Origin of the sequence: Paenibacillus sp. 32352, assembly GCF_002042965.1 — a bacterium.
Taxonomy (GTDB): domain Bacteria; phylum Bacillota; class Bacilli; order Paenibacillales; family NBRC-103111; genus Paenibacillus_S; species Paenibacillus_S vulneris.
Genome location: NZ_MZNT01000013.1, coordinates 57,672 through 115,342, shown reverse-complemented (window position 1 = coordinate 115,342; position 57,671 = coordinate 57,672). Strand labels below are relative to the sequence as shown.

Annotated in this window: 51 protein-coding genes and 1 pseudogene (2 of these 52 cut by a window edge); 36 read left to right on the top strand and 16 right to left on the bottom strand. The window is 51.4% G+C overall.

Features of this window, described 5'->3' with window-relative positions; translation table 11 throughout:
• The 8 genes from B1728_RS26685 to B1728_RS26650 all read left to right on the top strand — a co-directional run.
• Window positions 1-1,007, top strand: partial view of a discoidin domain-containing protein gene (locus B1728_RS26685; protein ID WP_079913468.1) — the 3' end only. The gene continues 2,776 nt to the left of window position 1, outside the view; only the last 1,007 of its 3,783 coding nucleotides appear in the window; its start codon lies off the left edge, out of view; the stop codon is at window positions 1,005-1,007.
• A 326-nt stretch (window positions 1,008-1,333) separates the two neighbouring features.
• Window positions 1,334-3,055, top strand: coding sequence for an ABC transporter substrate-binding protein (locus B1728_RS26680; RefSeq protein ID WP_079913467.1), 1,722 nt, complete (start codon window positions 1,334-1,336; stop codon window positions 3,053-3,055).
• 65 nt (window positions 3,056-3,120) lie between these two features.
• Complete coding sequence (locus tag B1728_RS26675; RefSeq protein ID WP_079913466.1) at window positions 3,121-4,077, top strand: ABC transporter permease; 957 nt, start codon at window positions 3,121-3,123, stop codon at window positions 4,075-4,077.
• A 13-nt stretch (window positions 4,078-4,090) separates the two neighbouring features.
• Entirely contained in the window at window positions 4,091-5,026 is a 936-nt protein-coding gene (gene opp4C, locus B1728_RS26670; RefSeq protein WP_079913465.1) for an oligopeptide ABC transporter permease, read from the top strand.
• A 10-nt stretch (window positions 5,027-5,036) separates the two neighbouring features.
• A complete protein-coding gene (locus B1728_RS26665) occupies window positions 5,037-6,044 on the top strand; it encodes an ABC transporter ATP-binding protein (protein WP_079913464.1) in 1,008 nt (335 codons plus the stop codon).
• Entirely contained in the window at window positions 6,019-6,987 is a 969-nt protein-coding gene (locus B1728_RS26660) for an ABC transporter ATP-binding protein (protein WP_079913463.1), read from the top strand. The genes B1728_RS26665 and B1728_RS26660 overlap by 26 nt, the downstream gene beginning before the upstream one ends.
• A 23-nt stretch (window positions 6,988-7,010) precedes the next feature.
• Entirely contained in the window at window positions 7,011-7,547 is a 537-nt protein-coding gene (locus B1728_RS26655; protein WP_079913462.1) for a hypothetical protein, read from the top strand.
• Between the two features lie 97 nt (window positions 7,548-7,644).
• Window positions 7,645-8,199, top strand: coding sequence for an OsmC family protein (locus tag B1728_RS26650; RefSeq protein WP_079913461.1), 555 nt, complete (start codon window positions 7,645-7,647; stop codon window positions 8,197-8,199).
• 113 nt (window positions 8,200-8,312) lie between these two features.
• On the opposite strand, the gene B1728_RS26645 is transcribed toward B1728_RS26650, so the two are convergent.
• A complete protein-coding gene (locus tag B1728_RS26645) occupies window positions 8,313-8,750 on the bottom strand; it encodes a MarR family winged helix-turn-helix transcriptional regulator (RefSeq protein ID WP_225948575.1) in 438 nt (145 codons plus the stop codon).
• 298 nt (window positions 8,751-9,048) lie between these two features.
• Here B1728_RS26645 and B1728_RS26640 point away from each other — a divergent pair, with 298 nt between their 5' ends.
• The 7 genes from B1728_RS26640 to B1728_RS26610 all read left to right on the top strand — a co-directional run bounded on the left by B1728_RS26640 (window position 9,049) and on the right by B1728_RS26610 (window position 21,331).
• Window positions 9,049-11,379 carry a helix-turn-helix domain-containing protein gene (locus tag B1728_RS26640; RefSeq protein WP_079913460.1) on the top strand — a complete coding sequence of 777 codons (2,331 nt, stop codon included), beginning with the start codon at window positions 9,049-9,051 and terminating at the stop codon, window positions 11,377-11,379.
• Window positions 11,380-11,670: 291 nt separating this feature from the next.
• Entirely contained in the window at window positions 11,671-13,608 is a 1,938-nt protein-coding gene (locus B1728_RS26635; protein ID WP_079913459.1) for a chondroitinase-B domain-containing protein, read from the top strand.
• A gap of 462 nt (window positions 13,609-14,070) precedes the next feature.
• Window positions 14,071-15,720, top strand: coding sequence for an extracellular solute-binding protein (locus B1728_RS26630; RefSeq protein ID WP_079913458.1), 1,650 nt, complete (start codon window positions 14,071-14,073; stop codon window positions 15,718-15,720).
• A 78-nt stretch (window positions 15,721-15,798) separates the two neighbouring features.
• A complete protein-coding gene (locus B1728_RS26625) occupies window positions 15,799-16,761 on the top strand; it encodes an ABC transporter permease (RefSeq protein WP_079913575.1) in 963 nt (320 codons plus the stop codon).
• A 15-nt stretch (window positions 16,762-16,776) separates the two neighbouring features.
• A complete protein-coding gene (locus tag B1728_RS26620) occupies window positions 16,777-17,658 on the top strand; it encodes a carbohydrate ABC transporter permease (RefSeq protein ID WP_079913457.1) in 882 nt (293 codons plus the stop codon).
• 129 nt (window positions 17,659-17,787) lie between these two features.
• Complete coding sequence (locus tag B1728_RS26615) at window positions 17,788-19,083, top strand: ABC transporter substrate-binding protein (RefSeq protein ID WP_079913456.1); 1,296 nt, start codon at window positions 17,788-17,790, stop codon at window positions 19,081-19,083.
• 16 nt (window positions 19,084-19,099) lie between these two features.
• Window positions 19,100-21,331 carry a glycosyl hydrolase family 95 catalytic domain-containing protein gene (locus B1728_RS26610; RefSeq protein WP_179136220.1) on the top strand — a complete coding sequence of 744 codons (2,232 nt, stop codon included), beginning with the start codon at window positions 19,100-19,102 and terminating at the stop codon, window positions 21,329-21,331.
• Between the two features lie 498 nt (window positions 21,332-21,829).
• Here the strand turns inward: B1728_RS26610 and B1728_RS26600 are convergent, their stop codons facing one another.
• Window positions 21,830-22,165 (bottom strand): DUF3221 domain-containing protein, encoded by a 336-nt coding sequence (locus B1728_RS26600; RefSeq protein ID WP_079913454.1) that lies wholly within the window; start codon window positions 22,163-22,165, stop codon window positions 21,830-21,832.
• A gap of 1,092 nt (window positions 22,166-23,257) precedes the next feature.
• Between B1728_RS26600 and helD the strand changes: the two genes are divergently transcribed.
• On the top strand, window positions 23,258-25,612 hold the full coding sequence (gene helD, locus B1728_RS26590) for an RNA polymerase recycling motor HelD (RefSeq protein WP_079913573.1): 2,355 nt from the start codon (window positions 23,258-23,260) through the stop codon (window positions 25,610-25,612).
• 132 nt (window positions 25,613-25,744) lie between these two features.
• Here the strand turns inward: helD and B1728_RS26585 are convergent, their stop codons facing one another.
• Together B1728_RS26585 and B1728_RS26580 are read right to left on the bottom strand one after the other, a co-directional pair.
• Window positions 25,745-26,689 carry a DUF4871 domain-containing protein gene (locus B1728_RS26585; RefSeq protein ID WP_079913452.1) on the bottom strand — a complete coding sequence of 315 codons (945 nt, stop codon included), beginning with the start codon at window positions 26,687-26,689 and terminating at the stop codon, window positions 25,745-25,747.
• A 3-nt stretch (window positions 26,690-26,692) separates the two neighbouring features.
• Window positions 26,693-27,247, bottom strand: a complete 555-nt coding sequence (locus tag B1728_RS26580) for an RNA polymerase sigma factor (protein WP_256865524.1) — start codon at window positions 27,245-27,247, stop codon at window positions 26,693-26,695.
• A 327-nt stretch (window positions 27,248-27,574) separates the two neighbouring features.
• On the opposite strand from B1728_RS26580, the gene B1728_RS26575 reads away from it, so the two are divergent.
• From B1728_RS26575 to B1728_RS26565, 3 genes are all read left to right on the top strand, one after another.
• The gene (locus B1728_RS26575) at window positions 27,575-28,489 is read left to right on the top strand and encodes a helix-turn-helix domain-containing protein (RefSeq protein ID WP_306293554.1); all 915 of its coding nucleotides are present in this window, start codon (window positions 27,575-27,577) and stop codon (window positions 28,487-28,489) included.
• Between the two features lie 21 nt (window positions 28,490-28,510).
• A complete protein-coding gene (locus B1728_RS26570; RefSeq protein WP_079913450.1) occupies window positions 28,511-30,475 on the top strand; it encodes a methyl-accepting chemotaxis protein in 1,965 nt (654 codons plus the stop codon).
• 130 nt (window positions 30,476-30,605) lie between these two features.
• Window positions 30,606-31,922, top strand: coding sequence for a deoxyguanosinetriphosphate triphosphohydrolase family protein (locus B1728_RS26565; RefSeq protein ID WP_079913449.1), 1,317 nt, complete (start codon window positions 30,606-30,608; stop codon window positions 31,920-31,922).
• Between the two features lie 392 nt (window positions 31,923-32,314).
• Here the strand turns inward: B1728_RS26565 and B1728_RS26560 are convergent, their stop codons facing one another.
• Window positions 32,315-33,379 carry an acyltransferase family protein gene (locus B1728_RS26560; RefSeq protein ID WP_179136219.1) on the bottom strand — a complete coding sequence of 355 codons (1,065 nt, stop codon included), beginning with the start codon at window positions 33,377-33,379 and terminating at the stop codon, window positions 32,315-32,317.
• Window positions 33,380-33,567: 188 nt separating this feature from the next.
• On the opposite strand from B1728_RS26560, the gene B1728_RS26555 reads away from it, so the two are divergent.
• Window positions 33,568-33,900, top strand: a complete 333-nt coding sequence (locus B1728_RS26555) for a hypothetical protein (RefSeq protein ID WP_079913447.1) — start codon at window positions 33,568-33,570, stop codon at window positions 33,898-33,900.
• An 83-nt stretch (window positions 33,901-33,983) separates the two neighbouring features.
• On the opposite strand, the gene B1728_RS26550 is transcribed toward B1728_RS26555, so the two are convergent.
• From B1728_RS26550 to B1728_RS26540, 3 genes are all read right to left on the bottom strand, one after another.
• Window positions 33,984-34,415 (bottom strand): hypothetical protein, encoded by a 432-nt coding sequence (locus tag B1728_RS26550; protein WP_079913446.1) that lies wholly within the window; start codon window positions 34,413-34,415, stop codon window positions 33,984-33,986.
• Between the two features lie 203 nt (window positions 34,416-34,618).
• Window positions 34,619-36,340 carry a proline--tRNA ligase gene (locus B1728_RS26545; protein WP_079913445.1) on the bottom strand — a complete coding sequence of 574 codons (1,722 nt, stop codon included), beginning with the start codon at window positions 36,338-36,340 and terminating at the stop codon, window positions 34,619-34,621.
• Window positions 36,341-36,742: 402 nt separating this feature from the next.
• Complete coding sequence (locus B1728_RS26540) at window positions 36,743-38,146, bottom strand: hypothetical protein (RefSeq protein WP_079913444.1); 1,404 nt, start codon at window positions 38,144-38,146, stop codon at window positions 36,743-36,745.
• 229 nt (window positions 38,147-38,375) lie between these two features.
• Between B1728_RS26540 and B1728_RS26535 the strand changes: the two genes are divergently transcribed.
• Entirely contained in the window at window positions 38,376-39,065 is a 690-nt protein-coding gene (locus B1728_RS26535) for a TetR/AcrR family transcriptional regulator (protein ID WP_179136218.1), read from the top strand.
• Window positions 39,062-39,718, top strand: a complete 657-nt coding sequence (locus B1728_RS26530) for an MBL fold metallo-hydrolase (RefSeq protein WP_079913442.1) — start codon at window positions 39,062-39,064, stop codon at window positions 39,716-39,718. The genes B1728_RS26535 and B1728_RS26530 overlap by 4 nt, the downstream gene beginning before the upstream one ends.
• 287 nt (window positions 39,719-40,005) lie before the next feature.
• On the opposite strand, the gene B1728_RS26525 is transcribed toward B1728_RS26530, so the two are convergent.
• Entirely contained in the window at window positions 40,006-40,806 is an 801-nt protein-coding gene (locus B1728_RS26525) for a Cof-type HAD-IIB family hydrolase (protein ID WP_079913441.1), read from the bottom strand.
• Window positions 40,807-40,974: 168 nt separating this feature from the next.
• Here B1728_RS26525 and B1728_RS26520 point away from each other — a divergent pair, with 168 nt between their 5' ends.
• Window positions 40,975-41,715 (top strand): SDR family NAD(P)-dependent oxidoreductase, encoded by a 741-nt coding sequence (locus B1728_RS26520; RefSeq protein WP_179136217.1) that lies wholly within the window; start codon window positions 40,975-40,977, stop codon window positions 41,713-41,715.
• Between the two features lie 130 nt (window positions 41,716-41,845).
• Complete coding sequence (gene thyA, locus B1728_RS26515) at window positions 41,846-42,640, top strand: thymidylate synthase (protein ID WP_079913439.1); 795 nt, start codon at window positions 41,846-41,848, stop codon at window positions 42,638-42,640.
• A 282-nt stretch (window positions 42,641-42,922) separates the two neighbouring features.
• On the opposite strand, the gene B1728_RS26510 is transcribed toward thyA, so the two are convergent.
• Window positions 42,923-43,825 (bottom strand): helix-turn-helix domain-containing protein, encoded by a 903-nt coding sequence (locus tag B1728_RS26510; RefSeq protein ID WP_079913438.1) that lies wholly within the window; start codon window positions 43,823-43,825, stop codon window positions 42,923-42,925.
• A 680-nt stretch (window positions 43,826-44,505) separates the two neighbouring features.
• Between B1728_RS26510 and B1728_RS26500 the strand changes: the two genes are divergently transcribed.
• The 4 genes from B1728_RS26500 (at window position 44,506) to B1728_RS26485 (ending at window position 47,518) form a co-directional block, all read left to right on the top strand.
• On the top strand, window positions 44,506-45,021 hold the full coding sequence (locus B1728_RS26500) for a dihydrofolate reductase (RefSeq protein WP_079913436.1): 516 nt from the start codon (window positions 44,506-44,508) through the stop codon (window positions 45,019-45,021).
• Window positions 45,022-45,050: 29 nt separating this feature from the next.
• Window positions 45,051-45,401 (top strand): hypothetical protein, encoded by a 351-nt coding sequence (locus B1728_RS26495; protein WP_225948590.1) that lies wholly within the window; start codon window positions 45,051-45,053, stop codon window positions 45,399-45,401.
• Window positions 45,402-45,686: 285 nt separating this feature from the next.
• Window positions 45,687-46,838 carry an LCP family protein gene (locus B1728_RS26490; RefSeq protein WP_179136216.1) on the top strand — a complete coding sequence of 384 codons (1,152 nt, stop codon included), beginning with the start codon at window positions 45,687-45,689 and terminating at the stop codon, window positions 46,836-46,838.
• 14 nt (window positions 46,839-46,852) lie between these two features.
• Entirely contained in the window at window positions 46,853-47,518 is a 666-nt protein-coding gene (locus tag B1728_RS26485; protein ID WP_079913434.1) for a hypothetical protein, read from the top strand.
• A gap of 279 nt (window positions 47,519-47,797) precedes the next feature.
• Here the strand turns inward: B1728_RS26485 and B1728_RS26480 are convergent, their stop codons facing one another.
• Window positions 47,798-49,027, bottom strand: coding sequence for a glycosyltransferase family 2 protein (locus B1728_RS26480; RefSeq protein WP_079913433.1), 1,230 nt, complete (start codon window positions 49,025-49,027; stop codon window positions 47,798-47,800).
• 130 nt (window positions 49,028-49,157) lie between these two features.
• On the opposite strand from B1728_RS26480, the gene yyaC reads away from it, so the two are divergent.
• Both yyaC and B1728_RS26470 read left to right on the top strand, forming a co-directional pair.
• On the top strand, window positions 49,158-49,724 hold the full coding sequence (gene yyaC, locus B1728_RS26475) for a spore protease YyaC (protein ID WP_079913432.1): 567 nt from the start codon (window positions 49,158-49,160) through the stop codon (window positions 49,722-49,724).
• Complete coding sequence (locus B1728_RS26470) at window positions 49,721-51,532, top strand: ABC transporter ATP-binding protein (protein WP_079913431.1); 1,812 nt, start codon at window positions 49,721-49,723, stop codon at window positions 51,530-51,532. Before yyaC ends, B1728_RS26470 begins: the two co-directional genes overlap by 4 nt.
• A gap of 43 nt (window positions 51,533-51,575) precedes the next feature.
• Here the strand turns inward: B1728_RS26470 and sugE are convergent, their stop codons facing one another.
• Together sugE and B1728_RS26460 are read right to left on the bottom strand one after the other, a co-directional pair.
• Window positions 51,576-51,890, bottom strand: coding sequence for a quaternary ammonium compound efflux SMR transporter SugE (sugE, locus tag B1728_RS26465; protein WP_079913430.1), 315 nt, complete (start codon window positions 51,888-51,890; stop codon window positions 51,576-51,578).
• Between the two features lie 15 nt (window positions 51,891-51,905).
• Complete coding sequence (locus tag B1728_RS26460; protein WP_079913429.1) at window positions 51,906-52,496, bottom strand: TetR/AcrR family transcriptional regulator; 591 nt, start codon at window positions 52,494-52,496, stop codon at window positions 51,906-51,908.
• Between the two features lie 236 nt (window positions 52,497-52,732).
• On the opposite strand from B1728_RS26460, the gene B1728_RS26455 reads away from it, so the two are divergent.
• Complete coding sequence (locus B1728_RS26455; RefSeq protein ID WP_079913428.1) at window positions 52,733-53,020, top strand: hypothetical protein; 288 nt, start codon at window positions 52,733-52,735, stop codon at window positions 53,018-53,020.
• 113 nt (window positions 53,021-53,133) lie between these two features.
• Here B1728_RS26455 and B1728_RS26450 read toward each other — a convergent pair whose 3' ends face one another.
• Window positions 53,134-53,898, bottom strand: coding sequence for a sulfite exporter TauE/SafE family protein (locus B1728_RS26450; protein WP_079913427.1), 765 nt, complete (start codon window positions 53,896-53,898; stop codon window positions 53,134-53,136).
• Between the two features lie 268 nt (window positions 53,899-54,166).
• Between B1728_RS26450 and B1728_RS26445 the strand changes: the two genes are divergently transcribed.
• Entirely contained in the window at window positions 54,167-54,553 is a 387-nt protein-coding gene (locus tag B1728_RS26445; RefSeq protein ID WP_079913426.1) for a VOC family protein, read from the top strand.
• Window positions 54,554-54,634: 81 nt separating this feature from the next.
• Complete coding sequence (locus B1728_RS26440; RefSeq protein WP_079913425.1) at window positions 54,635-55,297, top strand: NAD(P)H-binding protein; 663 nt, start codon at window positions 54,635-54,637, stop codon at window positions 55,295-55,297.
• Between the two features lie 22 nt (window positions 55,298-55,319).
• Here the strand turns inward: B1728_RS26440 and B1728_RS26435 are convergent, their stop codons facing one another.
• A complete protein-coding gene (locus tag B1728_RS26435) occupies window positions 55,320-55,634 on the bottom strand; it encodes a dehydrogenase (protein ID WP_079913570.1) in 315 nt (104 codons plus the stop codon).
• A 107-nt stretch (window positions 55,635-55,741) separates the two neighbouring features.
• Window positions 55,742-56,230, bottom strand: coding sequence for a cupredoxin domain-containing protein (locus tag B1728_RS26430; protein ID WP_079913569.1), 489 nt, complete (start codon window positions 56,228-56,230; stop codon window positions 55,742-55,744).
• Between the two features lie 208 nt (window positions 56,231-56,438).
• Between B1728_RS26430 and uptA the strand changes: the two are divergent.
• The 3 genes and pseudogenes from uptA to B1728_RS26420 form a co-directional block, all read left to right on the top strand.
• A pseudogene (gene uptA / locus B1728_RS36990) lies at window positions 56,439-57,035 on the top strand (undecaprenyl phosphate transporter UptA); the annotation flags it as partial.
• On the top strand, window positions 57,012-57,533 hold the full coding sequence (locus B1728_RS36985; protein ID WP_256865527.1) for a nuclease-related domain-containing protein: 522 nt from the start codon (window positions 57,012-57,014) through the stop codon (window positions 57,531-57,533). The pseudogene uptA and the gene B1728_RS36985, both read left to right, overlap by 24 nt.
• Window positions 57,534-57,632: 99 nt before the next feature.
• Window positions 57,633-57,671: the 5' end (the start) of a thioredoxin family protein gene (locus tag B1728_RS26420; RefSeq protein ID WP_079913423.1), read on the top strand. 528 nt of this gene lie beyond the right edge of the window; 39 of the gene's 567 nt are visible here — the first part of the coding sequence; the start codon lies at window positions 57,633-57,635; the stop codon falls past the right edge of the window.

Below are 57,671 nucleotides of genomic sequence, written 5' to 3'. Positions count from 1 at the left end.
TCATGCATACGAAGGCCGATATCGCGGTCGCTGCTGACGGCAAATCGGCGATTTTGACTCAGAACGGCAAGCGTCTCGGTGTGACGATGAGCTTCTCCGGCCAGGCTCCGGCAGGGGCCGTATTCAAGGTGATGGACGCCAAGCCGCTGCCGGTGTCGCCGAACCCGTCCGGTCAAGATGCCAATACCGGCATCCGCAAGCTGGCGTTGGAGCTGACTGGCGTGCAGGATCTCAATATGGCGATCCATCTGACTCCACTGGCTGTCGGAGATAACGTGCCAGGGGTAGCGTCTTATGTTCCGCTTGCGAGCTGGAGCATTGCGGACGGAGAGATTCAACCGCTTCCGCAGCTATCGCAAATAACGTTGAACGGACAGCCTTTGTCAGGCTTCAGTAAAACGAATTACCATTATGCGGTCAACGTTCCGTTCGGGTCACAGAGCTATCCGGCAGTGAACGCAACGCCTGCCAAGCCCGGCGACCAAGTGACAGTCGCGCAAAATGTATACTCGCCGAACCCGGTTGTCATCACGGTGACGGATGCTGTATATACGGACCGCTCGCAGCAATACGTGGTCCAGTTCAATGCGCAGTCCGTTCCAACCAAGCCTGCTGGCTATACGCAGCTGGCCGTTCAGGGAGTAACGGCCAGCTCAGCGCAGGAAGGCAATGGCGAAGACAGAGCTATTGACGGTGATTTGAATACGCGCTGGTCCGCCGAGAACACCCAGTGGATTCAGCTTGATCTTGGAGGAGTGAAGCCGATTAACGGCTTGGGCATCGCCTTCTACAATGGTGCGACGCGATATTTTAAACTGGATATTTCCGTATCGCAGGACGGTCAGACCTGGGAGAAGGTCCAGAACGCGGTCAGCAGCGGCCTTTCCTCGAATATGGAGTATTTCGGCTTCGCCCCGAAGCAGGCACGATATGTTCGCGTGACTGGTTACGGCAACTCGGTTAACGCGTGGAACAGCTATAGCGAGATGGCGGTCTTTTCCGGTTAAGCCTAGAAAAAAGGTTGACAGATACAAGAGACGGTGATAGCATATAAATCACATAAGAATACTTTGATATCTACCGTACGAACGGAGACTAACGAATGGCTGTTAGTCTCCTTTTTGTTTTGACGGGCAGGTAAGAAAGGTACATATATAGGAGCAGGGGAAGGGGAATCTACCGTAACCAACGGAGATCAACGGATAGGGAGCTGTTGGTCTATTAGGCATATGCAGAGACAAACAGGGAAAACTTCTATCGTTATTCCTACTATTCAGGTATGTATAATTGATTAATTCATTGCTTCCAGGACAAGAGAATAGGGGGAACAGAGATGAAAGGCAAATGGATGAAAGCAAGTGTTTCCGTACTGGCCTTGGCTTTGCTGCTGACGGCATGCGGCGGGAATCGTTCCGCTACGGGCCCGGACCCGGCGGATAAGGCGGAAAATAAGAGTGAGGCTGGTCTAAGCAGCGTCAAGGACGGGCTGATCAAAGCATCGGAACTATCCAAAAATCCCGACGCCGCTAAAAAACGAACCACCACCTTCATTTCCGGAACACAAACGCCGGAAGGGGTGTTTAACCCTTATTTTTACCAGAACGGCTGGGATGGCAACGTCACGGGCGTCTTGTTCGCCTCGCTGATTACGAAGGACGAAACCGGCAAACCGATTCCGGAGCTGGCGGAGAAATGGGACACAAGCACGGACCAGCTGACTTACACCTTCCACTTGCGGCCTAATCTGAAGTTCAGCGACGGCACGCCGTTAACGGCGGAGGATGTAGCCTTCACATTAACGCTGCTGCACGATCCCGCTTATGACGGAAGAGTCGATATTTCGCAGGCGTACATTAAAGGCGGAGCGGCCTACAAGGAGAAAAAGGCGGATACCGTAGAAGGGATTAAGGTGATCGATCCGCTGACCATTCAATTTACGACGGAGAAGGTGACGACTCTGGCGCTGCCGCTGCTGGGCGGCGAGGTGCTGTCCAAGGCTTATTATGGCAAGGAGTACAAGCAAGGTAATCTGGATTACATCAAGACGCTTCACGACAAGCCGCTTGGTGCCGGCCCTTACCAATTCGATAAATTTATCAAAGGCCAGGAAGTCCGGTTTACAGCGAATCCTAACTACTACGCGGGGAAGCCTGCCGTGGAGAACTTTATTTTCAAAATTACGAACAACGATACAAACCTTCAATATATTAAGGTGGGCGAGACGGATTACGACCGCTTTACGGCGAACCGCGATAATTTCGATCAGCTGAAGGCGCTCGGCTTCGTCAATATCAATACGTTCACGGCGACCTCCTACGTCTATTTGGATTTTAACAGCGGAGGCAAATTCCTTAAGGATAAACGGGTAAGGCAGGCGCTCTATTACGGGCTAGACCGGCAAAAGTTCACTGATATTTTGTACCAAGGATTCGGCGAAGTCGCCAACGTACCCGTATCTCCTGCGTCATGGGCTTACACGAAGGAGGTAACGCCCTACCCGTTCGATCCGCAAAAAGCGAAGCAGCTTCTCGATGAAGCAGGCTGGAAGGTCGGCGCTGACGGCATTCGTGAGAAGGATGGGCAGAAGCTGAAGCTGCAATATTTGGGACGCAAAGGGTACAACATCGACGATGTGCTGATACCGCTTGCCAAAGAAAACTTCAAGGATATCGGAATTGCGGTAGAGGCTGAAATTCTCGATTTCAATGCGCTGCTGGCTAAACGGAAAAAAGGCGATTTTGACATTGCTTCCTTTACTTCCACCAATTTCTCGGATCCTTACGACGGTGTGAAGAGCTTCCATAGCAAATACAATGTCAGCGGCTATTCCAATCCGAAGATTGATCAGCTGATAGACCAAGGGACCGAAACGCTGGATACGAATAAACGGATTCCGATCTATCACGATCTGTATAAGCAATTGAAGGAAGATCCGCCGGTGCTGCTGCTGTCTTATTTGAAAATCTTATCGGCACACAATGCCCGTATTCAAGGGATCAATCCCGATCCGGTGTCCATTCTGAACCGTTCCATTCCCAAGTTAAAGATCGAATAACGCCGTGCACGGACCCGGGCTAAAAGCCATAACCGGCCCGGCCGGTAAGGAGGCAACAGGCTGTCATGCGTCCCTATATGGTCAAAAGAGTGCTGCAGCTGATTCCAACGCTGATTGGCGCATCTCTCATTATTTTCTTCATTTTCGCGCTTGCTCCCGGAGATTATGTCGACTCCGATATCATGCTTACACCGGAGCGGGCGGCAGAGCTTAAGGCGTTATACGGCCTCGATAAGCCGTTGTGGGAGCGATATTTCATCTGGTTGGGCAATGCGCTAAAAGGGGATTTCGGTTATTCGCTGCAGTATCAGCAGCCCGTGGCGGCGGTATTGAAGGAATATGTCTTCAATTCGTTCCTGATCGCCGGAGTGTCCCTGGTCTTCACCTGGATCATTGCCGTATTCATCGGGGTATTCTCCGCCACACGGCAGTACTCCTGGTACGACTCGCTGATTACACTGGCTGTATTCGGGGCGATGTCGTTTCCGTCCTTTTTTATCGGCTTGCTCCTGATCAAATGGTTCGCCGTAGATCTCGGATGGCTGCCTATCGGAGGCCTGCTGGATACGGGCAGCCAAACGACCGGTTATGCGCGAATGTGGGAAATGCTGCGGCACATGATTCTTCCGACGACAGTACTGACCATGCTTAGCGTAGGGTCGCTGACCCGCCATTTTCGCGCCAACATGATCGACGTCATCAAGCAGGACTTCATCCGAACCGCAAGGGCCAAAGGCTTGAAGGAACGAACCGTCATTTACAAGCATGCCCTGCGCAATGCCCTTCTGCCGGCTATTACGCTGCTCGGGCTCGAGCTTCCCGGATTGTTCTCGGGAGCGATAATCACCGAACGGATATTCACATGGCCGGGGGTAGGCTACATTCACATGGAGGCGATCTCGAATCGCGATTATACGGTTTTGATGGGCTTTACGATGTTTTTGGCGGTGCTCACGGTCATTGGCAATCTGCTGGCGGATTGGATGTATGCCGTGGCCGATCCGCGCATCCGTTTAAAGTGAAGGAGGTGAGCGTATGGCTGCGGAATCGTCAGAGGCGCTCCATGCCCGCTTGAAGGTCAGCCCCCAAGGAAAAGCGGCTCCTTCTTCATCCTTATGGCGCACGTCTTATCGGAGGCTTATACGAAACAAGCTGGCGGTATCCGGTTTATTGTTTTTGCTCGTCATGTTTCTGTTCTGCTTCGTAGGCCCGTTGTTCTCAGAGCCCACGACAGGGAAGGTGAACGTAGCGCTAATCAACAAGCCGCCGTCGGTCTCTCATTGGTTAGGCACCGACAATCTGGGCAGGGACGTGCTCTCCCGCCTGATGCAGGCCGGAAGAATTTCGCTTATTGTCGGGCTCGTCTCCATGGTGCTGTCGGTTACTATCGGCTCCCTCCTGGGTGCCTTGGCCGGGTTCTACCGCGGGGTTGTGGATCATCTTGTGATGCGGACGGCGGATATTTTGCTGGCGGTGCCGGAAATTCCGATTCTCATAATCATCGGGGCGATTTTATCCGATCTGAAGGTGCCTTCGGAATATCGCATTTATTTGGTCATGCTGATGATCAGCTTCATGGCTTGGCCATCCCTGGCGAGGCTTGTGCGAAGCCAGATTTTATCGTTTCGAGAGCGGCCCTATATGCTGGCGGCTGAATCGTTGGGGCTGAGTGACAAGCGAAAAATCGTTCATTTAATCCTCAATGCGATACCGATCATCATTGTGGTTGCGACGCTGAGCGTGGCCCGCGCGATCTTAAGCGAGACCGTACTCAGCTACTTGGGCTTAGGCGTTGTGCCGCCGACACCTTCCTGGGGCAATATGATGGCTGCAGCGAATTCGCTGATTGATTTTCAGACGAGACCGTGGCTGTGGATTCCTCCCGGCTCGGCGATATTTTTGACGGTCATTGCGATTAATTTGCTGGGCGACGGCCTGCGCGACGCGCTGGACCCCAGAACGAAAAGGTAGGTGAAGCGGCTTGACCCGGAGGACTCTGGCACAATTTCAAGATCTGCATACGTATTTCTACACCGAGGAAGGCGTCGTCCAATCGGTCAATGGTGTGAGCTTCCGCATACATGAGGGAGAAACGGTGGCGCTGGTAGGAGAATCCGGCTGCGGCAAAAGCGTCACGGCGCTATCGATGATGGGATTGATCGAGGAGCCGCCGGGCCGCATTATGGGCGGCCGCATCCTGTTCGAAGATCAGGATTTGCTAAAGGCCGGGAGGAAAGACATCCATCGGCTGCGGGGCAAGGATCTGGCCATGATTTTTCAGGAGCCGATGTCTTCCCTGAATCCGGTGCTGACCATCGGAGAGCAGCTGATGGAGCCTTTGATCCGGCATCTGAACGTAAGCAAAAAGATAGCCCGCATCCGCGCGGTAGAGCTGATCGAACGGGTCGGCATTCCGCGGGCAAGGGAGATTGCGGACGCCTATCCTCATGAGCTGAGCGGCGGGATGCTGCAGCGGGTCATGATTGCAATGGCGCTCTGCTGCAATCCGAAGCTGCTTATCGCCGATGAGCCGACGACGGCGCTGGACGTGACGATCCAAGCGCAGATACTCGATCTGCTGCGGGAGATCAAGCAGGAGCAGGGCATGTCGATCCTGCTCATCACCCATGATCTCGGCGTTGTGGCCGAGATGGCCGATTATGTCGTCGTGATGTACTGCGGCAAGGTCATCGAGCAGGCTCCGGTCCGCGACTTATTCGAGCGGCCGAAGCATCCTTATACGCAAGGGCTGCTGAAGTCCAGACCGGTCATCGGGCAGCGGCAGGAACGGTTATACTCTATTCCCGGCCAAGTGCCGAGACCTGTCGGCTTAGGCGATGCCTGCTATTTCAGCGACAGATGCGAGCACTGCATGGACCAGTGCCGCACGAAGCAGCCGCCTCTGCGCGAGGCGGGGGACGGCCATCCGGTCGCATGCTGGCTGTACGAGGAGGCGAGAGCGCATGTCCCAGCCGTTAGTTCAGGTTAACGGGTTAAAGACGTATTTTCCGATCCGGAAAGGCTTCTTTGGCGGCAAAACCGGCGATGTTAGAGCCGTGGACGGCATCGACCTGACGATACGGCGCGGGGAAACCTTCGGGCTGGTAGGAGAGTCAGGCAGCGGCAAAAGCACGATAGGCAGGACGCTCCTGCGGCTGTCAGACAAAACGGATGGAGAGGTACGGTTCGACGGCATTGATCTGTTCGCGCTCTCACCCGCCGAGCTGCGCAGTATCCGTCCGCGGATGCAGATGGTCTTTCAGGACCCCTACGGGTCGCTCCATCCCCGTATTCGTATCGGTGACGCCATTGGGGAGGCGCTCCTGGATCACGGAATCGCAGCAACGAAGGCGGAGGCGCGGGAGAGGGTGCAGGAGGTGCTGTCGCTCTGCGGCTTGGCGCCTTATCATATCGACCGTTATCCGCATGAATTCTCCGGCGGACAGCGTCAGCGGATCGGGATCGCCAGAGCGATGATCCTGAATCCGGAGTTTATCGTAGCGGATGAGCCGGTCTCGGCTCTGGATGTTTCCATCCAGGCGCAGATCATTAACCTGCTGCATGACCTGCAGCAGAGCAGGCAGCTGACGTACTTGTTCATCTCGCACGATCTGAGTGTGGTAGAGCATCTGTGCTCCACGATAGGCGTGCTCTATCTCGGCTCGCTTGTCGAGCTGGCTCCGCGGGACGAGTTGTTCGCCCGGCCGCAGCATCCGTATACGAAAGCGCTGCTGTCAGCCATTCCGATACCCGACCCCAACGCAAGACGGGAGCGCATTGTCTTGAAAGGCGACATTCCGAGCCCGGCCAATCCGCCGTCGGGGTGCAAGTTTCATACCCGATGCCCGATGGCCGCGCCAGTATGCCGGGAACAGGAGCCGCAATTTCGCGACGTGGGCGGAGGACATTATGCCGCTTGTCATTTGATATAGGCTGTGAAGGAGGCGTGGTTGCCATGACCAACAAAGGAACGAAAGTAAGACTGCCGCAGCCCGTAGGAATCCGCCTGGAAATAGCGCGAGCGGGAGGATTATCAGGTGAAGCGTTAATCGATGTCATTCATCGTAAGGATACGGACACGCTGAAGGCATTAGGACCGGAGCGGCTGCCGTGGGATATTTTGATCGAGTATGGAGAGCAAAATAAGGATGAGCTTGAACAAGCCATTCTGGACGGCTATGAATTCAAATTTTTGACGGTGCGGGGGTTGATCCATTATCTTCTCTATCGCTTTGGCTTGAAAGAGCAGGAGGACTACGAGGCATCTGAAGGCGCGCTGGAAGGGCTCCGTCTTGGCCGAAGCAGCATCGCTGTACTCCAGGCGACGATCCCGGCGTTTTGGCAGATAAGTGAAATCGAGCCGAAGGAGAGACGGGAGGAGTCTTCTTCCGATCCATCGTTCCACGAATTTCAAGAGGAGCCATCAATAACCATTCGCATAGATCGCCTCTATCATCAAACGATCCGCTTCGAAGGAGGTGAGGCCGGGTAAAGCTGCTCCCTACACGGACTGATCTCACCTCATTTAAGGAATCGTAAGTTACAAAGTCATCATTCTATATTTTAAATAATAAAAGGAGTGTTATTGCATGAGCACATTAAATGAATATTTGCTGGAGAAGCGTGAGGCTTCCATCGCAAGACGCGAAAAAGCCCAAAACGACCCGAATCTGGCCCCTAACCGTTTTGGAGCCAAGGTGCGTGCCAAAGGCCGCAGCGGCGTACGGGAAATCCGCATCCGCGATTTTCAGATCATCAGCGACAGCCCGCCGGATTTTGCCGGGTATGATCTCGGACCAAGCTCTCCTGAGCTTCAGCTAGGCGTATTAGGCAGCTGCTTGACTCATATCACTTTGATTCAAGCGGCTGAACGCGGCGTGAAGCTGGAGTCCCTGGAGGTTGAAGTGACGGGACAGCAGCATCCGCTGGCAGGCAAGCCGGGCTATGAGGAGATCCCTATCTACCCGCACAATATTCAGTACAAGCTGCATATTGTATCTCCCGAATCCGAAGAAACGATTGCCGAGCTTCATGAAGCGGTGGAGCGGGTGTGCCCTGTGCTGAACCTTCTTGCGAATCCGCAAATTATCGTTGGCGAGATTATCCATACGGCCCCTGAGGCCAAGCAGGAGCAGCAGGTTTAGCATCTTTGCCCTGCAGATTAAGATTAGCAAAGGGAATGCAAAATACCCCAAGGAAAGACAGCGGATAACGCCGTCGATCTTTGGGGTATTCGTCACGTCACGTAAAGCACTCCTTATTTCTTCTCTCGCTCCAGATTGGCAATCATCTTCTTGTAGCTTCCGATGAGCAGCTCCATCTCTTCCTCCGAAAACCCGGTCCACATGCCCTCCGAAATTTCCGTATAGCGGTCGATCATTTTTTGCATCATTTCTTTTCCGGCATCCGTAATTTGCAGTAACGTCGTTCTGCGGTCGTTTTCCGGAACGATGCGCTCGATGAACCCTTTTTTCACCAGCTTATTGGAAAGATTGGTCACTGCCGAGAGGGTGACGCCAAGGGATTCAGCCAGGTAGGAGCAAGTTTTCTTGCCTTCTCGGTTCACAATTTGCAGCAAGGCGTACTGGGAATCGGTCAGATCGTAGCTCCATATGATTTTAGTGAACTCATTTACATAATCCGAAGTTTGCCGGGCATATAAACGAGACAGCTCTTTTTTCTTTCCTGTCAGCAATAAGGACACCTCAGTCGAAATATAAGTCAGGCATCGAATGCCTGTCCTTATCTTAACATAACAGAGCCTGCGTCAACCATAATGGTTTGTCCCGTGATAAAGCCGGCGTCCTCACTGGCCAGAAGCCTGTAGCACGGCCGATATCCTGCTCGCAGTCTCGCACGCGGGGATATGAATATTGTTCGAAACCAAATGAAGATAAACCATGCGGTAATGCCGTTTTTTCTATATAATGAGAGAGTGACGTTTGTCCCTATTTTCAAATCAATTCGTAGAGCATCCGGGGGAGCTGGCCATAATGAAAAGAATCCGACTGAATAGCCGTAGCGTTATGACGACATGGCTGATCTCTTATATTTCCGTTTTGCTGGTCCCGATTATCATCAGCGTCATTATCTATATAGCAACCCTGCGTATTGTAGAGAATGAAGTGAACCGGTCGAACGAGCTTCTGCTGACCCAGATTGAACAAGCTATCGACAGCAAGCTCAAGAGCCTGGAACAGCTCACTTTGGAAATCGCTTACAACAAAAAGGTAACCAGCTTTATTAATGTAAGTGCGCCTCTGACGGATGACGACCACTTCCAGTTGTTTAATATCGCGGGGGATGTCCGGGTTTTTAAAATGGCTAATGATTTCATCAGTCAGCTGTACGTCTACTATAGAAACAGCAACACGGTGCTCTCCACCTATAATCGGATGAGTCTCGAAAGCTTATACTCGGTGCTGCGGCAGACGAAGGATACGAAATATGAGGAATGGGCGGACTATTTTGCCCAAAAATATATTCAAGGCTACACCCCCGTTATCAGCTGGAACGATAAAGGGGTAGAGAAATCTGTCATGTATGCGAGGACGATCCTCGGCGATTATCCGGATTCATCGGGTGCCGTCATCATGTTTATTATGAAGGACTCCAAGCTGCTGGAGACGATTCCTCCTCAAGCGAACGCACATGTGGTCATCATGGACGAGCAGAACCGGGTCGTGGCGACCAATATCGGCGAGCAGGATATCCCTTCCGGGCTGCAGTACGATAGACTTACAGGGGCAAAGGGGTTGTTGTATGAAAAAGGAGCCGACGGCCGCAAGCTGGCGCTGTCCTACACAACCTCGGATGTGACCGGGTGGAAATACGTTTCGCTTATTCCGGCAGATATTTACTCGGAGAAAATGAATTTTGTGAAGAAAGTGACGTTGTGGAGCGTGTTCTTATGCTTTCTGTTCGGCGGTATCGTAACGTATTTATTTTTGCGGCGAAATTATTTGCCCATCCGCACTCTCATTGAGAGCTTATCCCAAAAAGCAGGGGTTCCGTTCGATATCGGCTCCAATGAGTATGTGTTTTTTCAAGCGGCCATGAATAACACCTTCGCGGAAAAAGAAGAGGTATACCAGCGGCTCAAGCAGCATCATAATGCGATCCGCTCCCACTTTTTGCGGAGATTGCTGAAGGGACAGACCGACGGGGGAGTGCCGCTTTACGAATCATTGGCCGCTCATGACATGCAGCTAAGATCCGATCAGTTTGCGGTGCTGCTGTTCCACGTCGAGCATTACGGCAAGTTCAATGATGACTCGGAGCAGCCGGGAGCCGATCATAAGGCGCAGATGCTGTATTTTGTTATTACGAACGTTATCGAGGAGCTGGCGGGTGCCCATATCACGGCTTATTCCGTCGAGATGGATGATGTGCTGGCCTGCATTATGAATGTGGACGCAGCGCAGCAGGACCCGCTCCAGGAGCTCCAGCGGATTGCGGACAGCGCCAAGGCGTTTATCAAGGAGCATATTCATGCCGAATTAACGGTATCGATCAGCGGGGTGAGGCAAGAGCTGGTCGGGATTGCCCAAGCGTATCAAGAGGCGATGGAAGCGATGGAATACCGGATCGTTATGGGCAGCGGGGAGATTCTGTCTTATGAGGAATTGAAGGAAAATGAGAACGGGCAAGCACGTCGTACCTACGATTATCCGCTTCATGTCGAGCAGCAGTTCATTTATTTTATCAAAACCGGCAATGTGGCTAAAGCTCAGGAGCTCCTGGAGCAAATCTTTGAGAAAAATGTATCGGGCATCTCCATGTCCGTCCGAATGGCCCAGTGCCTCATGTTCGATTTGGTCAGCACCATGCTGAAGACGATCGACGAAGTGAATGCGAGCAGCAGGAAGGAATTTTTTGACCAAGCGGATGCGATTGACCGTCTGATGAGCTGCGAAACGATTAAGGACATGAAGACCCACCTTAACAAGGTGCTCCTTCAGGTATGCGAATCCATCAACGAGGAAAAGAAAAACCATCACAAGCATTTTGTCGAGCAGATCCAGACGTTTGTGAAGGAGCATTACAGCGAGGAGAGCTTGAACATATCGATGATAGGGGGAGCGTTCGATCTGACGCCTTCGTATGTGTCGCGGCTGTTCAAGGAATATACGGGCGAAGCTCTGTTGGATTTCATCAATAAAACCCGCCTGGAGGAAGCCAAGAAGCTATTGCTGGAGCAGAAATATACCGTCAATGAGGTGGCCGGCAAGGTCGGTTACAATGACGTTAATACGTTTTTGCGTATTTTCAAAAAGTTTGAGGGCATCACGCCCGGCAAATATACCAAAACTCCTCCGACGTAAAAAGCACTCATTGTTGTTTTGTCCGAGCCGTTCAAAAGCTGAGCTTTTGCGGCTCTCCGTTTTATATAGGTACTTTTTATGGGTCCAAGTTTGCTTTTTAACGATCATTTTACGTTTTCGAGATTTACTTTGGCGGGCAGTTGGACGTTCATAATAGAGTGAGTGCGCACTCCATTGGATACGGATGCTGAAGGAGGGATGCGGGAGGAAGAAGCAAAGGATGTTTTGATAACGCTTCCTTTTTAGAAATGCCGGTATCAAAAAAGCCTGCCAAAGGACGGTGCAAAATTGATGATCAAAAGAAGAATGTGGTCCATCTGCTTATGCTTGCTTCTATTTACAGCCCTGCTTCCCGGCATGGGGTATGCTGCGGATGCGAAATTCAGTATCGCCGCTTCCGCTGTAACCGCAAGCGCGGATGACGGCAATGTGCCGGCCAATACGGTTGACGGTAATCTGGCGACACGTTGGTCGGCAAGCGGAGACAATCAATGGATTCAATACGACCTAGGCTCCAGCAAAAAGGTCGCGTATGTCAAAATCGCCTTCCAAAGCGGGGATACGCGTACGTTCAATTTCGATATCAAAACTTCTGCGGATGGAACGACATTCACAACCGCTAAATCTAACGTAACGAGCGCTATGAACAACAGCTTGCAGACCTTCGATTTTCCGGATGTGAGCGGGGCCCGTTATGTGCGCATTATCGGCCACATGAACTCGGCCAGTGCGTGGAACAGCTACACGGAGGTTGAAATCTACGGAGAGGATTTGACAGGCTCCAATATAGTCAATGTGTCGACCTCCGCCCAATTGGTGACTGCACTTAACAATGCGACGGCAGGAACTGAGATCGTGCTGGCTAACGGCACGTACTATAACTCCAATAACACGGAGAGCCCAGTGGTTGCCGGGCGATTCGTCATTTCGGGCAAGAACGGAACCAGCAGCCAGCCGATTACGATAAGAGCGGCGAATCAAGGGCAAGCCGTCCTGTCCGGCAGCTTCCTTGTCAAAAGCTCCTCCTACATCGTCATAAAAGGCTTAAAGCTGACGAGCACCGCACTGACGCCGGGAATATCGCTGAACGCCAGCAACAACATTCGCTTGACGAACAATCTCTTCAAGCTGCAGCAAAGCGACCCCAACACTTTAGTGAAATGGGTGGAGCTTACAGGAGCCAACAGCCATCACAACATGATAGACCATAATGAATTCGGTCCGCGCAACGGCATCGGGCAGATGATCTCCGTCGATGGAGCCGGTACCCAAGTGTCTCAAAATGATACGATCGAGTATAACTATTTCCACGATTGGAGCTATATTACGGACAACGGCGGGGAAAACATTCGCGTCGGCCTATCCGGCATGTCCATGTCGGACGGCCTAGCCAAGGTGCAGTATAATCTGTTCGAAAATACGGATAACGACGACGAAGTCATCTCCGTTAAGAGCAGCCACAACACGATCCGATACAACACCGTTAAAAATTCACGAGGTCAAATCACGGCTCGTCATGGCCATGCGAACAGCTACTACGGCAATTTCATCTTGGGCGACGGCGTCAAAGCGAAGGTCGGCGGCTTCCGGATTTACGGCAACGATCACAAAATTTATAACAACTATATGTCGGGTCTAACCATGGACGCTGTTAATGTCGATAGCGGTGACTATGATGGAGGCTCCGACGGGTACAGCACCAATCCTACGAAGGATGATTTGACGAAGCATTGGAAGGTGTATCGTGCGGAAATCGTCAACAACACGATTGTTAACAGCACCAGCGGCATCAACGTCGGAATGAAGACGAGAACGCCGAACTACGCTCCGCAGGATGTGAAAATAGCCAATAATCTCATGGTTGGCATCAACGCAACGCCTATGTACAACGTCGGAACAGCTGTGAATCCAATATTCCAGAACAATATCGGTTTCGGTCAAAGCGCGAGTAACTTTAATGCCACTAGCGCACAGGTGAAAAATGCCGATCCTAATCTGGTCGATGTCAACGAAGGCATGACCTCCAGCCCGCTCATGCTGAAGAAGCTCTCCTCGGCAAGCACGCAGGCTATCAACGCTTCAGGCGGAACGTTCACTTACGTTACGGAGGATATGGACGGTGAAGCCCGTTCGGGCATCAGCGATATCGGCGCGGATGAATATTACGCCTCCAGCTCCGATGTACGCAAGCCTTTGACCGTTTCGGATGTCGGCCCTGTAACACCGTAGTGCATCTTGAACCAGGGGGAGGGGTCTCCCTCCCTTTCTTACCCTTAAAACGGTTCATTAGAACAGCAAGCTTGTTGAGATGCCCGAATCGAGAAATTTGCTATCTAAGGAAGTGGGGTATGCCTCGGAGGAGTTCACGTCCGCCTTTGAAACCTGTGAAAATACCGCAAAATATAATCCCCATTCACAGGTTTCAACAGCGGCTGGAGGGGCATATCCCACTGGAATAGAGCAGCAATATTTCAAGTTCTCCGGGGTACTCAACAACCTCGCTGTTCTTAGGAACCGTTTTTTCAACAATTGCCGAACAATACCTAAAGTACCGATCCGGAAGTATCGATTTTATCGACGATTTCACTTTTTGTAGATAGGCATTTGACCGGGGACATAGCATAATGAGGCCATGAGTGCACTCCACAGTTTCATGGATATGGTGAAAATATAGACTAGGGGGATTCTTGGATGAAGCGCAAGCATCGATCTGTAAAAAATGTCGTCGGTGTCGGATTGGCGATTAGTTTGGCCGGCGGGTTGGTTCTCGCAGGCTGCAGTAAGTCGGGAACAGATAGCGGGACAGGAAGCGGAGGGAAGGATGCGGCGAAAGGGCAAGCCGGATTAGGCAGCAGCTATCCGCTGCAAACGACGGAAGGCATCACCTCCTGGGAGAGTCTGAATAATAACGCCACCACCTTCGCACCCAACTTGGCGGATCTGCCTTTCGGCAAACAGTTGGAGAAGGAAACAGGTGTAAAGGTGAAATATATTCACCCGGCCGACAATCAAACGAAAGAACAATTCAATCTGATGATTGCATCGAATGAGCTTCCCGATACAGTGGAGTATGACTGGACCGGACGCAGCGCGGGCTCGTATCCCGGTGGCCCGGAGAAAGCTATAGCCGACAAGGTTATCGTTCCGCTGAACGATATTATCGATAAATATGCGCCGAACTTGAAGAAGAAGCTGCAGGCGGATAAAGAGCTCGACAAAATGATCAAGACGGACAGCGGCAAATACTATGTATTCCCGATGATCCGCAACCCTTCCGGTCTCGTATTCCGCGGTCCGATTATCCGCAAGGACTGGCTAGATGATCTTGGTCTGCAAATGCCAACGACCATTGATGAGTGGGAAACCGTTCTGAAGGCCTTCAAAGAGAAGAAAGGTGCCACGGCTCCATTATCCGTCACCTACGTGAACGGCAACCTGGAGATGCGCGATGCATTCATCGGCGCTTACAAAACCTCCAACTCGTTCTACCTGGACGATCAGGGCAAAGTGAAATTCGGTCCTATCGATCCGCAATATAAGGACGCGTTAGCCTTGCTGCGCAAATGGTACGCGGAAGGGCTGTTTGACAAAGATTTTGCATTGACGGACGGCAAGGCGCTGGATACCAAGATGCTAAGCGGCCAAACAGGGGCCACCGTAGGTCTGCAAAGCGGCGGCTTGGGCAAATGGCTGGATACGATGAAAGGCAAAGACCCTAAATACAATTTGGTCGCTGCCCCGTACCCATCGCTTAAAAAGGGTGAGAAGCCGTTCACCGGGCACCGTGATTTCAAATACAGCCCGGGGGCAAGCAAAGCCATCACTACCGGAGCCAAAAACCCGGAATTGGTTGCCAAATGGCTCGATTACGCCTACAGCGAAAAAGGCGGGCTGCTCTTCAACTTCGGTATCGAAGGCGACAGCTACACGATGGACAAAGGCATTCCCAAGTATACGGATAAAATTGTGAAGAACGATAAGTACAATCTTCAGCAAATGATTTCCCAATATACGAAGCCGAATGGTCCTTACGAAGCGGACGAACGCAGAAGCTGGAACTCCTACAAGCAGCAGGACGAGGCGCCGGCGATTTGGGGAGCGACCGATGCGGAGAAGCACACGATTCCATTATTCCTGACGCCAACGGCGGAGGAGAGCAAGGAGCTCGGCAAAATCATTAACGATGTCACGAATTACAAGGAAGAAATGTTCGTGAAATTCGTAGTCGGCAAAGAACCGCTCGATAATTACGATACGTATGTAGCGCAGATCAAGAAGCTTGGGATTGAGCGCGCGGTCAAAATTTATCAGGATGCCCTTGACCGTTATAACAAGCGTTAATGGAGGAAGCCAATGGGGAGATCCGGCAGGTTGGACTGCCGGTTCCCTTTTAACTACAACAAGAGAGAGGGAATGAGGATGAGCACGAAAACGCTCACGAAGCCGAATACGGTTCCCTACCCGGCAAAGAGGAACTTGGCTGTTGAATGGCTTGGAGATATTCGCAAAAATAAACTGCTGTATTTAATGCTGGCGCCTGTCATTTTGTTTTTTGCCATCTTTCATTATGTGCCGATGTATGGCGCCATCATAGCTTTTAAGGATTATTCGCCAAGGCTTGGCATTTGGGGCAGCCCATGGGCGGGACTGGAGCATTTTCAAAGCTTTTTCGGCGGGCTTTACTTTTGGCGGGTTTTGAAAAATACGATCCTGATCAGCTTGTACGAGCTGCTGTTCGGATTCCCGGCACCCATAATCCTAGCGTTGCTGCTGAATGAAGTCCGCTCCTCCTTGTTCAAAAGAACGGTACAAACCGTGACGTATATGCCGCATTTTATCTCGCTGGTTGTCGTCTGCGGGATGATCAAGGAATTCACTTCCAGTTCAGGCATTGTCAACGATGTGATCGCCTATTTCGGCGGGGAACGAATCTCGCTCTTGCTGGAGCCGGAATATTTTCGAACGCTATTCATTTCGTCCGGTATTTGGCAGCACATCGGCTGGGGAACGATCATTTATTTAGCGGCATTAACAGGCATCGACCCGGAGCAGTATGAGGCCGCCAAGATCGACGGTGCGGGCCGGTGGAAGCAAATGCTGCATATTACGCTTCCCGGTATTATGCCGACGATCGTGATCCTGATTATTCTTGATATCGGCCGACTGATGAATGTTGGTTCGGAAAAGATCATTCTGCTCTATAATCCGTCGACTTACGAAACCGCCGATGTCATCGGATCTTATGTGTACCGTATCGGTCTGCAGGAATTGAACTACAGCTTCAGCTCCGCTGTCGGCTTGTTTAACTCGATCATCAATTTCACATTGGTCATTTTTTCGAACTGGTTAAGCCGCAGGCTCAACGAGACGAGCTTATGGTAGAGGGAGGGCTGGAGTATGCCGTATCGAAAAAAGCTGGGTGAAATCGCCTTTGAGTGGAGTAACGCCGTATTTCTGACCTTGTTGATGATTACAACGATTTATCCGTTAATCTACGTCATTTTCGCTTCCTTAAGCGATCCTGGCGAATATATGGCCCACAAAGGATTTCTATTGAAGCCGCTTGGGTTTAATTGGGATGCCTATAAAATGGTGTTCGACAATCCGATGATCCTTAAAGGCTATGGAAATACGCTATTTGTTGGTATTATCGGCTTGGCTTTTAACATCTTTTTCACCTCGTTGGGGGCCTACGCGCTATCCCGCAAATGCTTGAAGTTCCGTAAGCCGATCATGCTGTTCATCGTGTTCACTATGTTTTTCAACGGCGGATTAATTCCGTTCTACTTAACGGTCAAGGGGCTGGGCATTACCAACACTTTATGGTCCTTGATTATTCCGCAGGCCATCAGCACCTTTAACCTGATCATCATGAAAACCTCCTTTGAAGCAATTCCGGACAGCTTGGAGGAATCGGCTAAAATCGATGGGGCGAACGAATTCGTCATTTTATTCCGGATCATTTTGCCGCTGTCCATGCCGGTTATTGCTGTCATGCTGCTGTATTACGGTGTAAGCCATTGGAATTCCTGGTTTAACGCGATGATTTTTTTGCGGGATCGCTCGTTGTATCCGCTGCAGCTGATTTTAAGAGAGATTTTGCTGCAAAATGAAGCGAGCAATATGGCATCCGGTTCCAGCGCAAGCGATATCGCGATGCTGTCGGAGACACTGAAGCACGCAACGATTGTCGTTGCCACCGTGCCGATCCTGCTGGTGTATCCGTTCCTGCAAAAATATTTTGTGAAAGGCGCCTTGGTCGGTGCTATTAAAGGATAATCCGGTTGCTCTCAAGCGATAGCGGGTTCCACGGCGGAGACAGGCTGTCCTGTTCGGACGGCCTTCTCCCCGATCCCACTAGAAGAGCAATGCGAATACAGGGGATGAAGAATTGGAGGGACCTTATCGATGTTACATCCATCCAGAATGTGGTTGGCGGCTATGGCGCTTGTCTTGATGGCAGGCTGCGGAGCCGGGGGAAGCTCCTCGCCCAAGGAAGAGGGCAAGGGTCAGACTGTGGTTAGCAATGAACCGGTGACGTTAAAGCTGTTCATGCGTATTGCGTATCCCGAGGACAGCATAAAAAAATATATTATAGAGCCCGTTCAGAAAAAATACCCGAACATCACGATCGAAATTATTAATAATGCCAAAGGATCGTCTATCGAGGATTTAATTGCTGCGGACAATGTGCCCGATCTCATCTTCCTCAGTACACCGTACGTCACCGATATGCGGAAGCTGGAGGTTGTTGAGGACCTCGATGCCCTCGCAAAGAAAAATAGCTTCCCATTGGATGCATTTAATAAGGAAGCAATGGATGCTATTCGCAAGGCGGGCGGCAGCAGCGACAAGTTGTATGCGCTTCCGTTCTCGACCAATTACGCAGTAACGTACTACAATAAAGATATTTTTGATAAATTCGGCATTCCTTATCCGAAGGATGGCATGACCTGGGACGATTATCTCGATTTAAGCCGCAAGCTGACAAGAGTCGTTGACGGAGTTCAGTATTCAGGCGTCAATCCGTATGCGCTGAAGGGCGGAGCGCCGATGTCTCTCAACTATATTAATCCTGCCACCAAGCAGGTGGACGTAACCTCCGAGGGCTGGGTGACGGCGTTCCGGACGATGCTTGATTTTTACTCGATTCCCGGCAATCAATATATAAAAAATTACCGCGACCTGTTCCTGAAGGAACGGACGCTGGCAACGTATATAACCTACGATAATACGCAAAATCTCGAGCAATTGGAGCGGGAAGGCAAGCCGATGAATTGGGATATGGCGACATTCCCCGTTATGAAGGATAAGCCGGGTATCGGTCATGGCATTGACTCGCACAATATAGCTATTTCCTCAACAAGTAAACATAAGGATGCAGCCTTTCAAGTGCTGATGCAGCTGACCTCCAAGGAGGCGCAGATGGAGCTGAGCAAGAACGGCAAGCTGCCGGCGATTCAGGATCCGGAGCTGCAGCAGGTGTTCGGCGAGAAAGTAAACATATTGAAAGGGAAAAACACCTCGGCTATATTTAAACTGAAGGCTGCACCGATGCGTCAGATCAATGAGAACGATGCCTTCGTGTCCAAAGAAATCGATAAAGCGTTCGATGCTTTAACGACAGGCAATACAGATATTAACACTTTGCTTCGGACAGCCAAAGAGGCGGCAGAGCAGACTATTAAGAAGGAACAGCGCTAGTTAGGAGGAGAACGGTATGAGAGTGGAAGAGGAGAAGTCGAGCCGGCTTGAGGTCAACCTGGATTGGAAAGAGTTTTTATCCCGGCATGATATGACTTGGACGACGCGTCCTATGACGTGGAATGAAGGCGCATTCATTGGGAACGGGTTAATGGGCGCCATGATGTTCGGGGAAGAGCATCGCGATAAAAGGAACGTGCTGCGCTTCGTGCTTGGACGCACGGATGTGACGGCTGCGCGCAAAAGCGGTTATAGTCCGCGCATTCCGGTCGGGGAGATCGATTTGGAATGTGTAGGCTGGGTCTACCAGCCGACGGAGATCAGGGTCGATCTATGGAACGCTGAAATTAAAGCGCGGGTGGTCACTACCGTAGGGGAGATCGGGTTGAGAGCTTTCATCCACAGCGAAAAGATGGTAATGGTCATCGAGCTGGAGACCTCCGAAGGGGAACGCGAAGCGAAGCTTCAATGGTATGCGGAGCCGGAGGTTTCCCATGTGCTGAAAAACGCGGACGGCCCCAATCTGAATCAGTACATTCCGGACATTCAAGTGAGCCGCAGCATAGTAGACGGGGTACATATCGGAGTTCAGCAGTATCCGCTGGGAGACGGCTGTACAACGGCATGGCAGGAGGTAGAAGCCGCTTTAGATCATCGGGTATGTTACTTGACGATTCAGAACGGGGTTAGCGACGCGGTCAAGCAGGATGCTGCCGATCTTGTACGCCAAACGGCGCAAGCCGATCTGGAGCAGGAGGTGCAGCAGCACCGGAGCTGGTGGCATGCATATTATCCGCAAAGCTTCGTTTCGATTCCGGATACTTTGCTGGAAGGCTTTTACTGGATTCAAATGTATAAGCTGGCTTCTGCTACCCGGAAGGAGCATTTGATCATAGACAATCAAGGGCCCTGGATGGCGCCTACCCCATGGCCGGGCGTATGGTTTAATATGAACGTTCAAATGAGCTATTCTCCGGTGTATACGTCCAACAGACTGGAGATGGGGGAGTCACTGACCCGAGCGCTGGATGCTAATTTCGATCATCTGATCGCCAACGTTCCGGAGGAGTATCGGCATGACTCCGCGGGGCTGGGCCGCAGCTGCAGCTACGATTTGAAGAGCAAGGTAGTGGACGAGACAGGCAACCTGCTCTGGATCTGCCATAACTACTGGCGTCAATACCGCCATTCCATGGATGAGTCGATGCTGAGAAACGGCTTGCTGCCGCTGTTAAAGCGCGGCGTGCAATATTTCATCCATATTCTGGAGCAGGGGGAAGACGGCAAGCTGCATCTGCCGCCGACCGTCTCACCAGAGTACGGCTCCTTCAAGAAAATGACCGTTCCCGACTGCCACTACGATCTGTCCTTGATCCGCTGGGGCTGTGAGACGCTGCTCAGCATCAACGACAGGCTGCAGCTTGAGGATCCGGCAGCGGAGCGTTGGACGTTTGTGCTGGATCACCTGACCCCATATCCAGTAGATGAGAACGGGCTTCTGCTCGGGCGCGATGCTCCGATAGAATTCGGCCATCGGCACTTCAGCCATCTGCTCGCCGTGTTCCCATTACACCAGATGACGGGGGAGCAGGAGGAGGAGCGCAAGCTGATACACAAGTCGCTTCGCTACTGGACCGGCATGGAGGGGGACATGCGCGGCTTCACGTTCACCGGGGCTGCCTCTATCGCCGCGGCGATCGGAGAGGGAGACGAAGCGCTGCAGTACATTCAAACCTTCATGCATCTGATCAAGCCGAATACGATGTACAGGGAAGCCGGGCCCGTGATGGAGTCCCCGTTAGCCTGCGCAGAGTCGATTCACGATCTGCTGCTGCAAAGCTGGGGAGATAAAATTCGCGTGTTCCCAGCGCTTCCAAGCGCATGGAAAGACGTCAGCTTCCACGATCTGCGGGCGGAAGGGGCTTTTCTCCTCAGTGCCCAGCGCAAAGAGGGACGGACAGCGTTCATCCGCGTCAAAAGCTTGGCCGGGGAGCCGTGCCGGCTGCAAACCGATTGGCTGGATACGTCGGCCATACGGGTGATGGGCGACCGGGAGGTACCGGTGAGGCTGCCGGGCGGCGGTCTCATTGAGCTGGACCTGAACCAGGGCGAGGAAGTCGTGTTATACGAAGGGGAACGCACGGACTCGTTCGTTATAGCACCGGTTCCCGCCGTGCGGAGCTTGTGCAATTATTTCGGCGCCAACAAGCCTTGGCGCCGGTATGGGATTCCTTTTCCAGTAAGTTGAATATTCTTGTAAATAATGTTGAGAAGATTATGAACTTCAGTCAGAAAATTAGTTGACAATGATTTTTTATAAATGACTATCGGTACACTCCCTTTAAAGGGAACAAAAATAGCCCATTACTAAGTAAATTGAACATTAGTCGGATTTCAATTTACTGTAATGGGCTTATTTATTGCTCCTAAGAAACTACACTACATTAGACCGAGACTCCGTGTTATCAAGACCTAAAAATAAGTTTCTTCAGCTCTGGAAGTACCCGATTCTGCAAGCAAAATAATTGCTGCTCGGATTTTCCTGGTTAATCGGTTATATCTATAGTTACCTTTTGATCCGCATTTTTAGAATCAGAGAATGTAAGAGTCCATTTATTGTTGTCATTCGAAAATGTTATATCTTTAACTAGAGGGACCTCAACATTTTGCAGTTTTGATAGAGCTTCTTTTAATACGTCTTCCTTGGTTTTGTGTGCGCCAGGAATTGCATCCATTTTGATTACGCTTATTTTTTCTGATAATCCTGCGCCGGATTTGATGTTTGTATCTGGCCTTTTAATTGTACTTCAACTAATTGTCCAGCTGTAAAGTTAGCAGCATCCTTACTTGTGATCCATATTGTTTCGTAGTCTTTATCCCGATACGGTCGTTGTGAAACGACAAGCAGGCGTGTATTTTCATTTTTTACAATATACCCTGTTATGCTCGTACTCAAGCCCTTCACCTTCTCTGAGGAACTGCAGCCTAATAGTAAAAACGAATACATAATTATTGAAAAAATAACGAAAAGTTTCGTTTGTCCTCTTCCCACAGATAGGGCATTTACAAGTAATTTGATCATGTCTCAGGTCCCTCCATTATTTAATAAAATAAAAAATAATGTTAAAAAGATAATACTGCCGAGGCAGTATTTAATAGAACGATTGATTTGAAGAGTTTCAAATGAGCACTTTTCTACCTATTTTTTTGATTTACATTTATAAGACGTTCCAAAACGAGTACATTGTTTCACTAATTTTAAAAAAATAAAAGCAAACCCGTAGGAACTTGCAAAACAAGGGTTCGATTTAGGATAACAATTTTCGGGTTTAACCATTAAGGCTGTTAAGAAGGAAAGCTTAGTATCTAAAAGCAAAAACCGTTATGCGTCCCCTTCGAGGTTAAACGAGGGAAGTGCATAACGGTTTTTTGTTTCAACCTATTAGTACAGTTCATGTTGTGGTAGAATAAGACAATCTGTAAATGATTTTGGGGGATAAAGGCAGCATGAATAGGTATGTCAAATGGTTAGCTTTTATATGTTATTACCCTTATTTTTTTATTTTTTACTGTATATCTCTTTATCTCGTTACTAGTGTGCAATTACTTGACTTTTTCCGAGAGAATAGCTCAAATGCAGAAGAGTTTTTATTTTTATTAAGACTAACAGTGGTGTTTTCGAGCATTTTATCGATAGTCGTGCTAGTATTGATTCATTTATTATGGATAAAAGCGAAAAGGGCATTTTATGTAGTCAGTATCCTTTCTTTTCTGCTATCTATCGCCGGAATCTTGGAAGTGATTAGTTGGGATTTGGGCGGACCTGTACGAATTCTGGAATCTGGTAAAGCCCATTCTGCCGATGTTCTGATAGGCCATTATTTATATTTAGAGGATTCTATAACTCCATTGGGGAAAGGGCCGGCGGTGGGCCGATTCAATGCTTACTAGCTGAAAATAAAAAAAAACGTCCTGCGACGTTAGTTTAAGCTAGTCCAAATATTGATTTCAAAAAACAGAAGTGTTACAATGGGATTCGGTCATTTCTGTTTTCACAGAAAGTAATAGTTCTCCACATTAACATTTCTAATATCATTATAGCATCCTGTTCAAGCCATGTCAAACCTATTTTTTTGTTTTGAATTCCATTCGAAAAGAGGCGATTTTTTTGAGTATGAAGGAAATCGATTGGCGCGAAGAGCAGCGGCGAGTGGACCTGGTTACAGCAAAGATCGGCAAGCGTATGGAGGAGCTGGCGGGAGAAGTCGGTGACGTGAGAACCGATGTCGTCGATATCCGCAAGCATTTTTGGGATGAAGTAACCGTGAACCTGAGCACGATGGAGGATCTGACTGAAACCTACTTCAGCTTAAAGCAGCAGGTTGAAGTGCTCACGGATCGTGAGCGGCGGCATCGTCAGGCTTCGATAGCGCTCGGGAAGCTGAAGCGTCTGATCAAGACGCCTTATTTTGGACGGATTGACTTTACAGAGGATGGCACGAGCGGAGCGGAGAAGATCTATTTGGGCATCGCTTCTTTTTCGGATGAGGATGACAATACGTTCCTCGTGTACGATTGGCGCGCTCCGGTATCGAGCCTTTACTATGATTACCCGCCCGGTCCAGCCTCGTATGAAACGCCGGCGGGCGATGTGACCGGTACGATGCATTTGAAACGACAATATGTCATTCATGACGGACAAATCAAATTAATGTTCGATACAGGCCTTACGATCGGCGATGAGCTTCTGAAGCAGGTGCTGAGCCGGAGCTCCGACGCTCAGATGAGAAGCATCGTAGCCACGATTCAAAAGGAGCAAAACCGCATTATCCGAAACGACCGCAGCCGGATGCTGATTGTGCAGGGAGCTGCGGGAAGCGGTAAAACATCCGCCGCGCTGCAGCGGGTTGCCTATTTGCTGTATAAGCATAGGGACACCTTGCAGGCCGATCAGATGGTGCTGTTTTCTCCGAACCCGATGTTCAACAGCTATGTCTCGACAGTACTTCCCGAGCTGGGAGAAGAAAACATGCAGCAGACGACGTTCCAGCAATATTTGGAGCACCGGCTTGGCAAATTGTACAATCTGGAGGATCCGTTTACCCAGCTGGAATATGTGCTGTCATCGGCGTCCGAACCGGAGTATGAGGCGAGAATCGAGGGGATTCGTTACAAATCCTCCGTTGATTTTTTGCAGGTCATATCCTATTATAAGGAAGTTCTGGAGCAGGAAGGGATGATCTTTAAGCCGATTAAGTTTCAAGGGAGAACGATCGTCTCGGCCGAACAGATGAAAGAACGATTCTATGAAATGGATCGTTCGATCCGGCTTCCGAACCGGATCGTTCTGATCCGGGATTGGCTCTTGAAAGAAGTGAGAGAATTTGAGAAGAAGGAGCGGCAGGCGGAATGGGTGGAGGATCGGATCAACCTGCTGGAGACGGAGGATTATCAGCGGGCTTATAACCAAATGCGCCGCAAGAAGAAGGATGGCGAAGAATCGTTCGACGATTACGAGGTAGAGAAGGACCTGCTTGCGCGGATGGTCGTGCAGGAGGAGCTGAAGCCGGTTCGCGGCAGAATCAAAAGGCTGAAGTTCGTCCATGTCACGTCGGTCTACCGCCAGCTATTCGAGGATGACGGATTGTTCCTGCAAGCATCCGGGGCAGCCGGCAAGCCGGCGCTGTGGGCCGAAATAGGCAAGCAGACGCTAGCCCGGATGGAGCAAGGGGAGATCGCGTATGAGGATGCGACGCCGCTCTTATATCTGAACGAGCTGATGCTGGGCTTCCAGATGAACACCTCGGTTCGCCATGTTATCGTAGACGAGGCTCAGGACTATTCGCCGTTCCAGCTGGAATTCCTGAAGCGGCTGTTTCCTCGCGCTCGCATGACGGCGCTGGGCGATATGAACCAGGCGATCTACGCTCACGCTTCGGCGCTTGGAGAGCTTGACCCGATCACGGCGCTCTACGGACCGGAGCAGACGGAGCTGATCCGATTGACCCGCAGCTACCGGTCAACTCAGGAAATCGTCGAGTTCTCCCGCGGCATGGTGCCGGGAGGCGAGGAGATCATCCCGTTCAACCGCAGCGGCGACAAGCCGCAGATTACGGTGGCGGCCGACCGAGGCAGCCTGCACGAGGCCATTACAGCCGATATCGAAGCGCTGCGCGCAGACGGCTTCGATTCGATTGCGATCATCTGCAAGACGGCGGGCGAAAGCGCCGATGTCTTCGATGCCCTGCAGGGGCGCTTGCCGCTGCAGCTTATAACGAAGCATACGCCGGAGTTTACCAAGGGCATCCATGTGCTCCCTGCGTATCTCGCTAAGGGTGTGGAGTTCGACGCCGTCCTCCTTTACGACGGCTCGAAGGAGCAGTACGCCCGCGAGAGCGAACGCAAGCTGTTCTACACCGCATGTACGCGTGCGATGCATCTGCTGCATATTTACGCGCTCGGGGAGCTTAGCCCGTTCATTACGACGCAGCCTGCTTCTACTTACGTACTGCAAAACATTCACGCTTAATGACAAAGAACCGACCGCTGCTGCGGCCGGTTTTTTTTGCTGTAAAGGCCTTCGAGCCTCACCGGAGTATATTAGCCATAGTTCAAGCTCTGTAGGCTTCTCGACAGACTCGCCCAACGTTGTGGGTTCCTCTCATTTCACGCGGACGACGATGGAGCCAAGCATTCGGTCTCCTACATAGGGAAGGAGACGCCAGAGCCCCGGCTCAGGGAGCGACATCGTAGAGACGGCGATGCGGTCGGCGCCGTTGTTCGCTCGGCCCAAGGAGGCAGCAGAAAATACATCGATAAGCTGCTCCTCCCCCTGCTTGACGGCTTTGACCGTAAAGGCTCCCTCCAGGGGCTCGCGGTTTTCCCAGAAATGCCACATATATTTTTGGCCTGCTCCCGCAATAAACCCTGGATCGATAAAACCGACTTGATGCTCGATCCCCCGCATGTCATAACTGCCGGAACGAAACATCGGGCTTACCTCCCATGATGGCTCTTGTACGGATAGGACCACATCGGCGTACGCTTGGCCGTCCAGCACCGCCGTGTAATGCCATAGCCCGCTGAAGGGAAGCCCGAAGCTCGCCGTAAACCGTTCCAGCCCGGGATAGCCGCTGCTGGGCTCCGTTATTTCGACGGGGGGCAGCACGGTCAGCTTCAGCCCCGACTTCTTATGCTCAGCGGTGATAGATAGCGTCTTCCCTTTCAGCTCATCGAATGGAGCCTTGAAGGACCAAATATATCCATACGGCTGTCCCGCTTTAAGCTCGGGGTCCGGGAATACCTCCAGGACAAGCTTCCCTTTATCGTAATAGACTTGTCGGACTTGCTCCTGGCCCGATGTGACGCCAAGGGAGGAGGCGGGTGACGGGAATGCCCCGTACTCTTTTCCGATCCAGACCAAACAGGCTAGGATGGAGACCAGCACCAAGGCGGCTCCGACGGCTCTTACACGCGATGCCGGTTTTACTCTTCTCGTTAAGGAGGCCTTTTGGATAACTTGGCTTTGAAGCTCCGGAGTAAAATGATTTTCGGCAAATGGAGAGGCCTTCATTTCCTCTGCCCAACCCGGCTTTTGATGATCCATGCTCTACTCCTCCTCTCGTTCGGCCGCTGTGGCGAGACGCTCCGATATTTTTTGCTTGGCGCGAAACACCCGCGATTTCACCGTTCCCTCTGAAATATCCAGCAGCAATGCGATTTCCCTCATGGTTAGCCCATAGTGGTAGTCCAGAATGATCGCCTCTCTGTATTTGCGCGGCAGCTCCATGACATAGCTCCACAGCCGATTCGATTCCAGTCTGTCCAGAACAACCTGCTCAGCCGAAGGGGAGGCATCCTTACGGAAAGTCAATGTATCCCGCAAAGTCACCTTCCGAATAAAGGCGCTCTTTAAATAATGAAGCGACTTATTGCGCGTAATGGTCAACAGCCAGCTCTTTACGCTGCACTCCCCGCGAAAGGAATACAGCTTGTCGTATGCGGATAAAAACACGTCCTGGGATATGTCATCGGCCGCATGGGACTGGCGTGTGAGAAAATAAGCGAAATTCCATACGTCTTCACCGTAGCTCTGCATGAGCTCTTTCAGGACCGCATTGCGGTCATAGCCCCCGGCCAAAAATTCCAAGTAGTGCCGCTCCAATAAGTATCACCTCTATAAATAAGACCCTTTATCCTAGGGATTAGTTCCCAAAAAAAACGGAGAAATGAAACTTTTTGCGGAAAAAGTTTAATCTGTTTAAGTTTCGTACGGAATATGTCGAAAGAGGAAAATCGGACTCGAAAACGCAAGTTTCACGGCATTGTTACGAGCCTGTAACCGTTTGTAAAGCGGCAAAATGACCCCCTATACTGAGGGCATGTCCATTTGTTCTTTTCTCACTTTCCCATTGGTATCATTTAACAATAGCCTGCCAATTTACGGCTTTGTTACAATGTTGGCAACAGATTACGAGCTGGGGGAGGGGAAATTATAGAAACGATCTTTCAATACGCTCCGGACGCAATGGTGATTATCGGTCTGAAGGACGGGAAGCTGTCGCAATTCGTTACAGCTAATGATTCGTTTCTTATTTTGCTAGGCTGCGACTCCATATGCGATTTGTTCCAGCTCCACCCCGGGGAAATGATTGCTCCGGAGAATGACAGCGAAATGATCAAGAAAGTGGAGAAGGCACATAAGCAAAGAACGGTTCTGACCGAAACGGTCCTTGTAAGGAAAAATCGGACGAGAATTCATGCTGAGATTCATATGAGTCTGGTTCCCGGAAGGGCCGAAACGTTTCTATTATGCGTTGTGCGGGATATCTCCGAGCGGAAGTGGATTGAGGCTCATTTGCGGCTGCCGCAGATCATCGGTTCGGGATTGCTAAGCGAGCAGCTGACGGTTGAGCGGCTTACGCAATACGTTTCCGGTACAGAGCTGTCGATCGAGCATTTCGAGGAACGCTCTCTGGTTCATTTTACCGCTTCGGAAGACATTATGAGAATTCGTAAAAAGCTGCGGGAATGTGCGAAGGAAGGGAACGTCACGGAATTTATTTTTTCTACGCTGGTCAAAAATGTAAGGCGGCGCCGCAAAGCGATCATTTGCCCTTTCTATAGGGCGGACGGGCAGTTCCGGCATTTTGCTTTCGTGCTCCTTGAGGTTCGTGATGAAGCCGCTCCTACGGTCCCTCCCGCTCTAAAGCTGCAAATGCTTATGATCGATCGGCAGATGTCTCTCTTGGAGCTGTCCCGCATGACCGGAATTTCCAAAACGACGCTCTCCAAGCTTCGCAACGGTAAAATCAACAAGCCCCATGCCTATACCAAAAGCCTGGTTGCCCGCGCTTTGGGAGTAGAAGAATCAGACATTTGGGATGATGCTTTACATACCCTTTAAAGATGGAAGGAAGACAAGCCCATGCTTGGATTGAATAATGTGAGTTTAAAGCACAAGCTGATTGCTGCGTTTGCCATTGTGCTTATCATTCCCTGTTTGTTAATTGGGATTATCGCTTATCAAACTGCTAAAAGCAGCATGCAAGGCGAACTCATGGGAGCGGCGGAAGATACGGTCGAGCTGATGAATCAGTCTGTGGAGCAATATCTCCGCATGGAAATGAGCAATGTGCAAGGCTTGGCCAAGCAGCTTTCGAGCAGTGCGATTGATGAAAAAAGCTCCCGGGCCCGCGAAGTCATCGATGCCTTCGCTTCCAACCATCCGGAGCTAGAGCTCACGGTTCTCGGGAACGAAAACGGCGCATGGATGAAATCGCCGGACCCCGGCAGTCAAAAGTACGATCCCCGGGAGCGGGATTGGTATAAAGATGCGATGAAATCCGCAGGGGCCGTTATCATATCCGATCCTTATGTGTCGGCCACTACAGGGAATATGGTAGTATCGGTTGCCATGACGCTTCCCGACAAAAAAGGGGTTATCAGCGTAAACTTAAGTCTCGACAAGCTGGCTTCCATGGTAAAAAACGCGCAAATTGGGGAGCGGGGATACGTCTACATACTGGATAAAAACAAAAAGTTTCTGATTCATCCTTCACAGAAGCCGGGTGCGGAGGCGGTGGAGGAGCATTATTCGCAGTTCTACAAGGGGGATTCGGGCAGGACCAGCTATATGCTGAACAGCCAGCAGAAGCAGGCTGCGTTCGTGACGAATCCATCAACGGGCTGGAAGCTGGTAGGAGCGATGGAATCACAGGAAACGGTGGAAAAATCGGCGGTTATTTACCAGGTTACGGCCGGTGTCGTCATAGCAGCTTTAGTGCTTGGAGGACTGCTCATCGCTGGAATCATTCGCTCCATCATCCGTCCGTTGAGGGAGCTGATGGATACGGCCGCTTCCTTGAGCCAAGGGGATCTGCGCCGGACGGTTACGGTTCGATCCCAAGATGAGATCGGCAAGCTGGGGCAAAGCTTTAATGAGATGGTGCAATCCTTGAAGACGATGATTGTCGAAATCGGAGAAACCTCGACGCAGCTGGCTGCCTCTTCCGAGGAGCTGAGCGCAAGCGCAGAGCAGAATACGAAGGCGACGGACCAAATTGCGTCCTCGGCCCAGGACATGTCGCAGGGCTCCCAGCTTCTTGTGGAACAGGTCAATGAGAGCTCCAGAGTGACAGGGGAAATGGCAGCGGACACGTCCAATATTACCGGGCTGGTACAGCATTCGTCCGCCCGTGCGGAAGAGGCCCGAAGCTATTCGGATGAAGGGGCCGTCGTATTGGGGACGGTGATCCGTCAAATGAATGTGATCGGTGCCAATGTCGATCAGCTGGAAGCTATCGTGAAAGAGCAGGCCAGCCGCTCGGAGGATATTAACCGGATGATCCTGCAGATTACCGAGATCGCCAATCAGATCAACCTGCTGTCGCTTAATGCTTCTATCGAAGCGGCCCGGGCAGGAGAGCATGGCAAGGGCTTTGCCGTCGTTGCCGGCGAAGTCAAGAAGCTTGCGGAGCAGACTGCGCGGTCGTCGAGCGAGATTAATAACCTGACCGGAGAAATCCAGACGCAGTCGAACCAGGCGCTGCATTCGATGATTGAGGCATCACGGGAAGTGGCCGCAGGCAAGGAGGTCGTGGATCGTATGGGGCAGCTGTTCGAAGAGATTAAAGGGAAAATCACCGAGGTCTCTGACCAGATGCAGATCGCTTCGGCCTCCTCCCGGAACGCAGCCCTTGGAACGCATAAGGTAAGTGAAACGATGAATACGGTGCAGCAGGTTACCGAGACGGCTGCTGAGCATACGGAGCAGATTTCCGCCGCGGCCGAGGAGCAGATGGCCTCCATGCAGGAAATATCCGCTTCTGCGCAAGCCTTGTCTTCGATGGCGGAAGAGCTGCAGACGAAGATTGAGCGATTTAAATGTTGATTTTATTTTGTCCATGAAAATGATAATATGGTACATAGAACATGAAGGCGGCGTTCCGGGGGAACGTCGTTTTTCGATATACCTTACCGATAACGGAACCCGGGACAGGTGATTGGAGATGAGAACATAGATGGATTTGCGAAAACTGCGATTGAATGACACGACGGCAACAAAATCCAGCGAAGAACGGGACGAATACGAGAAGGATTACGCGAGATTGATTCAATCTCCCGCTTTTCGGCGGCTTCAAGGCAAATCGCAGGTGTTCGGCGCGGGGTCGGGGGATTATTACCGGACCCGGTTGACCCATTCTTTGGAGGTGTCCCAAATCGCCCGTGAAGTCGCGCGTAAAATGGGTAAGCTGTATCCCTTCCTCGGACGCAAGGAGCATCCGGGACTGATGATGGATCCGGCGGTGGTGGAGTGCGCAGCGTTAGCCCATGATTTGGGGCATCCTCCCTTCGGGCACAAGGGCGAGGAGGTGCTGAATCAGCTGCTTGCCGTCGTCCATGGGATGGCTTACGAGGGGAATGCCCAAAATTTTCGCATTCTGATGTTTCTTGAAAAGCGCGCAGGCAGCGGCAGCGGACTGGATTTGACAGCAGCGGTGCTGCTTGCGATAAATAAATACCCGTATAACCTGGATGAGCCCGGACGTCTGAAGGGCGTGTATGGTATGGAGTGGCAGGAAATCGGGATGCTTCGGGACCAGTGGGGGATGCCGGAGGGATGCTCTACGCTAGAGGCGCAGCTGATGGATTTAAGCGACGACATTGCCTACTCCACCCATGACATCGAGGACGGGATTCGTGCAGGGAAAATCCAGATGAACCGGACCTTTTTCGAGGACCCGCGGCTTGTAGAGAATGTGATCCAGGAAATCGTCGACGATCACGGCAACGGAGACATGGGTTGGGATCAGGTCGATTTGAATGTGATGGTCAAGCAGGTGCTTATCTCGTTCCTGGAGCAGTGGGAGACGATCTATGCCGAGTGCGGCCAGGAGGCCTCGAGAACGCGGAGAGAGATCAAGGCCCGCTGGGTCAGCGCCTTCGCACACCAGGTCGGGATTATCGACGATCCGAAAAAAGGCTGGAAGCGGGTTACCTTTGTCCGCGACGGGCAAGAGGACCTTCATTTGCTGCGGACGATGGAAATATTGAAGAAATTGGCGTGGGTCACGCTGATCAAGGATTTCCGTGTGCAGCGGCTGCAAAAGCGCAGCGAAATTATGATTCAACGATTATGGACCAGCTTCATCGAGTATGAAACCGGCCGTTTGATCATCCCGCCGGATTGGATGGAGAACTACGAGCAGCATAAAAGCAGATGGCCTTGGCCCCGCTTTGTTGCCGATTATATCTCGGGTATGACCGATGCCTACGCGGAAAAAGTATATGCCGAAATGTTCGCCAGCAAGTCCGGCTCGATATATGAAATGGATTAAGGCGGGGAAAAAAAGGACGCTCCTTGAGAGCGCTTTTTGGGATGGATGGGAAGCCTGCGAAGGATTCAGATGTGCACGTGTTACTCCGGTGGGGTATCTCCCTCCGGCCGCTGTTGTTATCAGGAAAATTTTATTCTGGCTTTATTAGGTGTGATTTCCTGATAACAAAGGCGGACGCCCGCTCCTCCGGGAGACACCCCACCTCCATCCATCAGCCAAACTGAATCCTATTAGTTACTCATCCATCTGGACGCTCTTAGCAGGAGCGTCCTTTTTTGGTAGGAGGGATAGAAAGGAAGGTGAGCATGGGCCCAAAACGAAGCAGCCCTGCGGCGTATCGAACGAAAACGTACGATAACGGATCGCAGGGTTGCATGAAGTTTGAGCCGGTCCTATTTCGATGGAGTGGCCGCCGGCTGGACTTTGGGCAGCAGAAGCTGTCTCAAGCGCTGGACGAGCGGCTTCTCAATCAAGCCATAAAATGTACAGCAGATGGCCAATGCCATAAGAAAGCAGAGCGCAGCGGCTGCAGAAGGGCTGATCCAGTTCGTCAGATGGGCTGCTTTGGCCAGCTTCATCGTGATGGACAAACCGATCAGGCTTGTCAGCAAAATGGAGTAGGAAGCATCGCCGAGAAATTGCAAGGGCTTAAGCCACGCAGGGGCTTTCATCTTGAGGGACCCTATTCCTACAAGAACAAGTGCTGAACCGATAGTATACAGGGTGTTCACATAGGAAAAATCAGGATTTGCATGACGAAGTCCCCACACAACAGGGAACACGGCGATTCCTGCCGCAAGCCAGCCAAAGCCGTTCCGAATCCGGGTATGCCGGGTCAGGATCGCGATGGTTACCCCCAACATAAATTCCAGATGAAGACCATCAAATAAAAAGTGTATCCACAGATGATCCTTCAAATGAATCCAGCCAAGACTGTTCAGGCCAATAATGGCCACCCATACCGCGAATAAAAGAGCGGCGGCGGGTTTCTTGAGAACAAAAAGCAGTGAGAAGGCCGCGTAGAAAAAGACAATATAAATAAGCGACCAGGCGACTCCCAGAATGGGTGGATTCGGACCGGGTATCAGAAACAGGGAGTGGATAATTTCCGAAGGCTTTGTTTCAAATCCGAGGCCGAAGGATGGGACCAGGAAATATACCGGAATGACGGCTAACGTAACGATCCAGTACAGGGGATAAATGCGCAGAAACCGTTTGACGATGAACGAAAGCCATATTCCTGAGCGGCCGAAATGATTATGGTACAGCGTGTACATTAAAAATCCGGTCAATACGAAAAAGTAGGCATACCCGCCTGAACGCCCCATGTCGCTAACCCCGAGAAAATTGATCTGAAAATATTTGTTCGCCATTTGCGATGCGTGAAACAGCATGACCAGAACAACGGCAATGCCGCGCGCAGCTTGGATGTATGGGATCGTAAAGCGTTTTTCCATTGGGGCTGTCTCTCCATTTGCTTCAAATTTCGTGCTTTTTCTTCTATATTCCCACATGAAGATGTCATAAGTATGACTTTAAACTGAAAGGGCGCTGAAAGGATCCTTAAAAGAAGCTTAATGGCAGCGGGGGGCGCATAGACTGATACGGAGACCGGAAAACGAGTTTGCGTGGAGGGGAATGCGTCATGACGAAAGAGGAAGTGCTGCTGCTGTTGCAGCAGCTCCCGGAGCAGCTGCGGGAGGCGGAGGCCGATTATTACGACAGCCTAAGCCGATTGGAGGATGCCAAGCTGGCGCTGCATGCCAAGGAGTGTGAGCTGTTCAGTCTCGGTCTGGTGACGGGGCGGAACGAGCAGGCAAGGGACGCGGAGATTTGGCAGCATACGCATGAGCTGAGAAGGGTGCTGACCAAAGCCAAGGTCGCCGTGGATCAATCCAGGGTCGATTACGATTATTTAAAGAACAAGCTGGAAAATACCCAGCTGATTGCGCAGCTGCTGCTTCAGCTTGAAAACTAATGGAGCGTTCTCTGTTTACAAGACGGAAGACCCGCTCCTGCAAGCGGGTCTTCCGATGGTTCATACGGTAAAATGAGATTGGCTTAGAAGCAGGTGAACTGCCGGATTCTGCGTAAATCCAGACCGAAGAACAGCCAGAAGCCTATAGGACCCGTTCCAAACCAGCGGAAGCCGGATATGGAGTTGCGGCCTACATGAGTCAAGTACATCCAGTACTGGTCCCCGTTATCCTGCCAGATGTACACGTAACGGAATAAGCAGCCGCGAATGCTGCTGGCATCTACGGCAAAGGGAGCAGCGAAAGGCTCCGGAGGTATGAAGGACGGTGGCGGGGACTGAGGTGCACCGGCTGCACCGCCTCCTCCCAGTCCAGGAGGGGGTGAGGAAGGGAAGCCCCCAGGTCCTCCCGGGAAACCGCCAGGTCCTCCCGGACCTCCAAGTCCTGGTCCCGGTATAAAGCTTCTTGCATCGTGTCCAGCATTATGAGGTTGCGGATATGGATACACGGTTAACATCTCCTTTTTATTAACGACTAAACCAATGCCTATCTAAGATTCAATATATGTAGCAAGCGCCTATTCGGTTATGGGCAAGAGCCCGAAAATTCCCGTCGCCATAGACTGCTGCGGAAAAAAAGACCCGGTGTGAGCCCAAGTAAAGCACATGCATCCATGTACCTTACTTGGGGCTCATCCGGGTCTATTAGCCGCAATACGGTTTATAGGATTCCGAAGTCATCGGAGGCTTGCCGGAGAATACGCTCCAAAGCCTCGCTCGCGGTTACTTCCGTTTGCTCGCCGCTGCCGCGCAATTTGAATTCGACCAGGCCGTCCGCCGCCTTTTTGCCGATCACGATGCGGATGGGGATGCCAATCAAGTCGGCATCCTTGAATTTGACGCCGGGTCTTTCCTCGCGGTCATCTATCAGTACTTCAACGCCATGCTTAGTTAGCTGCTCATAGAGACTTTCAGCCAGAGCACGTTGTGCCTCATCTTGGATAGAGACCTGAATCAAATGAACCTGAAACGGAGCGACTGAAGCCGGCCACAGGATACCGTGCTCATCGTGATGCTGCTCGGCTATGGCGGATAACAGGCGCGAGATGCCGATGCCGTAGCAGCCCATAATAAGCTTGGTCGGCCGACCGGAAGCATCGGTTATTTCCGCCTTGAGCTTGCCGCTGTATTTGGTGCCGAGCTTGAAGACGTGCCCGATTTCGATTCCCCGGGCAAGCTTCAGGCTATCCCGGCAGCGCGGGCAGCAATCTCCTTCCTTGACATTGCGGAAATCTCCGGTGTGGTCGAGGGGAAAGTCTCTGCCCGGCATGACATTGCGCAAATGATGGTCCGCTTCGTTGGCGCCGGCAATTCCCGAGGATAGGGCGGCGGCCGAATAGTCGACCAGAAGCTTGATAGAAAGCCCGACAGGACCTACGAAGCCTGCCGGTCCGCCGGCGGCCTCCCGGATGATCTGCTCATCGGCAAGCTCCAAGGATTCGGCTTGCAGCCAGTGTCTTACTTTCAGCTCGTTCACCTCCTGATCCCCCCGAACCGCTACAGCCACCGGTTGACCATCGGCAACGTAAACAAGCGTTTTAATAAAGGCATCCGCCGGAAGCTCCAAAGTCTGGACAAGCTGATCGATCGTCTTTATGCCTGGTGTTGCGAATGCTTCACAGGCGCCGATGGAACCTGATGAGCCATCAGCCTGATCAGGCCGTGCTGACACTGCTTTCTCGAGATTGGCGGCATACCCGCAGCCTGGACAAACGGCTATCGTATCCTCACCGACTTCGGCCAACGCCGTGAATTCATGAGTTTCCCCTTCGCCGCCTATAGAGCCGGCATCGGCTTCCACGGCAGCGTAATGCAGCCCACAGCGGGCGAAAATCCGCTGATACGCCTCATACATGGCCCGATAGCTCAAGTCCAGACTATCCCAATCCATAGCGAAGGAGTACGCATCCTTCATCAAAAACTCCCTGCCGCGAAGCAGCCCGAAGCGGGGCCGAAGTTCATCACGGAACTTCGTTTGAAGCTGGTACACAGTCATGGGAAAGCTTCTGTAGGAGCTGACGGTATCCCGTATCAGGGCTGTGACGACCTCTTCATGGGTTGGCCCCAAGGCAAACTCCCGTAAGTGCCGATCGTGCAGCCGGATCAGCTCGGGCCCGTAGACGTTATAGCGTTCGGACTGCTGCCAAAGCTCCGCGGGCTGGAGAGCGGGCATATGAAGCTCCTGTGCGCCGGTCCGATCCATCTCTTCACGGATCAATTGCTGCAGCTTCCTGAGAACCCTCCAGCCCATGGGAAGATAGGTATAGATTCCCGCGGCCAGCGGCCGAATAAATCCTCCTCGTAACAAAAGCCTGTGGCTTGCGGCTTCGGCCTCCGCAGGCACCTCCCTTAGGGTCGGGATGAGCATGCCGCTCTGTCTCATGTCCATTTCCTCCTTACGCGATTTTTTGTTTGTAGCAGCTTGCATCTTTTCTTGGACAATGACGGTTACTCCATTAGCGAAAATAAAAAAGACGCCATCGTCAGGGACGATTGCGTCGTGGTACCACCCTTATTTTACTGCCGCGGTCATAAGGCCAGGCAGCAGCTCTCCAAGAAGATAACGGCTTCTACCGTCAGCGGATACTTGGTGGCTTCGGTTCCCCGCTGCAGCTTTCAAGGTGGGAAGATACTCCGTGATTGTGGAGACTCGCAGACGGGGATCTCCTTCTCTGGGCCAATCAACCGGCAGTCCTTATATCCTTGGTCATCGCTTTTCTATTTAAGCTAGCAATTGGTATTAATTTACACGAAATGGAATGACCGGTCAAGCCCCTCTTGCCGCCTACAGCAGAAACATCGCTACGACGGTGGTCACAGCTAATCCGATAAGGACCGGCTTGAGGTTCCGTCTTGCCAGCTCGAACGGGTCGACACCGCAAATCGCTGCGGCAGGAATCAGCGCCCACGGGATCAGTGTCCCTCCGCCGACCCAAATGGCGGCGATTTGTCCGAGCGCAGTCAACGTGGCGATGCCCGAGCCGATGGCGGTGGAGAAGAGATTGGCTATCGAGCCGGTAAGGGAGATGCCCGAGAAGCCGGAGCCGTCCAAACCGGTGATGGCGCCTACGGTCGTCAGAGTGACCGCTCCGACCGCTCCGTTAATAGGAACCGTATGAGCCAAGGCAAGACCTAAATCATTAACCAGCCCGTGGGAGCCGGGAGGCAGCACCTTACCGAAAATATCGGCGAAGGCGGAGTCACCCAGATAGAAGAAGGCGGCTATTGGAATGACGGGACCGAATATTTTAAAACCGAATTGAAGACCTTCCACCAAGTATTCGGCGGATTTCTCAAGACCTTTGCTTCTGTGCGCCGTTAAGGTAATGAACAGCATGATGAGAAGGGCCGTGCCGCCGACGAGGGCGGTCGCATCGCTTCCTTGAAGCTTAAGCAGGAACATGGCAATCACGTCGGCCAGGAACAGCACCGGGATCAGGACAGCGAACAGAACCCGGCTGGAGCGGGACAAGCGGCTGATCCGCGAGCTCTCGGCAGCAGGCTTCGTCGGTACGGCTGTCACTCCGGTGTTCGCAGTCAGCTTGCCGCTTCTCATATCGCGGCGAAGCAGCCAGAAGCTCGTGATGGTCGTCACCGCGCCCATCACGATAACGAGGGGCACGCTGGCCTGGATGACATCCCCTACGGGGATGCCGGCGGCATCCGCTGTGAGCTTCGGAGCTCCCTGGATGACAAAGTCGCCGGATAAGGCAATCCCGTGCCCGAACAGGTTCATCGCGGCAGCTACGCCCAGAGCGGGCAAGCCGACCCGCAATGCAACCGGAAGCAGCACAGCCCCCAGCAGGGCAACGGCGGGCGATGGCCAGAAAAACCAGGAGATCACCATCATCAAGCCGCCGATGATCCAGAACGCCAGCGCCGGCGTACGAATGAACCGTGCGAACGGAGAGATCATGGATTCGTTGATGCCGGTTTGAGACAGTACCTTACTCATGGATACGATGATGGAGATGATCAAGATCGTCCCCATGAGCTCTTTGATAGCATAGATGAAGCTGTTGAACACGCCGCTGATAGAGTGGCTTAAGGAATGCGTCGACAGCAATCCGAGAATAAAGATGCCTGCGATACAAAGGATCGTCGTATCCCTGCGGAATACCATGAATCCAATGATCAATACGATAAACAGCAAGTATACCCAATGCAAAGATAAGATGGAAACTTCCAAGCTGAATCGCCTCCCGTGGCAAAAGCCCAAGCTTTACTTACTACACCATATGCATCGGCTTGCCTTTGGTGCGCGGCGGGAGTGAAGAGGACGCTCCTTGCAGAAGAAAATCAGTTCAATCAAATGGCTGCCGTGACATCTGAAAGGGCTTGACGGGAAATATAACCATCGGTTATTATATAACCAACGGTTACTAACCAGTGGTTATAATATGTACGGAGGGCTGATTATGGAAGAGCCGATTAGAAAAAGCAGACAGGAAATCCGGTCGGAGGAGACGAAGAGCAGCATCCGGGAAGCCGCCGGCAAGCTGTTTACTTCACGCGGTTATGATGCGGTTACGATGAGGGAAATCGCCAAGGAAGCAGGCTGCTCGCACACGACGATCTATTTGTATTACAAGGATAAGGAAGCCTTGCTGGAGACGCTGGCCATTCCTCCGCTGATGACGCTGGAGCAGACGATGCTTAACATCATCAATCATAATGAAATGGAAGCACTCGATGCGCTGAAAGAGCTCAGCCGACAGTTTCTTCGCTTTAGCCTGACCCATAAAAGCATGGTGCCGGTCATTTTCAACATGAAGGCGGGGAGGGTTGACGAGGTTAATCCGCAGAGTGAGGTGAATAAGCATAGGAATCAGATCTTCGCCTATTTGTCGGAAGCATTGAACCGGATCATTGAAGCCGAAGGAACTGAACAGAAGACCAACGATGCGCGCATTTTGTTTTACATGCTGTACGGCATCGTTCATACCTATCTCAGCAACGAGGAGCCGATAGAAGAATTGCTGGAACGGATCGTTCCTATTCTGGATGAAGGCGTCGAGATGGTGATCTTAGGGATGCTGAAGAAGCATAAGCTGGAAGAGAAGCTGTCAAAGAAGAGGAAGAACAAAAACGGGAGGAATGCGCAATGAGCATGATGCAAATTTCGGAGCATATATGGAAGTGTACGATATGGATCGGATTTCCGGTCAGCGCATGGGTGGTAAAGTCCGATGAAGGCTTAACGCTGGTGGACACAGGGATTCCTTGGATGGCAGGAAGCCTGGATCGGTGCATGAAGGCGCTGGGACTGCCGCTTCAGAGCATTGTACTGACACATGGTCATTCCGATCACGTTGGCGGAGTGAAAAAAATTCGTGAACGTTATAGCGTACCGGTCTACGTTCATGCTTCGGAAATTCCTTATATGGAGGGGCAGCTTCCGTTTCCCGGGCGCAAAAAAGCAGAGAAGCTCATGGAGCCGGGGCTTGCGCAGCCATTAGATATGAATGTGCTCAAAGCAGCAGGGTTATCCGGCCATCACACACCGGGACATTCTCCTGGACATACCGTGTTTTTTCATGAACAGGACGGCGTGCTGCTGGCGGGCGACTTGTTTACTTCCAAGAGGGGCAGGCTGAACCGGCCTATGCCGATGTTTACGTCGGATATGAAGCAGGCTCTGGAAAGCGGGGCCATCGTGAAGCAGCTGAACCCGCGCCTGGTCAGCGTCTGCCATGGCGGCGACGTGTCCGTAACCAACGCACAAGAGCAGTACGATGCTTACCTCCTTCGTTTCGCATAATCGCTTGCAGTACGGCCATCTTTACACAAAAAAACGTCCGATTTACGGACGTGAGTCTGTCGAGAAACCTAGTTTTGCGAGAACTTTGCTAAATATGGAGGTGGGGTATTCCTCGGAAGAGTTTACGTCCGCCTTTGAAACCCGTGAAAATACCACTAAATCTGATCCCTTTCACGGGTTTCAACAGCGGCTGGAGGGGCATACCCCACCGTAGTATATTAGCAATAGTTCAAGCTTATAGGTTTCTCGACATTCTGACGTCCGATTTACGGACGTTTTCCCTTCCCTTAAACCGTCTGAAGGATGAACTTATCGACGACGTGCTTCACGCCGTCCTCGTTATTGCTGAGCGTAACGTAATCGGCGATTTCCTTAAGTCCGGCTACCGCATTGCCCATAGCCACGCCAAGTCCTGCGGCCTCAAGCATTTCCCGATCGTTCCAGCCGTCTCCGATTGCGATCGTTTGCGACAAGTCATAGCCGAATTGCTGTGCCAAGTATCGCAGCGCGTCCCCTTTCGTACCTTGATGGTGAATGATTTCCAGAAAATGAGGCTTCGATTTCGTTATATGAACCTGGCCTTCAATCAGGCTGCGCAGCTCGGCGGCTACTTCGTCGAGCCTGGCCGGATCGTCGATAATCAATAATTTGGATGAGGGCTTGTGTACCAGCTCCGCAAAGTTGGGATAAACCGTGTACGGGATTTTGGACAGCTCGGAGTAGGCCTTGATTTTATCGTTATCTTCCTTTACGTACAACACATCATCATAGTAGGTTTGCAGATGCAGCCCGTTCCGCTCGCAATAATCGAAAATAACGGATGCTGCTTCCTGAGGCACGCATTGCTCGTACAAAATCCGGCCGTCTCCGGAATTTTTAACGAGCGAGCCGTTATACGTAATGAGGGGTACGTTAAGCTCCAATTGGGCTGCCAATTGCTTCGCCGATGCGTACATGCGCCCGGTAGCCAAAGTAACCGTAACCCCGTGAGCAATCGCTTCGGCCAAAGCTTGCTTGGTTCCCTCCGTAATTTCCTTTGCATCGTTAATGAGCGTATCGTCGATATCGATCGCCAGCATTTTATACATGTCTATCCACTCCCGTTATCTTTCTGTGTACGGCTTTCATTATACCTTACATTTCGTGAGGGGACTATATAGCAGCAAAAATCCGCTCGTTTGACAATTTCCAGCATTAGGTATAAGGTAAAATTAGTACTTGGTACTAATACTTTATCCTAAATTGGAGGAGTGGAATTGAAATACTTCATTATTACCGGCACCTCGAAAGGAATTGGCGAGGCATTAGCCGGGCGTCTCCTAGCCCCCGGTCATTGCGTTCTATGTGTTTCCAGATCCGTTAATCCAACGTTGGCTTCCAGGCAGGGGAATCTTCGCTATTTTCCGTTTGACCTGAGCAGGTCTGGGGAGCTGGACGGACTGATGGACGAAATGTTCGCATGCATTGACCCTGCCGATGCCGAGTCGGTGTACCTCATTAACAATGCCGCCGTAATTGGCCCTCTCGCTTCCATCGAACAGTGCAGCGTGCAGGAAATTACTTATCATATGCAGGTAAATCTGCTTGCTCCGATGATTTTGACCTCTCTATTTATAGAACGGACCGCCGGGATGAGCGTAGACAAACGGATTTTGAATCTATCGTCTGCCTCATCGAAATATTTGGTTCCCGGAATGAGCTGTTATTCTACAGCAAAAGCGGGGCTGGATACGTTCACGCAAGCGGTCGGCCTGGAGCAAAAGGGGAAGGAGGGCGGTGTGCAAATCGTTTCGGTATGGCCGGGAATGATAGATACCTCTTTGCAGGAAGAGGCAAGAACAACGGACCCTGGCCGGTTCGCCTCTGCGAATCTATTCGCCGGTATAAAGGATAAGGGCATGCTGACGACTCCCGAATATACCGCAGACCAGCTAATCCGATTGCTGCTAGGAGACTCCTTCGGTCAAGGCACTATCGTTGAGCAGCTGTCACCTTGAGGCTCTGAGCAAGTACGACCGTCATATGTTCATCGGCCTTCATCCGCAATAGACACGCTTCGCCGCGTCCGATATAATGATTCAAGACTGAAAAAGTGCTGAATCAAGCGGAAAAAAGGTGGTACATGATATGAAGGCCTATTTGGACTTGCTGAAGGATATATTGGAGAATGGCGTGGAAAAGACCGACCGGACGGGAACAGGCACCCTCTCGGTATTCGGCAGGCAGATGCGCTGTGATTTGTCGCAGGGATTTCCTCTGCTGACCACGAAGAAGCTGCATATTCGCTCCATTTTCCATGAGCTGCTCTGGTTTCTCAGCGGAAATACCAACATCGGTTATTTAAGGGAAAACAAAGTGACAATATGGGACGAGTGGGCGGATGAGAACGGGGATCTGGGTCCGGTCTACGGCTCCCAATGGCGGAGCTGGCCGGCCCCGGACGGACGGCATATCGATCAGATCAGCCAAGTGGTCGAGCAGATCAAACGCAATCCTGATTCGCGCCGCCATCTGGTCGTTGCCTGGAATCCGGCGGAAGTGGACAAGATGGCGCTGCCGCCCTGCCATTATGCGTTTCAATTTTATGTAGCCGACGGCAAGCTGTCCTGCATGTTCCAGATGAGATCGGTCGATACGTTCTTGGGACTTCCGTTTAATCTGGCAAGCTATGCGCTGCTGACCCATATGATAGCCCAGCAATGTGATTTGGAGCCTGGTGATCTGGTTTGGACAGGCGGCGACGTTCATTTGTACTTGAACCATTTGGAACAGGCGAAGCTGCAGCTGTCTCGCGAGCCCTATCCTCTGCCTAAGCTGGTTATTGTCCGCAAGCCAGATTCCTTGTTTGATTACAAGTTCGAGGATTTCGTCATAGAAGGCTACGAAAGCCACCCTGGTATTAAAGCTCCTATTTCTGTATAACGGAAAGATAAAAAATCGACCTCGGATTAGAGGTCGATGAGTCCGTTGAGAAACCTATAGAGATTGAAAATATGCTTGGGTACCCGGTGAGGTATCCCCTTCCGGCCGCTGTTGTTTTCGTGAAATTTTGATTATATTTACTTTATAGAGGGGATTTCCCGAAAACAAAGGCGAACGCTAACGCTCCTACAGGGGATACCCCACCTACCACCTTGCATGTTTCCGTATGATAGGTTTCTCAACCCATCGACCTCAGACCGGAGGTCGATTTTTTATTGGGGGCTAACGCCGGGTCTCCTCCCAAATATCGGATACGCCGACGCCGAGCTCCGTTGCAATCAGCTGTGCGGTTAACAGCTGGGGCTTCGCCACCTTGCCGTTTCTCAGCTTCGATATGGTCTGGATCGTAATGCCGGTCGCCTTGGACAAGCATTGGGCCGAAATATTACGCTGGGCCATGAGTACCTTCAACCGGATGGAAGGGTCATTGCTTTCCTCGTACAAATCCAGCTGACTGATAGCAAAGGCATACTCCAGAAAGCTGCCGGAGCCGTCAAAGAAAGGGTGGACGATGACCTTCATCTTCCATTCGACAACCTCCGCCATTTTGGCTGTCCGAAGAATAACCTCCTTGGTTTGCTTCGTTTGCCTGGTTTCCTCCAGCACCTGCTTCATTACCGGATGATCTATTTCAGCGATAAGCTCAAAGACGGAATGACATTCATACTGGCTAAAGGGCTCCACGATCGGATCATAGTACATATCACAGCGAGTCAAAATATAGGAGGGGTTAATTATACCCGAGCAAAAAATCGGATGGCTGGCTACCTGCTGATCGATCCACTTTTTGCTGCTGATATGGTCGGCGAAGGCGATGATCAGCTCGCTATTTCCTTCGTTCAACCGGTACAGCTCTACCTCCAGGTACACCTTGGTCCGATCCTTGGAAAAAACGGTGATCTCCGTTTTCAAAAAATCTTCCGTATCAAATTGGGATAAAGCGGAGTGAGATTGTTCACTAGCCAGCAAAAGCGAAGGATCCACGTTGGCAAGGTCCTCTCGCGTATACCCGGATAAGGCGCAAAAGGGCTCGTTAACCTCCGTAAAGCTGAGCCTCTCTCCCTCTTTTTTAAGGATTCCCATCGGTTTTTTTAATATTCGAACTAACCTATCTACGGTTAACAAACAATTTTCCCCCTGTCTAACCAGTTAAGTATATAAATGATAGATGTGCTTGAACAACCTCCGAAATTTGGAAGACCTATGTATTCCCTTAATTCGCTGAGCTTTTTCGAATAGTGATTTAATTAGTTAACCTCATTTGAAGAAATCGATAGATAGGGCTATATCTGGGCCCAGGGATCGCTTTACGCTTCGTTCTTCAAGGTTCACCGGATTTTTAGGAATGAACGGGAAACCGTATAATAATGAAGACTATATGCTTAATAACAGGTTCCATGGACATCATGGCCACTAACACACAATGAAGAGGGATCGCGATAATGATGAAGGTATGTATAGTGGAAGGATGCCAGCGCCTGGTTAAGGCGAGAAATCTATGCTCCATGCATCATCAAAGGCTGCTAAGAACCGGTAGTCCGCATATGGTGAGAAAAAAATCAAAGAAAGAGCCCAAACAATGCAAATGGGTGAATTGCTGCCGAAATGCCGTATCCAAGGGCTACTGCTCCAAGCATTACTATATTTATAAAACATCAACGAAAGCAGACCATGATGCGGTTGTGGTTGAATTGAAAGTAGATCGGAGCCCGTGATATCATACGGATAATTGTCCTACGCCTTGATAGTTGAAAGCGTTCTTTCCTTCGGTCAAGGCCATTCAATATGGAATCGAGGCTTGAAATATGATCATTTCGTTTATTGTTGCCATGGATGAGCAGCGCGGTATAGGAGTAGATAATAGGCTGCCATGGCATTTGCCTGCAGATCTTGCTTTCTTCAAAAGAGTCACCAGCGGCCATACCATCCTGATGGGACGCAAAACGTTCGAATCCATCGGGCGGCCGCTTCCGAAACGGCGCAATGTTATTTTGACCCGTGACCGTGCGTTTACAGCAGAAGGCTGTGAAGTCGTACATTCCGTCGAGGAGGCGCTGGAACGTTACGGAGCTGCTTCGGAGAGCGGCGAGCTATTCGTGATCGGCGGAGCGGAAGTGTTCCGGTTGTTCATGCCCTATGCAGACAAAATGTATATTACGGAAATTGCGCATCGGTTTGAGGCCGATACGTTTTTGGACGAGCTTGATCTTTCCGGCTGGACTATCGTCTCCAGAGAAAAGGGGCCTCGTGACGAAAAAAATCCGTATGATTACGAGTTTGTCATTTATGAGCGAAGCGGGCTTGAGTCCGGAATGATTTAGGCGGATTCGGTGCATCTTAAGGTTTGAGAATGAACCGAAAGGATGTGGTCCTTCTGACAGAGGTTAACCAACACCAAATGCCGCTCCGCCATGTCGTCGATAATGCCGAAAAAGCCATTCAAGTGGCAAAGGATGCAGAAATGGCCGTCCGGCATGCACAGCTTGAATCCAATCCACAAAAGCTGGCCAGCTCCATTCAGCAGCTGGAGACGGCGCAGCGGGCCGTACAGCAAGCCCAAAGCCAGCTGGACGCGCAAATTTCCCTGCATCACCACCAGCATGAGCAGGAGCTGAAGCAAGTCCAGGAGCAGCTTACCCAATCGATGCAAAGCATTGAAGCGGTAAGCGCGAATACGGAGCAGCCCAAGCAAGTCCGCTGACCTTTCTAGAACCATAGCTATGATGGGAATAAACAGTCCAACACGTCTAATTACCTTAGGCGATTGGTCTGTTTTTTTGTCGTAATAAGAAATTACAGAAACACACAGTTCTTTACAGAATACACTGGAATTATGACGAAATTATGAAATCCATGGCTGGAATAAGACAGGCTTTAGCCCTTTTTATGGGGAAATAACGAAATTTTAAGCTTTTTGTCAGCTTATTTTAAGGTTTTTCTTATATAATTTTAGGCATTGGTTTTCTGGGAAATGAGGGACGATGATATGTTGAGAAGGATCGTCAAGATTGCGCTCTCCTGCGTATTGATAGGCGTGGTGAGCGTTGGCATCTATGCCACCGTATTATATAAGGACGCCAGTGAAGTCATTGAGAAAATAGGAACGCCGGAGCTTGTTGCCGAGGCAGAGTCGGCCAAAGTAAAACCGCTTACATTACTGCTGATGGGAATTGACCATCGTGTAGATACAGGCAGCTTGAATTCGGATGTGATCATGGTGGTCAGCGTGAATCCGAATACGCAGTCGGCGACGCTGGTTTCGATTCCACGGGATACGCAGCTGTCCCCGAAGGGGCTTCCGGAGAGAAAAGCGAATTATTACTATCCCTACTTTTATAATATGAATAAAGAGGAAGCCTTTGCGAAGACGAAAAGCGTATTTTCCGAGGTGCTGGGGGTCCCGATCGATTATGCGATCACCATTGATTTTGAAGGCTTTCGGCAGGCGGTCGATGTGCTGGGAGGACTTACGATCAACGTAGACATGGATATGCGCTATGTAGACGACGAGGACGGTACGAATATTAACTTGAAAAAAGGCATCTCCAAGCTGAACGGCAAGCAGACGCTGGATTTCGTCAGGTACCGCAAGTCGAATATGAATACGCAGGAATCGAGCGACTTCGAGCGGAATGCGAGGCAGCAGCAGGTATTGAATGAAATGCTGAAAAGCGTAAAGTCGGCGGGAGGCATCACGAAGCTGTCGCAAATGATAGAGACGGTGGGCAACCACATGAACACGGACGTGCCTTCATCGCAAATTCGTGATATGATCCGTACATACTTTAATATGAACCCTTCTAATATTAACTATGTTCATTTAGAGGGAGAATGGGAAAGCCCCTATGTAGTGGTTAAGAAAGAAGAGCTGCAAAAGGCGAGTAAAGCCTTGAAGCAGCAGCTAGGTGACGATACGGATCATGCGAGCTCAGGTGCTTGGGATAGCTTGGACTCCACCTCAACCAATACATATGGAAAAAGCTACTCGAGCTCTAACAGCATCCGCAGCGGAAGCAGCTCAGGCAGAAACCCGGCTGCGGGGAATACGGTCAGCGGAGTGACCTATGGAGCTCCTGCGTCCAAGAAGGAAACAGACCTGGCTCCGTCTGCTGGCGGTAATCCTTTGCCATTTGAGTAGGAAGGAGCGATAAAATGCCCATTACAATTGGCTGTTATCACGCTCATTATTCGAATATTGATATCATAGAGCAGGCTCTTGCGCCGTATGGCGTGGAGCTGGTTCATTATGTAGACCCGGGAGTGGATCGGCGCAAAGCCGATCCTTATTTTACATTGGAGAAGGCGCAGGACAAGATCAAGGAGACGCTGGATTGGATAGCGGCCTCCCATGTCGATGCCGTCCTCATCACTTGTACCTTCTTTACGGCCCATATGCCGGACGGGCTGAATTACGGCATCCCCGTGATTAAGCTGGATGACCCTTTGTTCGAGGCGATCTGCCGCAGCGATCGTCCGTCACTGCTTGTCTTTACCAATCCTGCGACCGTTCAGGGGACGCTGGAGCGTCTGATTCGCTATGCGCAGCAGCAGGGCAGGCGGCTGGATCTGCACTCACAAACGATTGAGCCTTCCTTTGAGCTGCTGATGCAAGGGAGGAAGGTGGAGTACACGGAGCTGGTTGCATCTGGGCTGCAAAGGCTCGCGGAAGACAACCCCGATAGACAAGTATGGGCCGCCCAGCTATCTATGGTCCAGGCAGCAGAGCATACGGAACGGGCCTGCGGCATCCGTTTAGGCGATCCTTTGCGGTCCTTGGTACAGCATATGGCGGATAGGTTGGGGCTGCAGCGCCGATAGAAAGGCAAAAGCCGCTGCGTTACGGACGCAAGCGGCTTTCTGCTATGTGATCAATCTATAAGGACCGATGAATGGTTACGCATGGATGTGCTGATAAGCGACAATCAGAACAAAAGTCAGCAGCATGACGCCCGTAACATAAATCAATTGCTTGTTGGATAAATGAGTCATGGTCAGCTCTCCCTTATTGACGGCGCAGAACCGGAGCCCGCGCTCTTTTCTTTATTTTATAATATCATAACGATGTCCGGTGTAAAAATATTGTTAAAATGACCGCACTTAGCGGCGCATTTTTTTTAGCTCGTCCAGCGAGTAGTAGGTGCCTCTCCAATGAATTCCATCCTGGCGAAGAGTGAGCCAGACCGATCGGATTACTATGTAGCTCAGCAGTCCGACCGTTAGCGGGAATACCAGCACTTCGCTTCCGACACTCCCCGTCAATGAATGAACGAGCCGGAAGTAAACGAACAGCATCACAAGAATCGAAGCGCCGAATAGCCACGAAGCCCATCCGCCGGCAAGGAACAGGGCAAGAAAGGGGAACAGGAACAGCGCCAGCTGGCCGACAACCCCCAGGAACGCTAATCCGAGCTTATAATGAAAGCCTGAAAACAAGTTTTTCTCCAGTCCCCGGATCGCTTCTCCCAGACTCTTGTACCATTCGACGGCAATGTGCTCCCGGCCGGAAGCGAGCCGCTGCCTCAGCCGTGCCTGTTTAACCCGTTTGCCGAGGACCAGATCGTCGTCGGGCCGGAGCGCGAAAGCGCGGTGAGTGCCGATCGCTTCATAGGCTTGGCGGGTCAGCAGATTGAAAGCGCCGATGCCCATGCCATGCTTGTGCTGGCTGTCGATATTGGAGCGCCATGGGCGAATATACAGGCTTAACGTAAAAAAGAAGTAACGTACAAATGCCTTCAGCCAGAAGCCTTTTACGATCATGTCCGGAGCCAGTGTCAGATGGTCGACATCGTTGGCTTTCATATAATGAACGGCATCGGCGATCGTATCGGGCCGAAACAGGACGTCTGCATCCGTGAACAGCACATATTGACCGCGGGCCTGAAGATAGCCTTGATACAGGGCATGGTTTTTACCGAGCCATCCTGCGGGAAGCGTCGTGACATGAATAATTTGCAGAGGAATGCGGATGCTCTCCTTGCCTTCCGACCATTTGCGAAGCTCCTCAAGCTTGCGGCCCGTCCCGTCCTGCGAACGGTCATTGACCGCTATGATTTCGAGTCGCGGGTAAGTTTGATGAAGCAGATGCCGGACCGTTTCCGCGATGGAGGCTTCTTCCTCCTTGGCGGCAATAACGACAGATACCAGCGGAAAATCCTGTGAGCTAAACGTCGGGTTCAGCCTCGCTTGGTGACTATTGGAAGCAGCAGGGTATGCATCCGGCGGCGCATGCGGAAGGCTCAGCATTCTTTTGCGAGCCTGGAGCGTATCCCACAGCATGAAAATCCAATAGGCGAATGTCAGAATGGCGAGCAGCTTGATGATGGGCATTAGTCAGATCCCCGTCCTTTTGACAACCGTTTGGTGGCATTATATCATGGGCTGCGGCAGAACAACAAATGTTGGTTCCGCTGTGATACAATGAAAAAAAGACTAGAAAATATACGGGAGGGGGGAGGACATGAACGGAAACGGGGAAGCCATACCTGTCCTGCGTAAAAAGGTGAAGGGTCAGGAGCTGGCTGAATTCCTGCTTTCGATACGTGAGCCGGAGCTGGATGCCGGCGAGGTCCTGTTTTTATGCATCGGCACGGACCGGTCTACCGGAGATGCGCTGGGACCGCTAGTCGGGACTATGCTCACGGAAGCGGGGTATCCGCATGTGATGGGGACGCTGGAAGCTCCGGTAGACGCCAGCAATATGATCGAACGATTGGCCGATATTCCTCCGGGATGCAAGGTGGTCGCCATTGACGCTTGCTTGGGCCAGCATGCCTCCGTAGCGTCGTACCAAGTGTCCAATCAACCGATGGAGCCCGGGAAATCGCTCGGCAAGCAGCTTCCGGCCGTCGGCGATTATTCTATAGCAGGCATCGTGAATGTAGACAGCGGACAAAAATATTCGACTCTGCAAAGCACTTCGCTTCACCGGGTCATGGTTATGGCCAAGGAGATTGTAGCCGCAATCCGGGTGGCGTTTCCTGTTGATTCGGTATCCATAAAGACATGTCAGGAGGGCGAGAGATGAGAGGAGAAGGGGCGCGCTGGGAAGCGGGCAACCGTCAACTATTGCAAAGCCGGGGCAAGGCTTCCTTCAAGGAGGTATCGGTCAAACGCATTTATAGCTTGTTTCGGGGGTATCGCTGGCAGCTGGCGGCTATTCTGCTGCTGGCTCTCGTTTCCTCCATGATCGGTTTGCTTCCGCCGCTCATCATGAAGGAAATTATCGATACGGCAATTCCTCAAGGCAACAAAATGCTGCTGCTGGAAATGGTGGGACTTATGGTGCTGCTTCCGCTGCTTGGCGGCTTGCTCGGCGTATGGCAAAACCATGAGAATACCAAGGTAGGCCAAGGGGTTATGCGCGATTTGCGCCGTTCCTTATTCGCGAACCTGCAGCGCCAGTCCATGGGCTTTTTCACGGATGCCAAAGCGGGGGAGATTATCCAGCGTCTGACGGGCGATGTGCTCGCCGTACAGAATGTGGTAACGACGGTCGTCGTATCCGCCGTTACGCAATCGGTTATCGTGGTTACGACCGTGGTGATATTATTTGCATTGGATTGGCGGCTAGCTCTGCTGGCGTTAGTTATTCTTCCATTATTTATTTTGCCGGTTCGGAAGGTTTCTGAGGTTCGTAAGCGCTTACGCGGGGAGACCCAGCGGGTAAGAGGAGAAATGTCGTCGCAGCTTGGAGAAATTTTCGGCGTATCGGGGGCCCTGTTAACCCGGATTTTTCAACAGGAGCAGCAGCAGGAAAAGCAGTTCGGCGAGCTGAACCAGAAGGTCATGGATCTGGAGCTGCGCCTGAATCTGGTCGGACGCTGGTACGGGATGATGCTCGGTATACTGGGACCGATCGGGACGGCTCTCATTTATATGTACGGGGGCTGGAACGTAGTGACGGGAGCCATGACGATCGGGAGTATCGTGGCGTTTACCCAATACTTGGGGCGTTTGTACGGTCCGGTCTCCACGCTGCTTAACCTTCATGTTGAGGTAGCTACGGCGCTGGGCGTGTTCCAGCGGATCTTTGAATATGAGGATATGGAACCGGAAGTGACCGATTCGCTGACGGCCCGCGAGCTTCCCGCCGTTCAAGGGAAAGTGGAGTACCGGCACGTCTCTTACGCGTATCAGCCTGGCAAGTATGCGCTGAATGATGTATCCTTCGAGGCGCTACCGGGGGAAGTCGTCGCTATCGTGGGTCCTAGCGGGGCAGGCAAATCTACTCTGATCGGTATGCTGGGCAGGCTGTATGACCCTACCACCGGAACGGTGGAGATTGACGGCTTCGATATTAAGGAGGTCACGCTGCATTCACTTCGCAGTCAGGTCGCTTTTGTTACGCAGGAATCGTTCCTGTTCCACGCCTCGATCCGCGATAATCTGCAGTTCGCCAAGCGGCATGCCGCTCAGGAGGAGATCGAGTCTGCCTGCAAGCAGGCTTACATTCACGAGATGATCCTGTCTCTGCCGGAAGGCTATGATACCATGGTCGGGGAGCGGGGGCATCGGCTCTCGGGCGGCGAAAGGCAGCGGCTGGCGATAGCCCGTGCCATTCTGAAGGACCCGCGCATTCTGGTGCTGGACGAAGCCACCTCGCATCTGGACTCGGAGTCGGAGGCCTACGTGCAGTCTGCGTTGGATGAGTTGATGAGAGGGCGGACGACGCTCGTCATTGCCCATCGTCTGTCCACGATATTATCGGCCGACCGAATTGTGGTTATGGATGCGGGACAGGTGGTTGAGAACGGCCGCCACGAGGAGCTGCTAGCTCTCGACGGATTGTATGCGCGGCTGTATCATACGCAATTTGCCAAGGCTTATGAGTAAATGAAGAAGACCGGATGATTTCCGGTCTTCTTCATTTAAGGGATTACGCAGTGACCTTCAAGCCGACAATGCCGCCGATGATCAGCAGCAGGAATAGAATGCGGATCGCATCTCTCGGTTCACCCAGGAAGAACATTCCGATGATGACCGTACCCAGCGCGCCGATTCCCGTCCAGATCGCATAGGCGGTACCCATCGGAAGCGACTTTAAAGCTTGGGACAGGAAATAGAAGCTGACCGCCATGCCGGCGACGGTTACCGCGGAAGGCACAAGCTTGGTAAATCCGTTCATATATTTAATACTTACAGCCCATACGACCTCAAATAAACCGGCAATGATCAAATACACCCATGCCATGAAACCAAGCTCCCTTTACTCGTGATGTTGGACTATGATGCCCTGCCAATATAATCGCCAAATGCTTTGGATTCGGCGTTCAAAATCGTTGTGGTTATAGTAATGCTTCTGAATGAAGGTACCATCCAGCAAGCAATAGTAAGATGCCATAAGCTCGTCCGTATTCATCCTCCGGATGACGCCCTGCTGCATGCCTTCCTCGAAGATGGTTCTAAGAACTGCAGACAGCGCATTCTCCGACACAGGGAACCGTCCTTGCAGCTCCCGCTGAAGCGGCTCGGGAGGAAACAGCATCGCGCGTTTCAGGAAGGTTACACTGTCCTCGCTTAGCAAGTAGGTCTGGCACGAATCCTTGAGGATAGTATACAGCTTTTCGTGAACATCCATCCCGTTAATGAGTTGTTCCAATGCGGCGACTCGCCCAAGATGCTCTTGAAGGACATCCTCGAAGACGGCAAGGAACAGATCCTCTTTGCTTCTGAAATGCGCATATAGAGAAGGAGTCTTGATTCCCACTTCTTTAGCGATTTCGGATAAAGGGGCGGCCTCGTATCCTTTTTGGGCGAATAGGCGCAGCGCCGCCTCTTTGATCTTCATCATAGTCATGGAAGCACTCTCCTTGATTTTGTTTTTAACCTAACTAACGTTAATTAGGCAAATCCCATTCTACTTCCTTTTTTCGGCAATTTCAAGCTTTTTTTGAAAGCCTGCCGGCTCTGGCCATTTATCTGGATTGTGGAAAGCAATTTTAAAAAAGCTTAATAAAATGGGTTCATACAATTAACAATCGGTTTATATAATAAATATTACATTCAGACTTCAGTCTCGAAGGGGTGGAATTTATGAAAACCATTAACCATGTTAACTACAAGGATCAGGATGGAAATATTTATTGCTGTCTTCGCAACAAGGTCGTCAAGCTCGATGAGGACCAGCGCCAATCGTTTTGCCAAGGCTGCAGCATGTTTGCGGGAAACGCGGGAGGTAAAGGCGTGGAGTGCATGTGGGCTGACATGCGCAATGTCGATGATCCTTATATTGTTACCGATCCGCTGCAGGAATTTTTCCGCAACCAGGTACGTCATGTCAGGATGAATTATTTGAATACTATCTCCGTTTTCTGCAGCTAACCATGAAATCGGACGGTATTTCGCCATATAAACCAAGAACGGCCCGCCGGTCCTTTAAGTAGAAAAGGAGAACCGGGAGCCGTTTTTTTGTTTGTTGCCGGAAGAGCGTTATTCTACTGCAGTAAATCCCAAATTTGCTTGCCGATCAGCAAGACGGTTACGCCGATGAACAAAGGCTTTACATAACGGGAGCCGTGCCGGATGGCCAGCCTCGAGCCAACAAAGGCCCCTACAATCATAGCGAGTCCCATAGGTACCCCGTACCCGAGATGGACCGAGCCGAGCAGGAAGAAGCAGGCCAGGCTCGCAATGTTGCTGGCCATATTCAGCACCTTGGCATTGGCCGAGGCGCCGACAAAATCGAAGCCGAGCAGCAGAAACAAAAATAGCAAGAAGGAGCCTGTGCCGGGACCGAAGAACCCGTCGTAAAATCCGAGTACGAAGGCGCACAAGGCGCAGACCCATTTGGCCGCAGAGGTTAACGGGCGCGGAGTGGCGTTGGCCCCCCAATTTTTTTTGAACAACGTATAAATAAGTACAACGACAAGCAGGATGATGACTAACGGCTTGAGAAAAGCGGAGGGCAGCAAATGAACCGCATAGGTGCCGAGCACCGAACCTATAAACGACAGCGGAAATAAGGCGAGCACCAGCTTGCCGTTAATTTTGCCCGAGAACAGAAACGAGATCGTGCTCGTAACCGAGGACAAGGTCCCGCCGAGCTTGTTGGTACCGAGCACCATGCTGGGAGGAAGTCCTGTAAGCAGCAATGCGGGCACAGAAATAAGCCCGCCGCCTCCGACAACGGAATCGACAAAGGCTGCTATGAAGCCGACCGCGATTAAAAACAACAGCATATCCATTGATGGCAGATCCATGGTGACAATGTCTCCTTTGTTCCGATAAACCTCGAAAGAATAGGCTAAGTATATATAAATCGACACGAATCTACAACACTTTTTTTATACCAAAAATTAGGAAGGATGGTTGGTTAGAATCGTGTGCAGATCTGCTAGAATGACCGCTGAAAAACACGCTTTCATTAGGAACGGAATAGATTGCGCTTAGAGCTTGTCCATGATATTCTTCAATCGAGAACAAGTAATGATTGACGGAGATTTCCACATTGAGAGAGGTGTGTTCAGAATGATTCATAAGCTGGAGCATATTGGAGTCATGGTAAAGGATATGGACGCTTCTATCCGTTTTTACACGGAAGTATTGGGAATGAGATTGGTAAAGAGGGTAGCGCTGGCAGACGGCGCTGAGCTCGGCTTCCTGTCCTTCCCGGGTTCTGAGCAAATCGAGATCGAGCTGGTCGGCCGCGGCCGCGAGGGGCTTCCGGATAACGGCGTTGTGCACCATATTGCTTTTACCGTCAGCGATATTCAATCGGAGATCGACCGGCTGAAGTCGTTGGGCGTCAAGCTGATGGACGAAACCCCGCGCAGAATTCTTGATGGGGATTTGATTGCTTTCTTTTTCGGACCGGACGGAGAACGTCTGGAATTTTTCCAGCCTGCTGCCAAGTAATTGTAGGCATTAGAGAAGGCTGTCGGGACGCTCACCCGGCAGCTTTTTTAATCTGATTGACGAGGGAAAGGGGATCGGCTTATGACCAAGAAGGCAATAGTCGCCGGGGCCACGGGGATGGTTGGGAAGGCGCTGGTGGATCGGCTCCTCTCCGATTCCGGCTGCCAGGAAGTGTACACAATTGTCAGGAGAACGACCGGACTACGGCATGAGAAGCTGACGGAGCTTGTCGTCGATTATGATAGATTGGATATCGCCTCATCCCTGTGGGAAGGGGCGGACGTCTTTTGCACCTTGGGAACGACGATCAAGAAGGCTGGGAGCCAGGAGCAGTTCCGCAAGGTGGACTGCGAGTACCCGGTGAAGTTGGGCGAGCTGGCGGCGGCGAACCGCGCTCGCCACTTCCTGATCGTGACGGCGATGGGCTCCGATCCGTCCTCCCTGTTTTTCTACAGCCGGGTCAAGGGAGACGCCGAGGCACGGCTCCGTCAGCTGCCGCTTCCCGGGCTATCCGTCTTTCGGCCGTCTTTGCTTACGGGCGAGAGGGAAGAGGTGCGGCGCGCAGAACGGATGGGGGAGGCCGCCGCAAGCCTGCTGCCTTTCCTCTTTAAAGGACTGATGCGCAAATACAAGCCGATTGCCGGATCTATCGTAGCGGAGGCCATGATCCGGGCGGCCCGCTTGAACCGTCCCGGCGTTACGGTGTACGAGTCGGATGCTATTGCCGACCTGGCCGGTCGTTGATCTCCGTATGGATCGGCAAGAGTCAGCCGCCGAATGCTTCCCTGAACGCTTTGCCCAGCACAGCGGGCTCTACTTCCCACAGCTCGGCGATCTCGGGGCATACGTTTTCATCCCACCAATCGGATAACAGCTTCCGGTTGCTGCTGTTTTCTGTTATCCAGGTTAGATTCATGAGCACCTTTTTGTAATAGAGCTCATCGGCTTTTTCCACCAAATCGGGTGCGATCCATTTGTTGATTTTTTTGCGGGCACGGTATAATTCCCGGGAGCAGGCCCGGCGGATTTTGCGCGCGGTAGGATATGACTGGTCATGTCTAACTTTGTTTGCAGGATTCATGGGCATTCATTCTCTCCTTCCTACCGTATCGTATGCGGGAGAGGGTGCATGTGCCCCTGCCTGGCGGCAACGCATGGCGTGAAAAAGCCCTGAAGCATGCTCGTGCTTCAGGGCTTTAGTCTGGCATCTGAGGCGTCCACAATGATATATCCGACCATAGGGCCGTTATGTGCAATATCCGGGTGGGACAGACAAACGATGCGATACGTGCCGGGCTTATCGGCATGGAAGGAGACGACGGTTTCCTTGCCTTTCTTGACCTCGCCTTTTACATTAAGGCCGTCAATGATAAACGGGTGACTCGCCCCGTTGACGCCAAAAATACTCAGATTGATGTTCTCGCCCTGCCTGACATGAATGGTGCCGGGGTCCCAGCGGTAGGCCTCAATGGTCTTGCCGTTCGCGTCGGTCGATTTGAACTCCCCTGTGACGAGGTGGATCGTCCGCGTTTCCCCCTGAGGTGCGATAGAGCCGCCGGTCGTCTTCGCCTCGCTGTAGCCCCAATACCACGCCGCACCTAACGTGCCCAGCGCCAGCAAGCCTATAAGAGCCCAATGCCGGAGCTGCTTTTTACTGACTACGACTATTTTGGACATGATCATCCCTGCCTTCTTGCGGCGCCTCAGTAAGCCCAGTGCCTTACTCCGCTTTCGCGCCTTCCCTAGTTTGTACTAAATGTATGCTTCGGCTTGTCTCTTCATGCCGGCCAGTTGGTTGGAATGAATGAACAGCTTTGTGATAGAATAGGATAGATTGGAGACAAGTCGGGCTTGCCCGAAAATGAGAGGAAGAGGCTGGAGAAGAATGTTAAAGGATCTGATTCACAGTGCGTTAATGTTTATTCAGGATTTAGGCGTATGGGGAATACTGATTGGATTGATGCTTGAAGTCATCCCTAGTGAAATTGTGCTCTCTTACGGGGGGTATCTCGTATCACAGGGAAGCGTTTCTTTTCTGGGTGCCATCATTTTTGGTACGCTGGGCTGTCTTATTCAGCAAGTGTTCTTGTATTGGATCGGCCGATACGGCGGAAGACCGTTTATAGAGAAATACGGCAAATATATTCATCTGAAAATGCGCTATATTAATATTGCAGAAGACTGGTTTAATAGATACGGTGCGGGAATGGTGTTCACGGCCCGGTTCATTCCTGTCGTAAGACAGGCGATCTCCATTCCTGCGGGGATGGCTCGCATGCCTATGATGAAATTCCTGTTTTATACCTTGCTGGGTACGATACCGTGGGCGGTCCTGTTCGTCTATTTGGGCAACACCCTCGGCTCGAATTGGGAGCATATCGATGAGTACGCTTCTAAATATACGACGCCTCTTATTATCGGTTCGGTCGCATTGACGGTACTTTATGTGCTGTTCAAGCTGCTGCGGCGCAAAAAAAGCGAGCCCAAGTACGGCGACGAAGGGGAGAAGAGCACGGCTCATCAGCTTAAATATATCGGGAGCGAGTACCGTGTGCTGAACAGCCGGCATGTGCGGGCAGGCGGGAGCTCCCAGGAGTTCGATCACATCGTGATCGGCCCGAACGGAGTCTTCCATATTGACTCCAAACATTGGTCAGGCGAGATTGTGTTTACCTCGCAGGGCGTAGAGCGCAGCAAGGAAGGGCATTCCGCCGACCCGACTGCTCAGCTGTACCGTCATGAGCATATACTCAAGGAGCTGTTCCGCTCGGCGAAGCTGAATCCGGAGCTGGTCGGTGTGCTTTGCTTCACGCATCCGAACTCTCATATTGTCGGCAAAAGCCCGGCCTTCGCTACGGTAAAGCTAGATAGACTGGCGCACCTGATCAAAACACATAAATCGAAGAAGTCGCTGCTTACAGCCTCGGAAGTAACAAGGATTGAGCAGCTTATTAAAGAAAACAGCCACAGCAGCAAATAGATGCAGCCCCGCTTCCATTCGAAGCGGGGCTTTATTGCCTAGCCTCTCTTTTTTATATAAAATGAAAAGTATACCAACCCATAAGGAGGGCTTTATGCTATGAGTAAAAATTTGTCCCATAAGCTCCGTACCGGCTTG

Excerpts from the sequence above, each read along its gene's own strand:
- B1728_RS26680 (WP_079913467.1), top strand. The coding sequence starts at position 1,334 with ATGAAAGGCAAATGGATGAAAGCAAGTGTTTCCGTACTGGCCTTGGCT.
- B1728_RS26675 (WP_079913466.1), top strand. The coding sequence starts at position 3,121 with ATGCGTCCCTATATGGTCAAAAGAGTGCTGCAGCTGATTCCAACGCTG.
- opp4C (WP_079913465.1), top strand. The coding sequence starts at position 4,091 with ATGGCTGCGGAATCGTCAGAGGCGCTCCATGCCCGCTTGAAGGTCAGC.
- B1728_RS26660 (WP_079913463.1), top strand. The coding sequence starts at position 6,019 with ATGTCCCAGCCGTTAGTTCAGGTTAACGGGTTAAAGACGTATTTTCCG.
- B1728_RS26655 (WP_079913462.1), top strand. The coding sequence starts at position 7,011 with ATGACCAACAAAGGAACGAAAGTAAGACTGCCGCAGCCCGTAGGAATC.
- B1728_RS26650 (WP_079913461.1), top strand. The coding sequence starts at position 7,645 with ATGAGCACATTAAATGAATATTTGCTGGAGAAGCGTGAGGCTTCCATC.
- B1728_RS26640 (WP_079913460.1), top strand. The coding sequence starts at position 9,049 with ATGAAAAGAATCCGACTGAATAGCCGTAGCGTTATGACGACATGGCTG.
- B1728_RS26635 (WP_079913459.1), top strand. The coding sequence starts at position 11,671 with ATGATCAAAAGAAGAATGTGGTCCATCTGCTTATGCTTGCTTCTATTT.
- B1728_RS26630 (WP_079913458.1), top strand. The coding sequence starts at position 14,071 with ATGAAGCGCAAGCATCGATCTGTAAAAAATGTCGTCGGTGTCGGATTG.
- B1728_RS26625 (WP_079913575.1), top strand. The coding sequence starts at position 15,799 with ATGAGCACGAAAACGCTCACGAAGCCGAATACGGTTCCCTACCCGGCA.
- B1728_RS26620 (WP_079913457.1), top strand. The coding sequence starts at position 16,777 with ATGCCGTATCGAAAAAAGCTGGGTGAAATCGCCTTTGAGTGGAGTAAC.
- B1728_RS26615 (WP_079913456.1), top strand. The coding sequence starts at position 17,788 with ATGTTACATCCATCCAGAATGTGGTTGGCGGCTATGGCGCTTGTCTTG.
- B1728_RS26610 (WP_179136220.1), top strand. The coding sequence starts at position 19,100 with ATGAGAGTGGAAGAGGAGAAGTCGAGCCGGCTTGAGGTCAACCTGGAT.
- B1728_RS26600 (WP_079913454.1), bottom strand. The coding sequence starts at position 22,165 with ATGATCAAATTACTTGTAAATGCCCTATCTGTGGGAAGAGGACAAACG.
- helD (WP_079913573.1), top strand. The coding sequence starts at position 23,258 with ATGAAGGAAATCGATTGGCGCGAAGAGCAGCGGCGAGTGGACCTGGTT.
- B1728_RS26585 (WP_079913452.1), bottom strand. The coding sequence starts at position 26,689 with ATGGATCATCAAAAGCCGGGTTGGGCAGAGGAAATGAAGGCCTCTCCA.
- B1728_RS26570 (WP_079913450.1), top strand. The coding sequence starts at position 28,511 with ATGCTTGGATTGAATAATGTGAGTTTAAAGCACAAGCTGATTGCTGCG.
- B1728_RS26565 (WP_079913449.1), top strand. The coding sequence starts at position 30,606 with ATGGATTTGCGAAAACTGCGATTGAATGACACGACGGCAACAAAATCC.
- B1728_RS26560 (WP_179136219.1), bottom strand. The coding sequence starts at position 33,379 with ATGGAAAAACGCTTTACGATCCCATACATCCAAGCTGCGCGCGGCATT.
- B1728_RS26555 (WP_079913447.1), top strand. The coding sequence starts at position 33,568 with ATGACGAAAGAGGAAGTGCTGCTGCTGTTGCAGCAGCTCCCGGAGCAG.
- B1728_RS26550 (WP_079913446.1), bottom strand. The coding sequence starts at position 34,415 with ATGTTAACCGTGTATCCATATCCGCAACCTCATAATGCTGGACACGAT.
- B1728_RS26545 (WP_079913445.1), bottom strand. The coding sequence starts at position 36,340 with ATGAGACAGAGCGGCATGCTCATCCCGACCCTAAGGGAGGTGCCTGCG.
- B1728_RS26535 (WP_179136218.1), top strand. The coding sequence starts at position 38,376 with ATGGAAGAGCCGATTAGAAAAAGCAGACAGGAAATCCGGTCGGAGGAG.
- B1728_RS26530 (WP_079913442.1), top strand. The coding sequence starts at position 39,062 with ATGAGCATGATGCAAATTTCGGAGCATATATGGAAGTGTACGATATGG.
- B1728_RS26525 (WP_079913441.1), bottom strand. The coding sequence starts at position 40,806 with ATGTATAAAATGCTGGCGATCGATATCGACGATACGCTCATTAACGAT.
- thyA (WP_079913439.1), top strand. The coding sequence starts at position 41,846 with ATGAAGGCCTATTTGGACTTGCTGAAGGATATATTGGAGAATGGCGTG.
- B1728_RS26500 (WP_079913436.1), top strand. The coding sequence starts at position 44,506 with ATGATCATTTCGTTTATTGTTGCCATGGATGAGCAGCGCGGTATAGGA.
- B1728_RS26495 (WP_225948590.1), top strand. The coding sequence starts at position 45,051 with ATGAACCGAAAGGATGTGGTCCTTCTGACAGAGGTTAACCAACACCAA.
- B1728_RS26490 (WP_179136216.1), top strand. The coding sequence starts at position 45,687 with ATGTTGAGAAGGATCGTCAAGATTGCGCTCTCCTGCGTATTGATAGGC.
- B1728_RS26485 (WP_079913434.1), top strand. The coding sequence starts at position 46,853 with ATGCCCATTACAATTGGCTGTTATCACGCTCATTATTCGAATATTGAT.
- B1728_RS26480 (WP_079913433.1), bottom strand. The coding sequence starts at position 49,027 with ATGCCCATCATCAAGCTGCTCGCCATTCTGACATTCGCCTATTGGATT.
- yyaC (WP_079913432.1), top strand. The coding sequence starts at position 49,158 with ATGAACGGAAACGGGGAAGCCATACCTGTCCTGCGTAAAAAGGTGAAG.
- B1728_RS26470 (WP_079913431.1), top strand. The coding sequence starts at position 49,721 with ATGAGAGGAGAAGGGGCGCGCTGGGAAGCGGGCAACCGTCAACTATTG.
- sugE (WP_079913430.1), bottom strand. The coding sequence starts at position 51,890 with ATGGCATGGGTGTATTTGATCATTGCCGGTTTATTTGAGGTCGTATGG.
- B1728_RS26460 (WP_079913429.1), bottom strand. The coding sequence starts at position 52,496 with ATGACTATGATGAAGATCAAAGAGGCGGCGCTGCGCCTATTCGCCCAA.
- B1728_RS26455 (WP_079913428.1), top strand. The coding sequence starts at position 52,733 with ATGAAAACCATTAACCATGTTAACTACAAGGATCAGGATGGAAATATT.
- B1728_RS26450 (WP_079913427.1), bottom strand. The coding sequence starts at position 53,898 with ATGGATCTGCCATCAATGGATATGCTGTTGTTTTTAATCGCGGTCGGC.
- B1728_RS26445 (WP_079913426.1), top strand. The coding sequence starts at position 54,167 with ATGATTCATAAGCTGGAGCATATTGGAGTCATGGTAAAGGATATGGAC.
- B1728_RS26440 (WP_079913425.1), top strand. The coding sequence starts at position 54,635 with ATGACCAAGAAGGCAATAGTCGCCGGGGCCACGGGGATGGTTGGGAAG.
- B1728_RS26435 (WP_079913570.1), bottom strand. The coding sequence starts at position 55,634 with ATGAATCCTGCAAACAAAGTTAGACATGACCAGTCATATCCTACCGCG.
- B1728_RS26430 (WP_079913569.1), bottom strand. The coding sequence starts at position 56,230 with ATGTCCAAAATAGTCGTAGTCAGTAAAAAGCAGCTCCGGCATTGGGCT.